General features: G+C 72.6%; 47 protein-coding genes and 1 riboswitch. Of the genes, 23 read left to right on the forward strand and 24 right to left on the reverse strand.

Annotated elements, in window-relative coordinates:
• From ACFWZ2_RS35800 to ACFWZ2_RS35820, 5 genes are all read right to left on the reverse strand, one after another.
• Positions 1-1,036, reverse strand: a 1,036-nt coding sequence (locus tag ACFWZ2_RS35800) for a M4 family metallopeptidase (RefSeq protein WP_384552981.1), incomplete at its 3' end; no start/stop codon positions are given.
• 285 nt (positions 1,037-1,321) lie between these two features.
• On the reverse strand, positions 1,322-3,352 hold the full coding sequence (locus ACFWZ2_RS35805) for a M4 family metallopeptidase (RefSeq protein WP_384552983.1): 2,031 nt from the start codon (positions 3,350-3,352) through the stop codon (positions 1,322-1,324).
• Positions 3,353-3,778: 426 nt separating this feature from the next.
• Positions 3,779-4,531 carry a hotdog fold domain-containing protein gene (locus ACFWZ2_RS35810; protein ID WP_384552984.1) on the reverse strand — a complete coding sequence of 251 codons (753 nt, stop codon included), beginning with the start codon at positions 4,529-4,531 and terminating at the stop codon, positions 3,779-3,781.
• A gap of 4 nt (positions 4,532-4,535) precedes the next feature.
• Entirely contained in the window at positions 4,536-6,416 is a 1,881-nt protein-coding gene (locus ACFWZ2_RS35815; protein ID WP_384552986.1) for an ABC transporter ATP-binding protein, read from the reverse strand.
• The gene (locus ACFWZ2_RS35820) at positions 6,413-8,263 is read right to left on the reverse strand and encodes an ABC transporter ATP-binding protein (protein WP_384552988.1); all 1,851 of its coding nucleotides are present in this window, start codon (positions 8,261-8,263) and stop codon (positions 6,413-6,415) included. The genes ACFWZ2_RS35815 and ACFWZ2_RS35820 overlap by 4 nt, the downstream gene beginning before the upstream one ends.
• 195 nt (positions 8,264-8,458) lie before the next feature.
• Between ACFWZ2_RS35820 and ACFWZ2_RS35825 the strand changes: the two genes are divergently transcribed.
• Genes ACFWZ2_RS35825 through ACFWZ2_RS35840 form a run of 4 tightly spaced genes read left to right on the forward strand, consistent with a single transcriptional unit; the run spans position 8,459 to position 12,095 of the window.
• Positions 8,459-9,361: an ABC transporter ATP-binding protein gene (locus ACFWZ2_RS35825; protein WP_384552990.1), complete on the forward strand. Its 903-nt coding sequence runs from the start codon at positions 8,459-8,461 to the stop codon at positions 9,359-9,361.
• Positions 9,358-10,137: an ABC transporter permease gene (locus ACFWZ2_RS35830; protein WP_384552992.1), complete on the forward strand. Its 780-nt coding sequence runs from the start codon at positions 9,358-9,360 to the stop codon at positions 10,135-10,137. The genes ACFWZ2_RS35825 and ACFWZ2_RS35830 overlap by 4 nt, the downstream gene beginning before the upstream one ends.
• Positions 10,138-10,174: 37 nt before the next feature.
• Positions 10,175-11,473, forward strand: coding sequence for a sensor histidine kinase (locus ACFWZ2_RS35835; RefSeq protein WP_384552993.1), 1,299 nt, complete (start codon positions 10,175-10,177; stop codon positions 11,471-11,473).
• Positions 11,463-12,095 (forward strand): response regulator, encoded by a 633-nt coding sequence (locus tag ACFWZ2_RS35840; RefSeq protein WP_384552995.1) that lies wholly within the window; start codon positions 11,463-11,465, stop codon positions 12,093-12,095. Before ACFWZ2_RS35835 ends, ACFWZ2_RS35840 begins: the two co-directional genes overlap by 11 nt.
• A 73-nt stretch (positions 12,096-12,168) precedes the next feature.
• On the opposite strand, the gene ACFWZ2_RS35845 is transcribed toward ACFWZ2_RS35840, so the two are convergent.
• From ACFWZ2_RS35845 to glgX, 3 genes are all read right to left on the reverse strand, one after another.
• A complete protein-coding gene (locus ACFWZ2_RS35845; protein ID WP_384552997.1) occupies positions 12,169-13,539 on the reverse strand; it encodes a carbohydrate-binding protein in 1,371 nt (456 codons plus the stop codon).
• Positions 13,540-13,674: 135 nt separating this feature from the next.
• Positions 13,675-14,628, reverse strand: a complete 954-nt coding sequence (locus ACFWZ2_RS35850; RefSeq protein WP_384552999.1) for a LysR family transcriptional regulator — start codon at positions 14,626-14,628, stop codon at positions 13,675-13,677.
• 64 nt (positions 14,629-14,692) lie between these two features.
• Positions 14,693-16,990 (reverse strand): glycogen debranching protein GlgX, encoded by a 2,298-nt coding sequence (gene glgX / locus ACFWZ2_RS35855; RefSeq protein WP_384553001.1) that lies wholly within the window; start codon positions 16,988-16,990, stop codon positions 14,693-14,695.
• A gap of 226 nt (positions 16,991-17,216) precedes the next feature.
• Between glgX and ACFWZ2_RS35860 the strand changes: the two genes are divergently transcribed.
• The 7 genes from ACFWZ2_RS35860 (at position 17,217) to ACFWZ2_RS35890 (ending at position 24,509) form a co-directional block, all read left to right on the forward strand.
• A complete protein-coding gene (locus tag ACFWZ2_RS35860; RefSeq protein ID WP_384553003.1) occupies positions 17,217-18,356 on the forward strand; it encodes an Ig-like domain-containing protein in 1,140 nt (379 codons plus the stop codon).
• Between the two features lie 219 nt (positions 18,357-18,575).
• Positions 18,576-19,814, forward strand: a complete 1,239-nt coding sequence (locus ACFWZ2_RS35865; protein ID WP_384553005.1) for an Ig-like domain-containing protein — start codon at positions 18,576-18,578, stop codon at positions 19,812-19,814.
• An 86-nt stretch (positions 19,815-19,900) separates the two neighbouring features.
• On the forward strand, positions 19,901-20,668 hold the full coding sequence (locus ACFWZ2_RS35870) for an enoyl-CoA hydratase/isomerase family protein (RefSeq protein ID WP_384553007.1): 768 nt from the start codon (positions 19,901-19,903) through the stop codon (positions 20,666-20,668).
• A 218-nt stretch (positions 20,669-20,886) separates the two neighbouring features.
• Positions 20,887-21,495, forward strand: a complete 609-nt coding sequence (locus tag ACFWZ2_RS35875; RefSeq protein ID WP_384553064.1) for an ATP-binding protein — start codon at positions 20,887-20,889, stop codon at positions 21,493-21,495.
• A 399-nt stretch (positions 21,496-21,894) separates the two neighbouring features.
• Positions 21,895-22,674 (forward strand): polysaccharide deacetylase family protein, encoded by a 780-nt coding sequence (locus ACFWZ2_RS35880; protein WP_384553009.1) that lies wholly within the window; start codon positions 21,895-21,897, stop codon positions 22,672-22,674.
• Positions 22,674-23,876 carry a YncE family protein gene (locus ACFWZ2_RS35885; protein WP_384553011.1) on the forward strand — a complete coding sequence of 401 codons (1,203 nt, stop codon included), beginning with the start codon at positions 22,674-22,676 and terminating at the stop codon, positions 23,874-23,876. The genes ACFWZ2_RS35880 and ACFWZ2_RS35885 overlap by 1 nt, the downstream gene beginning before the upstream one ends.
• A gap of 78 nt (positions 23,877-23,954) precedes the next feature.
• Positions 23,955-24,509 (forward strand): glycoside hydrolase family 25 protein, encoded by a 555-nt coding sequence (locus tag ACFWZ2_RS35890; RefSeq protein WP_384553012.1) that lies wholly within the window; start codon positions 23,955-23,957, stop codon positions 24,507-24,509.
• 13 nt (positions 24,510-24,522) lie between these two features.
• Here ACFWZ2_RS35890 and ACFWZ2_RS35895 read toward each other — a convergent pair whose 3' ends face one another.
• Positions 24,523-25,182, reverse strand: a complete 660-nt coding sequence (locus tag ACFWZ2_RS35895; protein WP_384553014.1) for an NADPH-dependent F420 reductase — start codon at positions 25,180-25,182, stop codon at positions 24,523-24,525.
• Positions 25,183-25,259: 77 nt separating this feature from the next.
• Entirely contained in the window at positions 25,260-26,264 is a 1,005-nt protein-coding gene (locus ACFWZ2_RS35900) for a zinc-dependent alcohol dehydrogenase family protein (protein WP_384553016.1), read from the reverse strand.
• Between the two features lie 103 nt (positions 26,265-26,367).
• Here ACFWZ2_RS35900 and ACFWZ2_RS35905 point away from each other — a divergent pair, with 103 nt between their 5' ends.
• Positions 26,368-27,333: an AraC family transcriptional regulator gene (locus ACFWZ2_RS35905; protein ID WP_384553017.1), complete on the forward strand. Its 966-nt coding sequence runs from the start codon at positions 26,368-26,370 to the stop codon at positions 27,331-27,333.
• On the opposite strand, the gene ACFWZ2_RS35910 is transcribed toward ACFWZ2_RS35905, so the two are convergent.
• Together ACFWZ2_RS35910 and ACFWZ2_RS35915 are read right to left on the reverse strand one after the other, a co-directional pair.
• Entirely contained in the window at positions 27,275-27,739 is a 465-nt protein-coding gene (locus tag ACFWZ2_RS35910; RefSeq protein ID WP_384553019.1) for an ABA4-like family protein, read from the reverse strand. The genes ACFWZ2_RS35905 and ACFWZ2_RS35910 overlap by 59 nt on opposite strands.
• On the reverse strand, positions 27,736-28,707 hold the full coding sequence (locus ACFWZ2_RS35915) for a hypothetical protein (RefSeq protein ID WP_384553021.1): 972 nt from the start codon (positions 28,705-28,707) through the stop codon (positions 27,736-27,738). The genes ACFWZ2_RS35910 and ACFWZ2_RS35915 overlap by 4 nt, the downstream gene beginning before the upstream one ends.
• Before the next feature lie 149 nt (positions 28,708-28,856).
• On the opposite strand from ACFWZ2_RS35915, the gene ACFWZ2_RS35920 reads away from it, so the two are divergent.
• A complete protein-coding gene (locus tag ACFWZ2_RS35920) occupies positions 28,857-29,516 on the forward strand; it encodes a MerR family transcriptional regulator (RefSeq protein WP_384553023.1) in 660 nt (219 codons plus the stop codon).
• A gap of 42 nt (positions 29,517-29,558) precedes the next feature.
• Here ACFWZ2_RS35920 and ACFWZ2_RS35925 read toward each other — a convergent pair whose 3' ends face one another.
• The gene (locus ACFWZ2_RS35925) at positions 29,559-30,257 is read right to left on the reverse strand and encodes a FadR/GntR family transcriptional regulator (RefSeq protein WP_384553026.1); all 699 of its coding nucleotides are present in this window, start codon (positions 30,255-30,257) and stop codon (positions 29,559-29,561) included.
• 428 nt (positions 30,258-30,685) lie between these two features.
• Between ACFWZ2_RS35925 and leuA the strand changes: the two genes are divergently transcribed.
• Both leuA and ACFWZ2_RS35935 read left to right on the forward strand, forming a co-directional pair.
• On the forward strand, positions 30,686-32,440 hold the full coding sequence (gene leuA / locus ACFWZ2_RS35930) for a 2-isopropylmalate synthase (protein ID WP_384553028.1): 1,755 nt from the start codon (positions 30,686-30,688) through the stop codon (positions 32,438-32,440).
• Positions 32,437-33,249 carry an ABC transporter ATP-binding protein gene (locus ACFWZ2_RS35935; protein WP_384553030.1) on the forward strand — a complete coding sequence of 271 codons (813 nt, stop codon included), beginning with the start codon at positions 32,437-32,439 and terminating at the stop codon, positions 33,247-33,249. Before leuA ends, ACFWZ2_RS35935 begins: the two co-directional genes overlap by 4 nt.
• 99 nt (positions 33,250-33,348) lie before the next feature.
• Here the strand turns inward: ACFWZ2_RS35935 and ACFWZ2_RS35940 are convergent, their stop codons facing one another.
• Entirely contained in the window at positions 33,349-33,561 is a 213-nt protein-coding gene (locus ACFWZ2_RS35940; RefSeq protein ID WP_384553032.1) for an EF-hand domain-containing protein, read from the reverse strand.
• Positions 33,562-33,642: 81 nt separating this feature from the next.
• Here ACFWZ2_RS35940 and ACFWZ2_RS35945 point away from each other — a divergent pair, with 81 nt between their 5' ends.
• Both ACFWZ2_RS35945 and ACFWZ2_RS35950 read left to right on the forward strand, forming a co-directional pair.
• Positions 33,643-34,302 (forward strand): GNAT family N-acetyltransferase, encoded by a 660-nt coding sequence (locus tag ACFWZ2_RS35945; protein ID WP_384553034.1) that lies wholly within the window; start codon positions 33,643-33,645, stop codon positions 34,300-34,302.
• A gap of 150 nt (positions 34,303-34,452) precedes the next feature.
• Positions 34,453-37,461 (forward strand): AAA family ATPase, encoded by a 3,009-nt coding sequence (locus ACFWZ2_RS35950; protein WP_384553036.1) that lies wholly within the window; start codon positions 34,453-34,455, stop codon positions 37,459-37,461.
• Here the strand turns inward: ACFWZ2_RS35950 and ACFWZ2_RS35955 are convergent.
• The 6 genes from ACFWZ2_RS35955 to ACFWZ2_RS35980 form a co-directional block, all read right to left on the reverse strand.
• Positions 37,443-39,122 carry a serine/threonine-protein kinase gene (locus ACFWZ2_RS35955; protein ID WP_384553038.1) on the reverse strand — a complete coding sequence of 560 codons (1,680 nt, stop codon included), beginning with the start codon at positions 39,120-39,122 and terminating at the stop codon, positions 37,443-37,445. The genes ACFWZ2_RS35950 and ACFWZ2_RS35955 overlap by 19 nt on opposite strands.
• On the reverse strand, positions 39,119-42,178 hold the full coding sequence (locus ACFWZ2_RS35960; RefSeq protein ID WP_384553040.1) for a tetratricopeptide repeat protein: 3,060 nt from the start codon (positions 42,176-42,178) through the stop codon (positions 39,119-39,121). Before ACFWZ2_RS35960 ends, ACFWZ2_RS35955 begins: the two co-directional genes overlap by 4 nt.
• Entirely contained in the window at positions 42,175-44,013 is a 1,839-nt protein-coding gene (locus ACFWZ2_RS35965; RefSeq protein ID WP_384553042.1) for an HSP90 family protein, read from the reverse strand. Before ACFWZ2_RS35965 ends, ACFWZ2_RS35960 begins: the two co-directional genes overlap by 4 nt.
• An 11-nt stretch (positions 44,014-44,024) precedes the next feature.
• Entirely contained in the window at positions 44,025-44,183 is a 159-nt protein-coding gene (locus ACFWZ2_RS35970; RefSeq protein WP_384553044.1) for a hypothetical protein, read from the reverse strand.
• A 61-nt stretch (positions 44,184-44,244) separates the two neighbouring features.
• Entirely contained in the window at positions 44,245-44,508 is a 264-nt protein-coding gene (locus ACFWZ2_RS35975; protein WP_384553046.1) for a hypothetical protein, read from the reverse strand.
• Complete coding sequence (locus ACFWZ2_RS35980) at positions 44,505-44,915, reverse strand: hypothetical protein (protein ID WP_384553048.1); 411 nt, start codon at positions 44,913-44,915, stop codon at positions 44,505-44,507. Before ACFWZ2_RS35980 ends, ACFWZ2_RS35975 begins: the two co-directional genes overlap by 4 nt.
• 115 nt (positions 44,916-45,030) lie before the next feature.
• On the opposite strand from ACFWZ2_RS35980, the gene ACFWZ2_RS35985 reads away from it, so the two are divergent.
• The 5 genes from ACFWZ2_RS35985 (at position 45,031) to ACFWZ2_RS36005 (ending at position 51,203) form a co-directional block, all read left to right on the forward strand.
• On the forward strand, positions 45,031-45,693 hold the full coding sequence (locus ACFWZ2_RS35985) for a response regulator transcription factor (RefSeq protein WP_384553066.1): 663 nt from the start codon (positions 45,031-45,033) through the stop codon (positions 45,691-45,693).
• Positions 45,690-47,009: a sensor histidine kinase gene (locus ACFWZ2_RS35990; RefSeq protein ID WP_384553050.1), complete on the forward strand. Its 1,320-nt coding sequence runs from the start codon at positions 45,690-45,692 to the stop codon at positions 47,007-47,009. The genes ACFWZ2_RS35985 and ACFWZ2_RS35990 overlap by 4 nt, the downstream gene beginning before the upstream one ends.
• An 84-nt stretch (positions 47,010-47,093) precedes the next feature.
• Entirely contained in the window at positions 47,094-48,653 is a 1,560-nt protein-coding gene (locus tag ACFWZ2_RS35995) for an alpha/beta hydrolase (protein WP_384553052.1), read from the forward strand.
• 32 nt (positions 48,654-48,685) lie between these two features.
• The gene (locus ACFWZ2_RS36000) at positions 48,686-49,531 is read left to right on the forward strand and encodes a mycofactocin-coupled SDR family oxidoreductase (RefSeq protein WP_384553054.1); all 846 of its coding nucleotides are present in this window, start codon (positions 48,686-48,688) and stop codon (positions 49,529-49,531) included.
• 28 nt (positions 49,532-49,559) lie between these two features.
• Positions 49,560-51,203 carry an amidohydrolase gene (locus tag ACFWZ2_RS36005; RefSeq protein WP_384553056.1) on the forward strand — a complete coding sequence of 548 codons (1,644 nt, stop codon included), beginning with the start codon at positions 49,560-49,562 and terminating at the stop codon, positions 51,201-51,203.
• A 30-nt stretch (positions 51,204-51,233) separates the two neighbouring features.
• Here the strand turns inward: ACFWZ2_RS36005 and ACFWZ2_RS36010 are convergent, their stop codons facing one another.
• The 4 genes from ACFWZ2_RS36010 to gcvT all read right to left on the reverse strand — a co-directional run bounded on the left by ACFWZ2_RS36010 (position 51,234) and on the right by gcvT (position 55,668).
• Positions 51,234-52,604 (reverse strand): L-serine ammonia-lyase, encoded by a 1,371-nt coding sequence (locus ACFWZ2_RS36010; RefSeq protein WP_384553068.1) that lies wholly within the window; start codon positions 52,602-52,604, stop codon positions 51,234-51,236.
• Positions 52,605-52,794: 190 nt separating this feature from the next.
• Entirely contained in the window at positions 52,795-54,057 is a 1,263-nt protein-coding gene (glyA, locus tag ACFWZ2_RS36015; protein WP_384553058.1) for a serine hydroxymethyltransferase, read from the reverse strand.
• A 23-nt stretch (positions 54,058-54,080) separates the two neighbouring features.
• Complete coding sequence (gene gcvH / locus ACFWZ2_RS36020) at positions 54,081-54,458, reverse strand: glycine cleavage system protein GcvH (protein WP_384553060.1); 378 nt, start codon at positions 54,456-54,458, stop codon at positions 54,081-54,083.
• Positions 54,459-54,534: 76 nt separating this feature from the next.
• Complete coding sequence (gcvT, locus tag ACFWZ2_RS36025) at positions 54,535-55,668, reverse strand: glycine cleavage system aminomethyltransferase GcvT (RefSeq protein WP_384553062.1); 1,134 nt, start codon at positions 55,666-55,668, stop codon at positions 54,535-54,537.
• A 149-nt stretch (positions 55,669-55,817) separates the two neighbouring features.
• Positions 55,818-55,934, reverse strand: a riboswitch (glycine riboswitch).
• Between the two features lie 130 nt (positions 55,935-56,064).
• Here gcvT and ACFWZ2_RS36030 point away from each other — a divergent pair.
• Entirely contained in the window at positions 56,065-56,754 is a 690-nt protein-coding gene (locus ACFWZ2_RS36030) for an AAA family ATPase (RefSeq protein WP_384553070.1), read from the forward strand.
• The last annotated feature ends 69 nt before the right edge of the window (positions 56,755-56,823 follow it).

Consider the following 56,823-nt stretch of genomic DNA (forward strand, 5'->3'; position numbering starts at 1 on the left):
TCTTGTTGCCCTCGCCGTCGCCGTACGTCATGCAGAAGCAGCTGTCGTCCCAGAAGGCGTTGACGTAGCTGTCGCCGTAGTGGACGCGCGAGGTGGCACCCTTGCCGTCGCCCTTGATGCCCTCACGGCCGTGCACGTTCTTGTAGTAGTCCCAGGTGACCTGGGCGCCGTAGGCGGCGTCGACACCGGCGGTCTGGGCGTCGTCCGGCTTGCCGTTGCCCCACGTGTCGTCGTCGTCCGTGAAGATCTTGCCCTCGCCCTGGCCGTTCTCCAGGTTGTACGTGGAGTGGCCGCCGCGGCTGTCGTCGGTCAGCTCGAAGCCGCCCGAACCCTTCTTGGTGCCGATCTCGACCTTGCCGCTGTACTGGCTGTTGCCGGTGGCGTTCTCGATCTCCTGCTGCTGGAAGAGCTTCTTGCCGGTGGCGGCGTCCGTGACGACGCGCAGGCGGCTCGGCGTGCCGTCCTTCTGCATGCCGGTGACGACGGTCTCGTACGCGAGGACGGGCTTGCCCTCGGCGGCCCAGATCACCTTGCGGGGCGACTGCGCGTCGGCCTTGGTGGTCTTGGCCTTGGCGGCGGTCGACTCGGCGGACTTGGCGACCGACGACTTGCCGACCTTCGCGTCGGTGGAGGCCACCTTGACGCTCGCCTCGGTCGCCTTGGTGACGCCCTTCAGCTTGCCGTTCTTGGCGGTGTGCACGACGAGGTCGCCGCCGAGGACGGGCAGGCCGTCGTAGGTGCGCTCGTAGCGGGTGTGCACGGTGCCGTCACGGTCCTTGACGACGTCGCGGACGACGAGCTTCTCCTTGGCGCCGAGGCCGATCTTCTCGGCGGTGGCGGCCTTGTCCGCGGCGGCGTCCTGGAGGAGGCCCGCGCGGGCCGAGGACGACAGGCTGACGGGCGCGGCCGAGGGGGTCGCGTCCGCGACGGGCTGCGCGGAGGCGCCGGTGGTCAGTCCGGCGGTGAGCAGCGCTCCGGCGGCCACAGCGGTGGCGATGGCCAGCGTCGAACGCTTACGGGATATGTGGGGGGTCACGCAGGCTCCTTCTGTGGGGGGCCCGGGTGGCAAAGGGGAACTACCCGGGCATGAAAGATGCGGTGCGGGTGTGCTGGTGTGCCGTGCGAGGGAAGAGTGTCATTCGAGCCAGGTACATGTCATGCCCTTGGCCAAATCTTGGCCAGAAATAGTTCGTTGAGCGATGGTCAACATACGTAATGCGAACAGAGCGTGAACGAGCGCGCCGCCCCGGGGAGTTGATTCACCCGGGGCGGCGCCGTCACTGTCTGCTCCGTGCCCTCCTCGGTCAGGAGGGCGAGGGGCCTACGGGAAGGTGACCTTCCAGCTGTTGATGTAGCCGGTGTCCTGCGCGGCCACGTCCTGCACCCGCAGCTTCCAGGTGCCGTTGGCCACCTCGGACGAGGCGTCGACGGTGTACGTCTCCTTGACGTCGTCCGCCGAGTCCGAACCGCTGGCCGCCTTCAGGGCGTAGACCGTCCCGTCGGGGGCGAGCAGGTCGATCTTCAGGTCACCGCGCCAGGTGTGCACGATGTCCACGCCGACCTTCAGCGCGCTCGGCGCGTTGCCGGTACGGCCCGTGACATTGATCGAGGAGGTCACCGCGGCGCCGTTGTCCGGAATGCTGACGTCCGTGGTGTTCTCGAAGGACGTGCCGGTCTCGCCGCCGGGCCTGCTGCCGACGTTCACGGCCGCCCAGGCGTTCGCCACGGCCGCGTACTCGGCGCTGCTGGTGCCGTACAGCTCACCGGCCGCCGCGAGCGTGCCGGTGCGGGCGTCCGCGTACTTGGTGGTCGTGGTGAACTTCGTGGTGAGCGCCTTGAACCAGATCAGCGACGCCTTGTCGCGGCCGATCCCGGTCACGGGCAGGCCGTCGGAGGTCGGCGAGTCGTACTGGACGCCGTTGATCTCCTTCTTGCCGCTGCCCTCGCTCAGCAGGTAGTAGAAGTGGTTGGCGACACCCGACGAGTAGTGCACGTCGATGTTGCCGATGCCCGAGTACCAGGCGTCCTTGGACGAACCGTCCTTGCTCGGCTTGTCCATGTAGCGCAGCGGACTGCCGTCGCCCCGGATGTCGATCTTCTCGCCGACGAGGTAGTCGCCCTTGTCCTGCGCGTTGTTGGCGTTGAACTCGACGGCCGCCGCGAAGATGTCCGAGGTCGCCTCGTTCAGACCGCCGGACTCTCCGCTGTACGTCATGTTGCCGGTCGACGACGTCACGCCGTGCGTCATCTCGTGGGCCGCCACGTCGATGGAGGTGAGCGGCTTGGAGTTGCCTGAACCGTCGCCGTACGTCATGCAGAAGCAGCTGTCCTGCCAGAACGCGTTGACGTAGTTGTTGCCGTAGTGGACCCGCGAGGACGCGCCGACGCCGTCACCGCGGATACCGGTGCGGCCGTGCACGTTCTTGTAGTAGTCCCATGTCAGCGCCGCGCCGTAGTGCGCGTCGGCGCCCGCCGTCTCCAGGTTGGATGCCTGGCCGTTGCCCCAGATGTCGTCCGGGCCCGAGAAGAGGGTGCCGGTGCCCGAGGTGGCGTGGTTCAGGTTGTACGTCTTGTGGTTGCCGCGGCCGGTGTCGGTGAGCGTGTAGTTCGACCCGGACTGCGCGGTGCCCAGCGTGACCTGCCCGCTGTACTGGGTGTTGCCGGTGCCGTTCTCGACACCCTGCCACTGGAAGAGCTTCTTGCCGGTGGCCGCGTCCGTGATGACGTGCAGCTCGTTCGGGGTGCCGTCGTGCTGCAGACCGCCGACCACCGTCTCGTACGCGAGGGTCGGCTCGCCCTTCGCCAGCCATACGACCTTGCGCGGCGCCCGGTCCGCGTCGGTCTTCTTCGAACCCTCGGCCTTCGCGGCGCCGAGCGCCTGCTTCTCCGCCGTCGACGCCTTGATGCCGGCGCTCAGGTCGATGCCCTTGAGCTGTGCCTTCGCGGCCTTGGTGACGCCTTCGGTCTTCCCGGACTTCGCGGTGTCGACCACCAGGTCGCCGCCGAGGACGGGCAGGCCGTCGTAGGTGCGCTCGTAGCGCGTGTGGACCGTGCCGTCACGGTCCTTGACGACGTCGCGGACGACCAGCTTCTCCTTGGCGCCGAGCCCCAGGTCCTCGGCGGTGTCCGCCTTGGTGGCGTTGGCGTCGCGGATGAGCTCCGCGCGCTGGGCGGGGGAGAGCTTGACGGCGAGGGCGCCGGGGTCGACCTTCCCGAGCTTCTGCGCCTTCGGGGCGCTGGTCCAGGGGTCGTCGGCGGAGGCGGGACCCGCCTGAACCGCTACGGCGAGCAGAGCGGCTACGGCGGAGAGGGCGCCGGCTGCGGCGGCCCGTCTGTGGGAGGTGCTTCTCAACACGGACTCCTTCTGCGCGGCCGCGGGGTCGCGCGGCCAGAACGACCGGGCGGCTGGGTGGCCGTCCGGGCAGAACAAGGCGGAACGCAGAACTGGGCAGTGCACACGGGGTATTGCGGGAGAGAAACCACCGCGTTGTTGAAAGCTGTGCGGCAGTCGAGGGGAAGAGTGGCACCAGAGGGCGGCTGCTGTCAGGAGCGCGTCAACAGTTGGCCGGAATCAGTCCGTTGGGCGGGTGGGGGCGTTCGCTATGCGGAGGCTGGCCGGGGGCCTTGGGCGGTGTGGGGCGTCGCGGTGCCGTGTGGCCCCTGGTCGGGTGGCCTGCGGGGTGTGTGTGGCCGTAATTCGTCGCCTGCGGCGGGGCTGATGACTCGGGGCGCTGCCCCGGACCCCGCTCCTCAAACGCCGGAGGGGCTGGACTTGGGACTACTCCCGTGGGTCCACCCACAACGCCTCGCCCACCGCGCACAGTTCGCCCTTGGCGGTGGTCGCCGCGACGCCCATCGTGTGTTTGCGGCCCGATTCGGAGATCAGCCAGGCGTACGTGATGTGGTCCTCGCCGATGGCCATGGGGCGGAGGATCCGGCCGGTCAGGAAGGCCGTCACGGCGCCCCGGCGGAGGGTGCCGAAGTGGATGCCGGGGGCCGCGCTCGGGCAGTCGAGGGCGGCCCAGGCCAGGTCGGGCCTGAGGGCGCCGGTGCCGTCGTCGAACGCGGGGTGCGGGGCCCAGGCCGCGGCGACCACGTCGCGGCCGGGGACGGGGGAGGAGTGCTGGCGCAGGCCGCGGTCCGGGGCGCGATCGCCGCAGCCGAAGCAGTCGACCGAGCCGTCGGCGACGCCGCTGGGCGGCGCCGCGCGGTAGGCCTCGGTGGCGGCGACGGCCTCGTCCCAGGTGGGGGCGTCGGGGAGGTCGAGGGAGAGGGCGGGGGCGGGGCGCGCGGTGGCCAGGGCCGCACCCGACGCGTCGGTCAATGTGGCGCCGCCGCCGTCGAGTTCACCGAAGCGCACGGGCCTGCCCACGGGGACGGCGGCGCGGAAGTCCACGCGCACCGTGTCCGCAGGGGTGCGGTCGGCGAGGACGCCCGCGAGGTATCCGCCGAAGGCGAGCCCGGGGTAGCCCTCGAAGATCGGGGGCACGACGAGCTCGTCCGACTCTTGCGTCTTGTGATCAGCAGCCATGGGGTCAGCTCACCACACTGTCCCGCCAGGCGCGATGGAGATCGGCGAAGGATCCCGTGCCCGCGATGAGGTCGGCGGGGCTGCCGTCCTCCACGATCCGGCCGTGCTCCATCACGAGCACCCGGTCGGCGATCTCCACCGTGGAGAGCCGGTGGGCGATCACGACGGCGGTGCGGCCGCGCAGCACGGTGTGCATGGCGCGCTGCACGGCCCGCTCGCCCGGGATGTCCAGCGAACTGGTCGCCTCGTCGAGGATCAGCACGGCGGGGTCGGCGAGCAGCGCCCGCGCGAACGCCACCAACTGCCGCTGCCCCGCGGAGATGCGGCCGCCGCGCTTGCGCACGTCGGTGTCGTACCCGTCGGGCAGCGACCGGATGAAGTCGTGGGCGCCGATGGCCTTCGCGGCCAGCTCGATGTCCTCGCGGGTGGCGTCGGGGCGTCCGATCGCGATGTTCTCCGCGACGGTCCCGGAGAACAGGAACGCCTCCTGGGTCACCATGACGACCCCGCGCCGCAGTTCGGCGATCTCGAGGTCCCGCAGGTCGACGCCGTCGAGGCGGACGCTGCCCTCCGTCGGGTCGTAGAAGCGGGCGAGCAGCTTGGCGAGCGTGGACTTGCCCGCGCCCGTGGAGCCGACCACGGCGACGGTCTGTCCCGCGGGCAGCGTCAGGTCGAACCGGGGCAGCACCTCGCCGCCCGTGCGGTAGGCGAACCGCACGCCGTCGAAGCGGACTTCGCGGCCCGGGTGCGTGGACTCCAGGGGCGGCAGCGTACGGGTGGCGGCGGGCTCGGGCTCGGGCACGGTGGGTGTCTGGGCGAGCAGCCCGGCGATCTTCTCCAGGGAGGCGGCGGCCGACTGGTAGGAGTTGAGGAACATCCCGAGCCGGTCGATCGGGTCGTACAGGCGCCGCAGATACAGCACGGCGGCGGCCAGCACGCCGAGCGCGAGCCCGCCGTCCGCGACGCGGTGGGCGCCCCACAGGACGATGCCCGCGATGGCGGTGTTGGCGACGAGCCGGGAGCCGACCACGTACCGGGCCATCTCCAGCATGGCGTTGCCGTTGGTCCGCTCGTGCCGCCGGTTGAGCACGGCGAACTCCGCGTCGTTGGTCCGCTCGCGGCGGAACGCCCGCACCGGCCTGATGCCGTTCATGGTCTCGGCGAACTTCACGATGACCGCGGCGATGGCGGTGGAGCGCTCGTGGAACATCGCCCCCGCGCGGCGCTGATACACGCGTACGAGGGCGTAGAGCGGCACGAAGGACGCCACGGCGAGCGCGCCGAGCCCCAGGTCGAGCCAGAGCAGCATCACCGAGATGTAGGCGAACGAGAGCAGGACGGTGAGCAGTTCCTGCAGGCCCTCGCTGAGCAGTTCGCGCAGCGACTCGACGTCCGTGCTCGAACGGGAGATCAGCCGCCCCGAGGTGTACCGCTCGTGGAAGTCGACGCTCAGCGCCTGCGCGTGCCGGAAGATCCGCCCGCGCAGATCCAGCAGTACGTCCTGGTTGACGCGGGCCGACGCGACGATGAAGGCGTACTGGAGGCTCCCGGCGGCGGCCGCGCAGACCAGATAGCCGATGCCGACGGCTATCAGCGGGCCGTAGTCGTCCGCGCGCAGGGCGGGCACCCCGCTGTCGATGGCGTACGCGACGAGCAGCGGGCCCGCCTGCACGACGGCCTGCTGCACCAGGAGCAGCACGGCGGCCACGACGACGCGGCCGCGCAGCGGCGCGAGCAGCGAGAACAGCAGGGTGCGGGTGGCCCGCGGCGGCGCGGGCAGATTGTCCTTGTCGAACGGGTCCTCGGGCGCGTCGGCCGGGTCCCGCGGCAGTTCGGGTTCTTCGGGGTCGACGGGCTTGTCCCGTACGGGAGTCGACGAGGTCATCGGGCAGCCTCCTCGGCGGTGGTGGGTTCGGCTTCGGCTCCCGACATCAGCCAGGCGTACTCCGCGTTGTCCCGCAGCAGTTCCTGGTGCGTGCCGACCGCGGCGACGCGCCCGCCGGACAGCAGCGCGACGCGGTCGGCGAGCTGCACGGTGGACGGGCGGTGCGCCACCACCAGCGCCGTCGTGTCCGCGAGGACCCGCCGCAGCGCCGCCTCCACCAGGGCCTCCGTATGGACGTCGAGGGCGGACAGCGGGTCGTCGAGGACCAGGAAGCGGGGGCGGCCGACCACCGCGCGGGCCAGGGCGAGGCGCTGGCGCTGGCCGCCGGACAGGCTCAGGCCCTGCTCGCCGACCTGGGTGGCGGGGCCCTGCGGGAGGGTGTGGGCGAAGCCCGCCTGCGCCACGTCGAGGGCCCGGTCCAACTCGGCGTCCCCCGCGGTCTTCTCCGCGCCCATCAGGACGTTCTCGCCGACCGACGCGGAGAAGAGGGTCGGCTCCTCGAAGGCCACGGCGACCAGGGTGCGCAGCCGCTCGCGGTCCATCGCGGTGATGTCCTCGCCGTCCAGGGTGATGCGGCCCCCGGTGACCTCGTGGAGCCTCGGCACGAGCGCGGTGAGGGTCGTCTTGCCGCTGCCGGTCGCGCCGACGACGGCCATCGTCTCGCCGGGGCGTATGTGGAGGTCGATGCGGGCGAGGACCGGGGGCGTGTCAGGGCCCGCGTCCGGGTAGCGGAACTCCACCCCGTGGAACTGCAGCCCGCCGTCCGGGGTGTGCGCCTCCGCTCCGGCGGCCGGCACCGCGGCCCGCGGCCGCCCGGCCCGCTCCGTGGCACGGTCGGCCACGGCGGATTCCGCCTCCGGCTCCGCGTCCATCACCTCGAAGTACCGCTCCGTGGCCGTCGCCGACTCCTGGCTGACCGCGAGCAGATAGCCGATCGACTCCACGGGCCAGCGCAGCGCGAGCGCCGTCGAGAGGAAGGCGACCAGGGTGCCGGTGGACAGGTCGCCGTCGGCGACCCGCACCGTGCCGAGCACGAGTGCCGCGCCGATCGCGGCCTCCGGCAGCGCCATGATCACCGCGTTGATCGCCGCGAGGATCCGGGCCTTGGCCAGTTCCGTGCCGCGCAGGGTCCCCGAGAGCTCGCGGAACGCGCGCGCCTGGCTGCGGTGGCGGCCGAACCCCTTGATGATGCGGATGCCGAGCACGCTCTCCTCGACGACCGTCGTCAGATCGCCGACCTGGTCCTGGGCCCGCCGCGCCACGGCGCTGTACCGCCCCTCGTAGTACGCGCACGCCATGACCATCGGTGCCACGGGCGCGAGGATCACCAGGCCGAGCGTGAAGTCCTGGGCCAGCAGGATGATCACGCCGACCAGGATGGTCGCGCCGTTGACCAGCAGGAACGTCAGCGGGAAGGCGAGGAAGAGACGGAGCAGCATCAGGTCGGTCGTGCCGCGCGAGAGCAACTGCCCCGATCCCCAACGGTCGTGGAAGGACACCGGGAGGCGCTGCAGATGGCGGAAGAGGTCGGCGCGCATCGCCGCCTCCACGCTCGCCAGGGGCCGCGAGACCAGCCAGCGCCGCAGCCCGAACAGGAGTGCCTCGGCGAGGCCGAGCAGCAGCAGGGCGAGCGCCCCGAGCCACACCCCCGCCGCGTCGCGGTCGGCCACCGGGCCGTCCACCATCCACTTCAGTACGAGGGGGAAGACGAGCCCCGTGCACGAGGCGACGATCGCGACAAATGCCGCGGTGATCAGGCGAGTTCGGATCGGCCGTACATACGGCCACAGTCGCAGCAGCGTCCGTACGGTCGACCGATCCTTGGTGGGGGCATCTGATTTCGGCATCAGGAGCGAGCCTACGGATCGCCACTGACAGCGCCCACCGAGTTTCGGTCCGACCCGCTTCGTCCGCTGGTCCTAGGACCCGGAATCCGTCCCCCCGGATCCCGGGGTCGTACGCCCCCATCAACCGATCGGCTGATGCGCCCCCGAGCGCGATGGGCGATGTCCGCACCCCCGCCCACCAGCGATTCTCGACATATGCCCCTCATCGAAGTGCACGAACTCAAGAAGGCCTACGGCGGCCGCACCGTCGTCGACGGTGTCTCCTTCGGCGTGGAGGAGGGCGAGATCTTCGGCATCCTCGGGCCGAACGGCGCGGGCAAGACCACCACCGTCGAATGCGTGGAAGGCCTGCGCCGCTCCGACTCCGGGGCCGTCCGCGTCGCCGGGCTCGACCCGGTCGCCGACCACGAGAGCCTCACCCGCATCCTCGGCGCACAGCTCCAGGAGAGCGAACTGCAGCCCAAACTGACCGTGCGCGAAGCCCTGGAGCTGTACGCCGCGTTCTACCCGAACCCCGCCGACTGGCGGCCCCTCGCCGAGCGCCTGCGCCTGACCGACAAACTCGAAAGCCGCTTCGGCAAACTCTCCGGAGGCCAGAAACAGCGCCTGTTCATCGCACTCTCCCTGATCGGCAACCCCCGGGTCGTCGTCCTCGACGAACTGACCACCGGGCTCGACCCGCGCGCCCGCCGCGACACCTGGGAGCTCATCGAGGACGTCCGCGACAGCGGAGTCACCGTCCTCCTGGTCACCCACTTCATGGAGGAGGCCCAGCGCCTGTGCGACCGCATCGCGGTCATCGACAAGGGCAGGGTCGCCGCCCTCGACTCCCCGGCGGGCCTGATCAGCCGGGCCGCGAACTCCACGGTCATGTCGTTCACGCCGTCCGCGCCCCTCGACGAGCGCGTGCTCGCGGCACTGCCCGCGCTCACCTCCGTCGAGCACCGCGACGGCCGCTACACCCTGAACGGCACCGACGAGACCGTCGACGCCGCCATCACCCTGCTCGCACGGCACCGCATCACCGCCCACCAACTCCGGGTCTCCGACGCCACCTTGGACGACGCGTTCCTCGACCTGACAGGAGCATCGGCATGACCACGACCCTCGCCGCACCGCACACCGCCGCCCGGAACAAGGCCTCGTCCGCCGTCCTCAGGGCGGAGCTCCGGCTCTTCCGCCGCGAACCGGGCGCCCTCTTCTGGATCATGGTGTTCCCCACCCTGCTCCTGGTGATCCTCGGCTCCATCCCCTCCTTCCGGGAGACCGACGCCTCGCTCGGCGGCCTGCGCCTGGTCGACGTGTACGTCCCCGTGACGGTGCTGCTCGCCCTGATCATGGCGGGCGTACAGGCCATGCCGCCGCTCATCACCGGCTACCGCGAACGCGGCATCCTGCGCCGGATGTCCGCCACCCCCGTGCGCCCCTCCGCCGTGCTCGGCGCACAGATGGGCATCCACGGTGCCGCCGCGCTCGTCTCGTCCCTGCTCTCGCTGGCCGTGGGCCGACTCGCCTTCGACGTGCCCCTGCCGCGCCAGGCCTTCGGCTACGCCCTCGCGCTGCTCCTCGCCATCCTGTGCGGGCTCGCCCTCGGCGCCCTGGTCTCCGCGCTCGCCCGCACCACGAAGGCCGCCACCGCGATCGGCTCCGCCGTCTTCTTCCCGATGATGTTCAGCGCGGGCGTCTGGCTGCCGGTGCAGGCGATGCCCGACGCGCTCGCCCACGCCGTGGAACTCACCCCGCTCGGCGCCGCGGCCCAGGCCCTCGGCGATGCGGCGGCCGGCGACTGGCCGGGCTGGGCCCACCTGGGCGTACTCGCCCTGTGGGCCGTGCTCCTCTCGACCGCCGCGGCACGCTGGTTCCGGTGGGAGTGACCCGCGAGTGACCTGGACCGTGGCCGACACTGGGACGGTGAGGACGACACCGGCGGCGGATCCCGCACCCACGACGGGCTCCGCGACGACGCTCGAACAGCGGTGGGGCCAGTTCCACCGCTGGGGCCCCTACACCCTCCTGGGCTTCAGCGTCCTGATGGCGACCGCCACCAGCGGCGTCGTCGGCATGGACCGCGCCACCTGGGCGGTGGCCGGGGGCTTCGTCGCGGCGGGGTTCGCGCTCCAGCTGTGGTGGGGCGCGCTCGCCCGCACCCGCCCGGGACCCTCGCGCGCGGGCACCGTCTACTACGTCCTGCGCTGGGCGATCGCCTTCGCCCTCGCCTGGATCAACCCGTTCTTCGCGTTCTACGCCGTCGTCGGCTACTTCGGCGCCGAACGGCTGCTGCCCGCCCGCCTGGCCAAGCTCGGCCTGTTCGCCACCGCCGTCACCATGGCGGGCTCCCAGTCGGGCGGACTGCCCCCGGACGGCGAACTCGGCTGGGTCGTCTTCGGCGGCCTGCTCGCGGTGAACGTCGCGCTGCTCACCGTCTTCGCCCACCTCGCCGCGCAGGAGGACGAACGCGCCCGCGTCCAGGCCGTCACCATCGCCGAACTGGAACGCACCAACACCGCGCTCAAGGAGGCCATGGACGAGAACGCCGCCCTGCACGCCCAGCTCCTCGTCCAGGCCAGGGAGGCGGGCGTCGCCGACGAGCGGCGCAGGCTCGCCGCCGAGATCCACGACACCATCGCGCAGGGCCTGACCGGCATCATCGCCCAGCTCCAGGTCGTCGCGGGCGCCCAGGACACCGAGAACGCGGCACTGGCCCGCGAGCACCTGGGCCGCGCCGCCGACCTGGCACGGCACAGCCTGGGCGAGGCACGCCGCTCCGTGCACAACCTCTCACCGGCGGCCCTGGAACACGACCGGCTGCCCGAGGCGCTGAAGAAGACGGTCGCCGAGTGGGCGGAACGCACCGGGGTACGCGCCGACTTCACGGTCACCGGCACCGCCGAGCACCTGCACGACGAGATCGAGGCGACCCTCCTGCGCATCGTCCAGGAGGCCCTGTCCAACACCGCGCGGCACGCGGGCGCCACCCGCCTCGGCGTCACCCTGTCCTTCATGGGCGACGAGGTCACCCTGGACGTACGCGACGACGGCCGCGGCTTCGACCCGCTCGCCACGGTGCGGCGCACCGGCACCGGCGGCTTCGGCCTTGACGGGATGCGGGCGCGGGCCGAACGCATCGCGGGATCGCTCACCGTCGAGTCGGAACCGGGCGGCGGAACCGCGCTGTCGGCTCGCGTACCGTTGGTGCGCCATGAGCCATGAAGTGATCACTCTTCTCATCGTCGACGACCACCCCGTCGTCCGTGACGGCCTGCGCGGCATGTTCCTCTCGGCCCCCGGCTTCGAGGTGCTCGGCGAGGCGGCCGACGGCGTCGAGGCCGTGGCGCTCGTCGCCGCACTCGACCCGGACGTCGTCCTGATGGACCTGCGCATGCCGGGCGGCGGCGGCGTCGACGCGATCACCGAACTCACCCGCCGCGGCGCCCGCTCCCGTGTCCTCGTCCTCACCACGTACGACACGGACTCCGACACGCTCCCCGCGATCGAGGCCGGCGCGACCGGCTACCTCCTCAAGGACGCCCCGCGCGAGGAACTGTTCACCGCGGTCCGCGCCGCCGCCGACGGCCGCACCGTCCTGTCGCCCGCCGTCGCGTCCCGCCTCGTCTCACGCGTGCGCGCCCCCGGCAACGAGCCGCTGAGCACCCGCGAAAGAGAGGTGCTCGCACTCGTCGCCAAGGGCACGTCGAACCGCGCGATCGCCGCCGAACTCTTCATCAGCGAGGCCACGGTCAAGACCCACCTCACCCACATCTACGCCAAGCTGGACGCCAACGACCGGGCGGCGGCGGTGGCGACGGCGTACAGCAGGGGGATCCTGGGCTGAGGGCGGGCCCCGTCAGGGGCGCGGGGAACTGCGCGACCAGCCCAAGTCAGCCCGCAGCCAACAGCACCAGCGCCTAGACCGCTTCCCAGAGTGCAGGCGTATTCGGCGGCTCCCACCCGGGCTGCGCCTGATGCGGCTGCAGGCACCGATACGTCGACCCGCCGTAGGTGACCGTGTCACCCGCGGAGTACACCGTGCCCGCGGCCCACGTCCCGCCGGGCTCACCGGGATCCGGGTCACCGCCCCCCGTGGTCTTCAGGGTCAGCCCGAACTCCTGAAGCAACGGATTGATCGGCTGGTAGAACGTCGTACCGCCGCTGGAGCAGTTGCCGGAGCCGCCCGACGTGACGCCCTGCGCCTGGCTCCCGGAGATGTAGGAGCCGCCCGAGTCGCCGGGCTCCGCGCAGACCGTGGTCCGCGTGACGCCGTTGATGGTGCCCTCGGGATAGGTGACGCTGGTGTTGTGCTGCGAGATCGTGCCGCAGTGCCACCCCGTAGTGGAGCCGGAACGGCAGATCGACGCACCCACCGGGGACTGCGTGGAGCCCCCGACGCCGACCCGCTGGCCGCCCTGGCCCTTCACGTACGGGGTGGCGGTCCACTGGGAGTTGACGGCGACCCAGGCCATGTCCTTGCCGGGGAAGATGGAGGCTTGGAACGTGCCCTGGGCCACCTGGTTGTAGCCGCTGGTCGCGGTGCCCGCGCGACCGCAGTGTCCCGCGGTGGCGAAGCCCTGCTGGGTGCCCTTGGTGACGGGGAAGCCGATGGAACATCGGCCGCCGCCCATGTAGTACGCCTCGCCGCCCACCAGGTCGTACAGCGGACGCGGCCGCTCCGTGGTGCGTTCGACGCGTACGAGGGAGGAGTCGACGCCCGCCGCGGCGACGAGGGACTTCGCTGCCGAGGCGTGCACGGCGCGCACCACGACCGCGTTGGAGCGCACGTCGACGTACCAGACGGGCGCGTCACGCGTCGCCGTCTTCCTGGCGGCGCGGTCCAACCGGCCCTTGGCGGCGTCCAGTTGGGCGACGGAGTGGTCCACGACCCGGGCCGTGGCGCCCCGCGCCTCGATCAGGGGGACGTCGGAGGCGTCGGTGGTGGCGACGGTGAGCCCCGCGGAGGTGGCGCCGCGCACCCAGGCGCCCGCGAAGTCGCGGCCGAGCGCGCCGCGCAGGGCGCCCGCGTCGGCGCCGGCCTCGGCCTCGTTGACCAGACGGGCCTCGGCCTGCGCCGACGTGAGGCCGAGGTCGCGCTGCATGGCCTTCAGGACGCCGGGCGATGTCCTGTCGACGGCAGCGGTCTCGGCGGGGGAGAGGGACGGGGACGCGGGAGAGGGATCGGCCTGGGCGGACGCGCTGCCGGGCAGCCCGGCAAGCACGAGCGCACCGGCGGCCGCGACGGCGGCACAGGCGGCCGCGGCGCGTCTGTGAGGGGTGGGGCGCATGCGAGGTCTCCTCGGTGAGCGAGGGGCGAGCGGGGATCGCCCACACCGTAGAACCCTCAACTGCCCCCCGACAGCTGCCAACAGACCCCCGCCCCCGACGTTATGGAACCCCACGCCACGCCAGCCCCCACCCCCTCAAGGCAGCCGTGGCGAAGGCGTCGCGAGCCATGCTGTGTAGCTTTCGCTGCGGGCGGTGGCTTCGGTGTGGGCGGCGCGGGCGTGGGCGAAGACGGTGGCTGCGGTGTCGTGCGCGGGGGCGGCGGGGTGCCAGCCGAGGAGGTGGCGCCAGTAGAGGGGGGCGCCCGCGAGGGGGCGGGTCACCAGGCCCGGTGTGGGCGGGAACGTCGCCCTGCACAGTCCGACCGCACGCCCGACCTGCACCAGATGGACGCAGGACGCGACATCCGCCTCGTACACACTGGACGGCGTGAACCCGGCGCGGGCGCACGCGGCGCTGAAGCAGTCCGCGAAGCAGCCGTCGCCCGGCACGTCGGTCCACGCCTCGCCCGCGAGCAGCGCGAGGTCGATCTCCGGCCCGTCGGCCAGCGGATGCCCGGTGGGCAGCATGACGAAGACGGGGTCGCGGGCGACCTCACGCCACACGAGGAGATCGCTCTCCGGCGGCGCGCTCGCCCCGCAGGTGCCGACGAGCGCGAAGTCGAGCCGCCCGTCGGCCGTGCGGGCCGCGATCTCCCGCTCCGACCACGCGGTGTGGGTGGTCACGGGAACGCCCGGGTGCGCGGCCGCGAGCCGGTCCACCAGGCCGCCGAGCAGCGGCCCGTGCGTGCCGCCGAGCCGGAACCCCGTACCGCCCTGCCAGGACTGCGTGAACCGCTGTGCCTCCTCGCGCAGCCCGCTGACGGCGGGCAGCACGACCCGGGCGCGGGCCAGCACGAACTCGCCGAGCGCGGTGGCCCGCACACCGTGCCGCCCCCGTTCGAACAGTTCCCCGCCCAGGGACCGCTCGATCCGCTTCAACTGCGCGCTCAGCGCGGGCTGGGCGAGCCCGAGCGCGGTGGCGGCCTTGGTCAGGCTGCCCGCGTCGGCGATCGCCCGGATCGTCTTCAGGTGCCGCAACTCCAGGTCCATACCGTGAGCTTGGGGCGCCGCGGGTGCGGGGGCAAGACTCTGGTCCGGACCAGCCGCGGCCCCCTCAGCCGCTCCTGACCCGCAGCAGCAGCACCGCACGCGCGGGCACCGTCAGCGTGCCGCCCGCCCGGTGCACCGCGCAGGGTGCCTCGCCCTGGTCCTCCGCGGAGGTGTCCACCACCACCTCGTACGCATCGGCCCACGGCGGCCCGGGCAGCACGAAGCTCGCGGGCCTGTCCGCCGCGTGCAGGACCGCGAGGAAGCTGTCGTCGACGACGGGCGCGCCGCGCGCGTCACGCCCCGGGATGTCGCGGCCCGAGAGGTACATGCCGAGTGTCGCGGCGGGCGCGTACCAGTCGCTCTCCGTCATCTCCGTGCCGCGCGTCGTGAACCACGCCAAGTCCCGCAGCCCGTCGGCCGAATGGGCCCGCCCGGAGAAGAACGCGCGGCGGCGCAGGACCGGATGCCGGTGCCGCAGCCCGATGAGCCGGGACGTCAGCGCGAACAGGTCCCGCCAGCCCGGTTCCTCGCGCAGCTCCCAGTCGACCCAACTGGTCTCGTTGTCCTGGCAGTACGCGTTGTTGGAGCCGCCCTGCGTACGCCCCATCTCGTCGCCCGCGACCAGCATCGGCACCCCGGTCGAGAGCAGCAGCGTCGTGACCAGGTTGCGCAGCTGGCGGCGGCGCAGCGCGGTGACGCGTTCGTCGTCGGTCTCGCCCTCGACGCCGCAGTTCCAGGAGCGGTTGTCGTCGGAGCCGTCCCGATTGCCTTCTCCGTTGGCCTCGTTGTGCTTGCGCTCGTAGGAGACGAGGTCGCGCAGCGTGAAACCGTCGTGCGCGGTCACGAAGTTGACCGAGGCGTACGGCCTGCGCCCGCCCCACGCGTACAGGTCGCTGGACCCGGAGAGCCGGTAGCCGAGATCGCGCACGTCCGGCAGCGCGCCCCGCCAGAAGTCCCGCACCGCGTTGCGGTAGCGGTCGTTCCACTCCGTCCACAGCGGCGGGAACGCACCCACCTGGTAGCCGCCCGAGCCCACGTCCCACGGCTCGGCGATCAGCTTCACGCGCCGGAGCACCGGATCCTGCGCGATCACCGCGAGGAACGGCGACAGCATGTCGACGTCGTGGAAGGACCGCGCGAGCGCCGCCGCCAGATCGAAGCGGAAGCCGTCCACCCCCATCTCGGTCACCCAGTACCGCAGCGAGTCCGTGATCAGCCGGAGCACATGCGGCTGGACGACCTGGAGGGTGTTGCCGCAGCCCGTGTAGTCGGCGTACCGGCGCGCGTCGCCCGGCTGGAGCCGGTAGTAGCCGCGGTTGTCGATGCCCTTGAGGGACAGCATCGGGCCGAGCTCACCGGCCTCCGCCGTGTGGTTGTAGACCACGTCGAGGATGACCTCGATGCCCGCCTCGTGCAGCGCCCGCACCATCCGCTTGAACTCGCCGACCTGCTGCCCCGTCGTCCCCGATGCCGCGTACGCCGCGTGCGGGGCGAAGTAGCCGATCGAGTTGTAGCCCCAGTAGTTGCGCAGGCCCCGGCGCAGCAGATGGTCCTCGTGCGCGAACTGGTGCACCGGCAGCAGCTCGACCGCCGTCACACCGAGGCGTACGAGATGGTCGAGCGCGGCAGGATGCGCCAACCCCGCGTACGTACCGCGCAGTTCGGCCGGGACCCCCGGATGCCGCCGGGTGAACCCGCGTACGTGCAGTTCGTAGATGACGGAGTCGGCCCACGGCGTCTTCGGCCGCCGGTCGTCCGTCCACTCGTCGTCCGGCGCGTCGTCGTGCACCACCACGCCCTTGGGGACGTACGGCGCCGAGTCCCTGTCGTCGCGCACCGTGTCGGCGACCTGCTGCTGGGGCCAGTCGCGCACATGCCCGTACACCTCGGGCGGCAGCGCGCCGTAGTCGTTGCCCTCGGCGGCGTCGACCGCGCGCGCGTAGGGGTCGAGGAGCAGCTTCGCCGGGTTCCAGCGGGCGCCGGTCCACGGGTCCCAGCGGCCGTGCACGCGGTATCCGTACCGCTGGCCAGGGCGCACCCCCGGCACGAAGCCGTGCCAGATCTCGTGCGTCAGCTCGGTCAGCGGGCAGCGGGTCTCGGCCCCCGCCGCGTCGAAGAGGCACAGCTCCACGGCCTCCGCCCCGCCCGCCCACAGCGCGAAGTTGGTGCCCGCGACCCCCTCGGGCCCGACCCGGAAACGGGCGCCGAGCGGGGTCGGCGCCCCCGGCCACACGGGCCGAGGGGGCACCGGACGCACCGCGGCCCGCGTACTTCCGTTCAGGGCTGTGGCGGGCCGCCCGGGCGTGATCCGCCCCGCCGCCCGCGCCTCCTGCACTGCCCCTTGCTCGGGTGCGCTCGACACCTGTCAGCCTCCCGCGGCTCGGTGGGTCGACGCGCGAAGAAGGGCGAGCGGCGTCCCGGCCGCGGCTCCCCATACGTCGTCCTCCCCACTGTTCTGCCCACCGTGTGCGTCGCACTCACGTTTCCCCAAGCGGGGGACGGTCGTTGGGACCCACGTGAGACAGGTTGCGAGGCGCGCACGGCGCGCAGGGGCCGCGCTGGCCGCCGTACTGACATGGGCAGGCCTCATGGCCGGGGCGGCGGGCTGTTCCGCCGGCGGGCTCGACGGACTCCTCGGGAAATCACGCTCGCCCGCCGACGCGATCCGGGTGTCGCCGGACGACGACATGAAGGGAGTCAGGGCCGACGAACGGATCGAGGTGAGGGTCCCGGACGGCCGCCTGGAGTCCGTGAAGGTCGTCCGGACGCAGGACGCGCAGGAGTTCGACGTCCCGGGCCGCATCGACGAGGACGGCATGACCTGGCGCCCGCTCGACGACGCACCCCTCGCGCTCGCCGCCAAGTACAAGGTCGACGCCGTCGCCCTGGACGGCCACGGCCGCCGCTCGGCCCGGCACACCACCTTCACGACGTACGTCCCCGACGAGCGCTTCATCGGCTACGTGACCCCCGAGAACCGCTCCACCGTCGGCACCGGCATGATCGTCTCCCTGGAGTTCAACCGGGAGATCGAGGACCGCGCCGCCGTCCAGCGCGCCATCCGCGTCACCGCGCACCCGGCCGTCGACATCCGGCCGCACTGGTTCGGCAACACACGCGTGGACTTCCGCCCCGAGAAGTACTGGAAGCCCGGCACGAAGGTCACCGTCGGACTGCGCCTGCGCGACGTCCAGGCCGCCCCCGGCGTCTACGGACTGCAGGACAAGAGCTTCACGTTCACGGTCGGCCGCAGCCAGGAGTCCCTCGTCGACGCGGCCGAGCACACCATGGAAGTACGCCGCGACGGCGAGCTCGTCTCGACCGTCCCGATCACCGCTGGCGCCCCCAAGACCACCACGTACAACGGGAAGATGGTGGTCACCGAGATGCTGGAGGTGACGCGGATGAACAGCCGCACGGTCGGCTTCGGCGGGGAGTACGACATCCCGGACGTGCCGCACGCGATGCGCCTGACGACCTCCGGCACCTTCCTGCACGGCAATTACTGGTCCCCGAACGCTCCTGGCAACACCAATGTCAGCCACGGCTGCGTGGGCCTGCGCGATGTGAAGGGCGGCAGCTCACGGACGCCGGCGGGCTGGTTCTTCGACCGGACGCTCATCGGGGACGTCGTCGAAGTCGTCAACAGCGATGACAAGAAAGTCGCTCCTGACAACGGCCTCGGCGGCTGGAACATGGAGTGGAAGGACTGGACGGGCAACGGCTGACCTTCGGCCGATCACCAGGTGATCGCCAGGTGATCGGCGGTCGACCAGCAGGTGATCTTGGTCCGCCCGCACCTCGCACGCAGTTGGGACTGAACGGTGACATTGGCGGGGAGTCATCGCCGCAGGGCGTGTGGTTATCTATCGCTTGCGCGTGTCTGAAACGCGCTGGTGCACTGGGGTGCGGGCCTGTGATCAGGCCGTGCGAGGGGAGACTGGATCGTGAACGGGCGACCGATATCGGGGGCTTCGTCTGACACGCGCCGACGCGTGCGACGGAGGGGCGCCAGGGGGCTGACCGCGGCGGTGTCGGGGGCGGCACTGCTGCTCGTCGCGGCGTGCGGCGGGGGAGGCGGTTCGGACACCGGCGACGGCAAGGGCGGATCGGACAAGAACGCCGCATCGGCCGCCGTCGTGACCATAGCGCCGAAGGACGGCGCGGACGCGGTGGCCACCAGCGGCGCCCTCAAGATAGGCGCCGAGAAGGGCAGGCTCACCGAGGTCAAGGTCGAGGACAGCAAGGGCAACCCGGTCCCCGGCAAGATCGGTTCGGGCGGCGCGAGTTGGACGCCCGCGCACCACCTCGCGGCGGCCACCACATACAAGGTGCACGCCGTGGCGAAGGACTCCGAGGGCCGCGCCTCCGCCAAGGACACCGCCTTCACCACGCTGACCCCGAAGAACACCTTCATCGGTCAGTTCACGCCGGAGGACGGCTCCAAGGTCGGCGTCGGAATGCCGTTCTCGGTCCGCTTCACGCGCGGCATCACCGACCCGGAGGCCGTCGAGCAGGCCATCGAGATCAAGACCGAGCCCGCCGTGCCCGTCGAGGGCCACTGGTTCGGCAACGACCGCCTCGACTTCCGCCCGGAGAAGTACTGGAAGGCCGGCACGAAGGTCACCGTCAAGCTCAACCTCGACGGCGTCGAGGGCCGTCCCGGCGTCTACGGCAAGCAGGCCAAGACCCTGAACTTCACCATCGGCCGCAGCCAGGTCTCCACCGTCGACGCCAAGACGCACCAGATGAAGGTCGTCCGCGACGGCAAGCAGATCAAGAAGATCCCGATCAGTGCGGGCGCCCCCGGCACGACGACGTACAACGGCGAGATGGTCATCAGCGAGAAGCTCCAGGTGACCCGGATGAACGGCGACACCGTCGGCTTCGGCGGCGAGTACGACATCAAGGACGTCCCGCACGCGATGCGCCTGTCGACCTCCGGCACGTTCATCCACGGCAACTACTGGTCGGGCGGCGTCTTCGGCAACAGCAACGCCAGCCACGGCTGCATAGGCCTGAGCGACCTGCGCGGCGGCTACAGCAAGAAGACGCCCGGCGGCTGGTTCTTCAACAACTCGATGATCGGCGACGTCGTCGTCGTCAAGAACTCCGCGGACAAGACGATCCAGCCGGACAACGGCTACAACGGCTGGAACATGTCGTGGGAGAAGTGGAAGGCGTAGCCACCACCGCCTGCACCCCGGGGCCCGGCGCACTGTGACCAAGTGCACCGGGCCCCGGTGCGTTAGTCCCCGTTAACCTGCTTCGCATGACTGCAACCCTCGAAGTCGCCGAAGGCGTCGGCACCGTCCGGCTCGACCGTCCCCCGATGAACGCCCTGGACATCGCGACCCAGGACCGCCTCAAGGAACTCGCCGCGGAGGCCACCCGCCGCGACGACGTGCGCGCCGTGGTGATCCACGGCGGCGAGAAGGTGTTCGCCGCGGGCGCGGACATCAAGGAGATGCAGGACATGGACCACGCGGCGATGATCGCGCGGTCCGGAGCCCTGCAGGAGTCCTTCACCGCCGTCGCCCGCATCCCCAAGCCCGTCGTCGCCGCCGTCAACGGCTATGCCCTGGGCGGCGGTTGTGAGCTCGCGCTCTGCGCGGACTTCCGCATCGCCGCCGACAACGCCAAGCTCGGCCAGCCGGAGATCCTGCTCGGCGTCATCCCCGGCGCGGGCGGCACCCAGCGCCTGGCCCGCCTGGTCGGCCCGTCCAAGGCCAAGGACCTGATCTTCACCGGACGCCATGTGAAGGCCGAGGAGGCGCTCGCCATCGGCCTGGTGGACCGGGTCGTACCGGCCGCCGAGGTGTACGAGCAGGCGCACGCGTGGGCCGCACGGCTCGCCAAGGGCCCGGCCATCGCGCTGCGCGCCGCCAAGGAGTCCATCGACGCGGGTCTGGAGACGGACCTCGACACGGGGCTCGCCATCGAACGCACCTGGTTCGCGGGCCTGTTCGCGACCGAGGACCGCGAGCGGGGCATGCGGAGCTTCGTCGAGGAAGGGCCGGGCAAGGCGAAGTTCCTCTGAGCCCTCCGCCGATGAGTCTGCCGCCGAGTGTTCCTCCGAACGCCCCGGTGAACTTCCCTCCGGGCGGCCCGAGTTGAGGCGCGTCAGCCCGGAGGTCCCTCGAAGGAGCGGATTATGGGCGACTTAAGAGAACCTTAAGCCTGCCCCGTTCCGGGCGTTCGGTGATCACTCGTAAGCAGGAAGTCATCGCAGGTCAGGGCCGCTTCTGAGGGTCTTAACTGCCACTGGCATATGCCTACCCAGCCCCCCGGAATGGATGGTTCCGGGGGGCTTATTCCGTCGGAACGGCCCCGGAGAGCGCTCTGGGCGGCCATGATGGGGGCATGGCGGGGCTGGAGGGTTACGAACGGCCGCGGCGGCACGGGAGTGCGACCGCGGCGCGCTGGTCGCCTGCGGTAGAGGACGAACACGCGCTCAAGGCGCTGGAGTTGTTCGGCAATCCGACGGACGCGGAGGTTCCGCTGCCCTCGCGCCCGGAGTCCGCCGCCATCGCCCGCCGCCTCGCCCAGGTCGTGGTCCTCCGCCACTGGGGACTCTCCCCGAAGCTCACCGAGGACGTCGTCCTCCTCGTCTCCGAACTCGTCGGGAACGCCGTGCGGCACACCGGCGCCCGCGTCTTCGGTCTGCGCATGCAGCGGCGGCGCGGCTGGATACGCGTCGAGGTGCGCGACCCCTCGCGCGGACTGCCCTGTCTGATGCCCGTCCGCGAGACGGACCTGAGCGGCCGCGGCCTCTTCCTCGTCGACAAGCTCTCCGACCGCTGGGGCGTCGACCTGCTGCCGCGCGGCAAGACGACATGGTTCGAGATGCGGGTCTCCGACCGCTGACCGCCGCCGGGCGGCCGCCGGACACGCGAAAGCCCCCGGTCCGCCGGAGTGCGGCGCTGCGGGGGCCTTCGTGAAGCGCCGGGACCGAATGGGGTGTGGTCCACAGCCGCTGATGACGACCTGAGCCCGGGTCAATGGGGGTCGTGGATCCGACTATGGCAGACGGGGGCCAGCGATCCAAAAGTCCCTATCCGGTCATAACGGGTCAAAGGCTGACAGTTTAGAGGTGAATCCTTGGTGAGATGGGACACCTGCCTGGTAAACGCTGGTTAAGCGGAGGCTGTGACAGCTGATACGCAAGGTTCACCGAGAAGTACCGGCGCCCGGCGGCCTCGACCCGTGACCGGCCCGAAGCGGGCAATCAGCACCTTTTGCCGTTTTTCCCCATTAAATGGTCGCGTGAACGAGACCGACCGCCGCGCCGCCCTGCGCGCGGGCGCCGGACTGCTCGTCGCGGGCGCGCTCACCACCGGGTGCGCCACGACCGGCCCCGCCCCCGCCGCGCACGCCCGCCCTCCCGCAACCAAGAACCCCCGCCCCGCCCCGGCCGCCGCCCCCGCGCCCCGCCGCTTCCCCGGCCTGCCCGCCCAGATCACCCACGGCCCCCGCACCGGACACCGGGTCGCACTCACCTTCCACGGCCAGGGCGACCCCGCCATCGCCAAGACCCTGCTCGCCCAGGCCGAACAGGCCGGCGCCAAGGTCACCGTCCTCGCCGTCGGCAGCTGGCTCGACGCACACCCCGAACTGGCCCGCCGCATCCTCGACGGCGGCCACGACCTCGGCAACCACACCCACCACCACCTCGACGTCAACGACATGTCCGAGGCCGACGCAGACGCCGAGATCACCGGCTGCGCCGACCGCCTGCGCCGCCTCACCGGCTCCATCGGCACCTGGTTCCGCCCCTCGCGCACCCGGACCGCGAGCCCCCTCGTCGAACGGCTCGCCCGCCGCGCGGGCTACCCGCACGTCCTCTCGTACGACGTCGACTCCCTCGACTTCACCTCGCCGGGCGCCCCGGCGGTCACCCGCAGGATCGCCGCCGAGATCCGCCCGGGATCCGTGGTGAGCCTGCACTTCGGGTACGCGGACACGGTCGCCGCGCTCCCCGCCGTCCTGCACGAACTGGAACGCCGCGGCCTGCGCGCGGTCACGACCACGGAGCTCCTCACCTGATGCCCAGGAACCTGAACCTGCCCCAGAGACTCAACCTGACCAGGCGCACCGCCGCCGTGCTCGCCGCCGGTGCGGCCCTCGCCGTCCTGGCCGGCTGCGGCAGCGACAAACGCGCCGACGAAGCACTCGGCACCGCGGGCATCCGCAAGCCCGCCAAGCCGAAGACGGCACCGGGACTGCCCGGCATGCCGCCGGTCCTCGACCCCGAGGACGCCTACGCGGCGGACCGGCCGAACGCCCTGCAGCCCGAGGTCAAGAAGTTCCTGCCGCGCGTCTACGTCCCCAACACCAACTCCAACACGGTGTCCGTCATCGACCCCAAGACGTACGAGGTCATCGAGACCATCCCGGTCGGCAACCAGCCCCAGCACGTCGTCCCCTCCTGGGACATGAAGACGCTCTGGGTCAACAACGACCTCGGCGACAGCCTCACCGCCATCGACCCCGCGACCGGCAAGACCGGCCGCACCGTCGAGGTCTCCGACCCCTACAACCTCTACTTCACGCCCAACGGCAAGCATGCCGTCGTGATGGCCTCCATGGACCGCGAACTGGTCTTCCGCGACCCGAAGACCATGAACCGCGTCAAGACCGTCCCCGTCACCTGCGCGGGCGTCAACCACGCCGACTTCTCCATGGACGGGCGCTACTTCATCGTCTCCTGCGAGTTCTCCGGCGAACTCCTCAAGGTCGACACGGAGAAGATGGAGATCGTCGGCCAGCAGAAGATCCCCTTCGAGGGCGCCATGCCGCAGGACGTGAAGATGTCCCCCGACGGCAAGACCTTCTACATCGCCGACATGATGGCGCACGGCATGTGGGTCCTGGACGGCAAGAAGTTCACCACCCCGAAACTGCTGCCCACCGGCAAGGGCTGCCACGGCCTGTACGTCAGCCGCGACTCCAAGGAGATGTACATCTCCAACCGCGGCGAGGGCACCATCTCCGTCTTCGACTTCCCGAAGAACAAGCTGACCAAGAAGTGGAAGCTCCCGCAGGGCGGCAGCCCCGACATGGGCGGCGTCTCCGCGGACGGCAACACCCTCTGGCTGTCCGGGCGTTACGACTCCGAGGTGTACGCCATCGACACCCGCACCGGCGTCCAGCTCGCCCGCATCCCGGTCGGCTCAGGACCGCACGGCCTCGCGGTCTACCCGCAGCCGGGCCGCTACTCCCTCGGCCACACGGGGATCTTCCGTTGAACGGTTGACAGTCACTGACACCGGGCACCAAAAGGGCAGCTCAGGAACCTGCCGCCCCGCCACTCCCGGAGGTCGCCCATGATCCGTGGCATAGATGTCAGCTCACATCAGTCGACGACATTCAGCACGGACGGCCTCTCCTTCGTCTTCATCAAGGCGACGGAAGGCCGTTCGTACATCAACCCCAAGCTGACCGCCCAGACCAAGCGGGCCCGCGACGGCGGCTGCGTCGTCGGCTTCTACCACTTCCTGTGGCCCGGCAACATCACGGCCCAGGCGGCGTACTTCGTGAGCAAGGCGCCGGAGAAGGCGGGGGACCTGCTGGCGGTGGACTGGGAGCAGACGGGGGAGGGCACGCACGCGTCCAACGCGCAGAAGGACAGCTTCATCCGCGAGGTGAAGCGACTGCGTCCGAACCATCGGGTCATGCTGTATTGCAACCGGCATTTCTGGCTGACCTACGACTCGACGTCCTACGCGGGCGACGGCCTGTGGATCGCCGACTACGTCACCGCGGGCAAGCCCCGCATCAGGGCGAAGTGGAAGATCCACCAGTACACGTCGACGCCGCTGGACAAGGACGTCGCCGACTTCAGCAGCGAGGACGCGCTGCGGGAGTGGGCGACGCCCTGACCGTGCGGGGGCGTCAGGCGCGCCAGTCCGCCGTGCGCTCCGGGGACGCCGCCGCCAGGGCCGCGCGGATCTCGTCGACGCCACCGGTGTTGCCGTACACGGGAGTTCCGGGCTGCTGGCGCCACGAGTCGTCCTGGCCGCCGTTGTCGACGGTGTCGAAACCGAGCTCGTCGATGAGGTCGCGTACGACCTTCTTGGCGGCCTCGTCGTCGCCGGACACCGGCAGGGCGACGCGGCCGGGGGTGCCCTTGGGCTGCGGCTTGTCGAGGATGTCCTGGGCGTACGTGCCGTTGAACGCCTTGATGACGGGGTGGCCGATCTGGCGTTCCGTCCAGCGGCTCTCGGTCAGGCCCTCCTCGATCTCGGAGATCTTCCCGTCGCGCTGCTGCGGGTAGTAGTTGCCGGTGTCGAGGACGGCGACGTCGTCGGCCGCGCCGTCCAGGAAGCCCGCGGGCAGGTCGGGCACGGCCTTGAGCGGGACGGTCACGACGACGACCTGTGCGCCGCGCGCGGCCTCCTCGACGGGGACGGGGGTGGCCCCGGTCTCCTCGGCGAGGGCGGTGAGGGTGTGCGGGCCGCGGGAGTTGGCCACGGAGACCTCGTGACCGAGGGCGCTGAGCCGACGGGTGAGGTTGCCGCCGATGTTGCCCGCGCCGATGATGCCGATCTTCATGGCTGTCCTTCCGGTGGTTCACTGTCGTAGCGGAGGTAACCTCCGGAAGGGGTCGGATATTCCGGGCGCGCCCGGACTCACGGGGCGAGCCGCACGACGATCTTCCCCACGTGCTCGTTCGCCTCCAGCGCCCGATGCGCGTCCCCGATGCTGTCGAGGCCGTCGAAGACCTCGGCGACGGCGGGGCGGAACGTGCCGTCGCGGATGCCCGACTCGATGAACGCGTTGACGCGGCGCAGCCCCTCCGGGTCGTCCGCCAGCTGCATGTTGGCGTAACCATGCACGCTGAGCGGCCAGTTGAGCGGCAGCTGCATCGGCCGGCGCCGGTCGAGGAAGCCGTACACCACGACCTTCCCCGCGGGCCGCGCCGCCAGGGAGAGCTCCGCGAGCCCCGCGCCGCCGACCGCGTCGAAGATCAGCTCGGCGCCCTTCCCGCCGGTGAAGCGGTGGACCTCCTTCACGACGTCCTCCGTGTCCGACGCGACGACGAGGGCCGCGCCGTGGTCGAGCAGCGCCTGCCGCTTCCCGCCGGTGCGGGTGACCGCGATGGGGACCGCGCCGATCCGCCGTGCGGTCTGCAGCGCGGCGATGCCGACCCCGCTGGACGCCGCCGTGATCACGACGTGGTCGCCGGGCCGCAGACCGCCGGTCTCCAGCATTCCGCCGTACGCCGTGGAGTACGCGAGCCACGTCGCCGCCCCGGTCACCGCGTCGAGCCCGGCGGGGCGCGGCAGTACGGAGCCCGCGGGCAGGACGACGCGGTCGGCGTAGACGCCCCGGGCGCTCATCTCGATGCCGGGGCCCGTCAGGACGGCGTCGCCGGGGGCGTGGGTGTCCACGCCGTCACCGACGGCCTCGACGATGCCGGACGCCTCGTAGCCGAGCCGGGAGGCGGGCAGGGCGGGCTGGTAGTAGTAGGTCCCCGCGCGGAAGAGCGCCTCGGCGCGGTTGAGGCCGAGCGCCTCGACGCGGACGAGGACCTCGCCGGGGCCGGGTGCGGGCAGCGGGAGTTCTTCGACGCGCAGGACGTCGGGGCCTCCGAGCCGGTCGAAGAGGACGGTGCGTGCAGTGTTCGTCGTCATGTCCAAGACGCTAGGCGGGCTGCACGGCACCTCACCATGCCCGTTGATCCCGCTGCCATGTCCGTTCGTCTCGCCGCCCGAACGGGCGGGTTACGGTGCCTTCATGGACGTACTGAGCGACGCGATCGCGGCCATGCGGACGGGGCGACCGCACTCCTCCCTGACGGAGAAGCACGCCCCGTGGGGCATGCGTTTCACGGGGCAGGGGAATGCCGGATTCCATGCCGTCCTGGAGGGCTCCGCCTGGCTGGTCCCCGTGGACGGCGCCACCGCGCCCGTGCGGCTCGGCCCCGGCGACGTCGCGTTCGTCACGCACCGGGGCGCGTACGAACTCGTCAGTGAACCGGGCGTGCCCGCGCGGGAGTTCACGCTGCGGCCCGACGGCTCCTGGCCGCCGCCCGCGCCCCGCGGTGCGGCCGACGGGCCGCCGTCGGCCGTCATGATCTGCGGCGCGTACCTCCTCGACGAGAACCGACCGCACCCGCTCCTTTCGGAGCTGCCGGACTTCGTGCACCTGCGCGGCGGCTCCGGCCTGCCCGGCGAGTCGGGGGGCGACGGGGGCAACGCCTCGCTGGCCTCCGTACTCGGCCTGCTCGGCGCCGAGTTGAAGGATCCGGGGCCCGGCTCCGACACGATCGTCGCCGCGCTCCTCGACACGCTGCTGCTCCTGTTCCTGCGCACCTGGTGGCTGCGGGCGCGCGGGAGCGCGGGCGATCTGACCGGCTGGGCGGCCGCGCTCGCCGATCCGGCGGTCGCGGCCGCGCTGCGCGCCATCCACAGCGACCCCGCGCACCCCTGGACCGTGGGGGAGCTCGGCGCGCTCTCCAGCCTGTCGCGGGCGCCGTTCGCGCGCCGGTTCACGGCGTCGGTGGGGACGCCGCCGCTCGCGTATCTGACCTGGTGGCGGATGACCACGGCGGCGGGCTGGCTGCGCGGCGCCGACGACGCGCCGCTGCGCGCGGTGGCCGAACGGGCCGGATACGCCTCGGAGTTCGCCTTCGCCAAGGCGTTCAAGCGGGAGTTCGGGATGGCGCCGGGACGCTACCGGAAGCTGCGCGCCGCCGGGTGAGGGCCGCCCGCAGCGCCAGGAAGAGCAGCAGTCCGAACGGCGAGAGCAGGATCGTGAGGACCAGCAGGGGGCCCATCACCAGGGGGTGCGCGCCGAGCCTGCGCGCCTCCCGGTACATCCACTGCCCGAGCAGCAGGTCCCAGGCGATGACCTGGGCCCAGATCGCGCCCGCGCCGTTCGCGAGGACGAGGAGTTCGCGGAATCCGTCGATGTCCGGGCTGCTGACCGCGGACCAGAGTTCGGGCAGGACGGGCAGCGCGAGCGCGATGTAGACGGCGAGGACCGGCACGACGGTCAGGGGCGAGGTGGCGACGCGGTCCGTGAGGGCCCGGCCCGGCGCGAGGATCATGAGCAGCCAGACCGGTGCGGCCAGCCAGAAGGAGAGGTCGAAGAGGAATCCGGTCATGGGACGAGCTCCTTCTCGTTCTCGTCGGGTGTCTCAACACCCGGCGATCCGGCTGGTGTTGAGGTGGGGGTGCGCAGTGCCGCGCAGCTTCCCGTGGCCGTCGCGCAGGCGATCAGGGCCGCGGCCGTCAGCGTCACGCCGTCCGGGTGGATCAACGGCTGTCCGCGCAGCGCCTGCCAGGCGACCAGGAGGAAGAAGGCCGCGTACGCCGCCGATGCCACCAGGACCAGCCGCAGCCGCACACGGGCGTCGGCGAGCCGGGCGAAGCGGGGCGCGAGCGTCATCAGGACCATGAGCAGCAGCGGGAGCAGCTGCAGCGCGTGCATGCCGACGAAGTGCGGGATCCGCAGATCGCCGCCCGTCGTCGACCAGCCGGTCAGCGGCATCGAGGGGCCGCCGTCCGGCACGCCCACGCTGTGCGCGCCGACGATCGGGGACTCGCCCCTGCGCTGGCCGGGCGTGGGCTGTGTCATCAGGAAGCCGACGGCGGCTCCGGCGAGCGCGATGGCGATGCCGCAGCGCATCGTCCAGGCGGACGCGCGGTCGGGAATGCGGGCGCGCAGCAGCAGGACCGCGATGGCGAGGGTGCCGAGCCAGAGGACGACGACGGTGACGGCCATGGTGTTGAACAGGGCTTCGTCGAACGGGGTCTGATGGTTGAAGTGGCTGCGTCTGCCGCGCACCACCTGACCGGTGATGATCACCATCTCGACGACACTGGCCGCCATGACGACGGTGCCCGCCCACCAGCCCGCGCGCCGCCCGCGGTCGAGCAGCGACAGCATCCAGGCGAGCGACAGGCTGTAGGCGACGAACGACACCGAGAACTTCAGCGGTTTGAACCAGATCCGCGCACCGACCAGGACCCGGTCGTCGGCCACGAGTCCCACGGCGGATATCAGGGCGAGGACCGCCATCGAGGCGGAGAACAGCACCAGGGGGCGGTGCCAGGAACGCCATAAGGGCATGGGGATCCCTTTCAGGGGAGCGATGGGCGGGAGGGAGTAGACAGCTGAATAGGTAGCGGCACTATCCGCTATCCGATAGCGCAACTATCTATGATGGGCGGGGCATTGGCAAGGAGCGCTCTGGTGGGAGCGAGGAGAGTGGGCAGGCTGTGCGTATTGGCGAGTTGAGCCGCAGGACCGGTGTGCCGGTGCCGACGATCAAGTACTACGTACGCGAAGGGCTGCTCGCGCCGGGCGAGTTGAGCAGCCCCAACCAGGCGCACTACGACGAGACGCACGAGCGCAGACTGCGGCTGATCCGCGCACTCCTCGACGTCGGAGGGCTCAAGGTCGCGGCGATCGCGGAGGTGCTCGGCGCGGTCGACGATCCGGGGCGCCCGCTGCACAAGGTGCTCGGCGCGGCCGCCGACCGGCTCGGCGGCCAGGGCGCCCCCGACGACGACGCGGAGGCGGAGGCGGCGCAGCGCGCCGTCGACGAGCTGATCGCGCGGCGCGGCTGGCGCACGCACGAGTCGAACCCCGCGGCCGAGGACCTGTCACGGGCCCTGGCCGCGATGGGCCGGGTCGGCCACGGGGCCTTCACGGAACTGCTCGACGAATACGCCGAAGCCGCCGAACTCGTCGCCCGCGCCGACCTCGGCTATGTGAACCGGCGCGCCTCGGTCGAGGACCTGGTGGAGAGCGTCGTGATCGGCACCGTGCTGGGCGAGGCGGTGTTCAACGCGATGCGGCGGCTCGCGCATGTGGACGCGTCGGCGCGGCTGTATGGCGACAGGGGCGTGGATGGGGTGGCGCGGGGGGAGGGGTGAGCGGGGCGGGAGCGCCCGAGGAGGGCGGGGCGGGGCGGGGCGTCAGGCGCGGGGCTGGGACGTCAACAGGCCGAGCGTGGCCCGGAGTTCGGCCTGGGCGACCCGCGCCGCCTCCTCGGAGTCCCTCGCCTCGACGGCCCGCACGAGGTCCGCGTGCGCGGCGTCCCCGTGGTTCGCCTCCTCCGTGCGTACGTCGATGAGTTCGAGCAGGTCGATCAGGCCCTGCCGCAGCGCGGGCATGAACTCCGCGAACAGATCGGTGAGCACGGGGTTGTGCGCCGCCGCGACGACCGCCGCGTGCAACGCGATGTCGGCGTCGACGAACGCGGCGTCCCCCGCCGCCGACGCCGCCCTGCGCCCGTCGAGCGCGGCCCGCATCGCCGCGATGTCCTCGTCGGTACGGCGCCGCGCCGCGAGCCCGGCGGCCTGCACCTCGACGAGCATCCGCACCTCGTACACATCGGTGACCGCCGCCCGCCGCAGCCGGGCGGGCCAGTCCGCGACCGGCTCGGTCGCGACGACGAAGACGCCCGCGCCCTGACGCGCCCGCACGAGCCCGGCACCGGCGAGCGCGCGCAGCGCCTCGCGGAGGGTGGAGCGGCCCACGCCGAGCTCCTTGGCGAGGGTCGTCTCGCCGGGGAGCTTGGTGCCGACGGGCCAGTGGCCGCCGGTGATCTGCTCACGCAGGCGGGCGGTGGCCTGCTCTACGAGGGGGCTGGGGCGTACGGAGCCGAGCGGCATGGGGGACCTTTTCGGGGTGGAGCGGAAGTTGTCTGAAGGGTAGTTGTCTGAGGAGCGGAGGGTCACTTGTCTGAGGGGGCGGAGAGTGGCTCGCCGGGGGCGCGGAGGGGTGCTTGTCTGAGGGGCGGCGTGCGGCTCGCCTGCGGGGCGGAGGGGTGCTTGTCTAACGAGCAGAGGGCCGCAGTCCGCCCCGAGATGCCGCAGCCCACCCGCGGCGCCGAAGCCCACCCCCGGCGCCCAACCCCCCACTTGTCTGAGGAGTACTTGTCTGAGGAGCAGACGTGTGGCTAATCTAGCGCCATGATCTTCCGCGGGCTCCTTCTTCTCGGCTGCCGCGGCGGGGCCTGAAGCGACCGGCACCCCGCCGCGGGATGCCGTGCTGCCGGTCGGCCACCGACCGCGAGCCCAGGATCGAGGATCCGCTTCCGATGAGCACCCTGACGTACGACTGGAATCCCCAGCGCCCCGGCCCCATGCCCCACCACCGCTACCGCCCCTACCAGGACCGGGTGAACGTCCCCGGTCAGGAGCGGAGTTGGCCGAGTGCCCGGATCGAGCGGGCGCCGCTGTGGGTGCCCGTCGATCTGCGGGACGGGAACCAGGCGCTGGCCGAGCCCATGGACACCGGCCGCAAGCGGCGTTTCTTCGATCTGCTGGTCGCGATGGGGTTCAAGGAGATCGAGGTCGGTTATCCGTCGGCGAGCAGGACCGACTTCGAGTTCGTGCGGCATCTCGCCGAGCTGAGCGCGAGTGGCAGCGGCGCGTTGCCCGACGATGTGACCGTTGTCGTGTTCACGCCCGCCAAGCGCGAGTTGATCGACCGTACCTTCGAGTCGATCGAGGGGCTGCCGCGTGCCGTCGTGCATCTGTACATCCCCACCTCGCCCGTCTGGCGCGACGTCGTCCTCGGGCGGTCGCGGGCCGAGGTGTACGGGGTGGTGGAGGAGGCCGCCGCGCACATGGCGCGGCTCGCGGACGCGCGGCCGGGGGCCGACATCCGGTTCCAGTTCGCGCCGGAGACCTTCAACCTCACCGAGCCCGACTACGTCCTAGAGGTCTGCGACGGGCTCACCGAGCTGTGGGACGCGAGCCCCGACCGGCCCGTCACGCACAATCTGCCGGCGACCGTGGAGATCGCGACGCCGAACGTGTACGCCGACCAGATCGAGTACATGCACCGCAATCTCGCCCGCCGCGACTCCGTCATCCTCTCCGTCCACCCCCACAACGACCGCGGCACCGGCGTCGCCTGCGCCGAACTCGCCGTCCTCGCCGGGGCCCAGCGCGTCGAGGGCTGTCTGTTCGGCAACGGCGAGCGCACGGGCAACGTGGACCTGGTGACCCTCGCCCTCAACCTGTACGCCCAAGGCGTCGACCCGATGGTCGACTTCTCGGACATCGACGCCGTGCGCGAGGTCGTCGAGCACTGCAACCGGCTGCCCGTGCACCCCCGCCACCCCTACGCGGGCGATCTCGCGCACACCGCGTTCTCCGGCACCCACCAGGACGCCATCAGCAAGGGCTTCGCCCAGCATGCCCGCCGCGCCGCCGAGTTGGGCGTGCCGGAGAGCGAGGCGCCGTGGGAGGTGCCGTATCTGCCGATCGACCCGGCCGACATCGGCCGCACCTACGAGGCGGTCATCCGCGTCAACTCCCAGTCGGGCAAGGGCGGAATGGCGTATCTGCTCCAGGACCGGCACGGCATCGACCTGCCGCAGGACCTGCGGCCCGACTTCTCGCGCGTGGTGCAGGAGGCCACCGACGACAGCGGGCAGGAGGCCACGGCGAAGGAGCTGTACGAGCTGTTCCACGCGACGTACGTCGCCCCCGGCCGGGACGGCGGTGTGGCGCTGGAGGCCTGGACCACCGACCGTGCCCCGGACGGTGCCCACCGGTTCGTGTGCACGCTCCGCCTGGACGACAGGACGGGGGACTTCGAGGGGTTCGGCAACGGACCGCTGTCCGCCTTCGTCGACGCCCTCGCCGCCGCCGGGATCGCCGTCGACATCCTCGACTACGCCGAGCACGCCGTCGGGGAGGGCGGCACCAGCGAGGCCGTCGCGTACGCGCGCTGCCGGGTCGGCGACACCGTCCGCTGGGGCGCGGGCCTGGACACCTCCGTGCTCACCGCGTCCGTGCAGGCCGTCCTCGCCGCCGTGAACCGTGCGGAGGGCACCCGGTGACGGCCACGGCCCCCGTCCTGCACGCCGCCGACGTCACCGTCGTCCGCGCAGGCCGCCCCATCCTGGAGGACGTCAGCCTCACCGTCCGCCCCGGCGAGCACTGGGCGCTGCTCGGCGCCAACGGCGCGGGCAAGTCGACCCTGCTCAGCCTCTGCGGCGCCGTCAGCCACCCCACGCACGGCACGGTCGAGGTGCTCGGGCGCCGCCTCGGCAGCGTCGACCTGCGTGACCTGCGGGCGTACGTCGGTCATGTGAACCCGCGGCATCCGCTGCGTTCCGCGCTGCCGGTCCGCGACGTCGTGCTCACCGGACTCACCAACAGCGTGGAGCCGCTGCCCCGTTGGCGCCCCACGCCCGAGCAGCGGGAGCGGGCCGACCGGCTCATCGGCCTGCTCGGTCTCGCGCACCGCAGCGACGCGCGCTGGCCCACGCTCTCCCAGGGCGAGCGCGGCCGCACCTTGATCGCCCGCTCCCTGATGCCGCGGCCCCGCCTGGTCCTGCTCGACGAACCGGCCACCGGACTCGACCTCGCGGGACGCGAACGCCTCCTCGACAGCCTGGACGCCCTGCGCGCGGCCCACCCGGCGCTCGCCTCGGTCCTGGTCACGCACCACCTGGAGGAACTCCCCGCGGGGACGACGCACGCGCTGCTGCTGCGCGAGGGGCGGGCGCTCGCCTCCGGCACCGTCGACGAGGTCCTCACGAGCGACCGGATCAGCAAGTGCTTCGACCACCCCGTGCACCTGGAGCGCAGGGACGGGCGGTGGGCGGTGCGGGCCCGGCGCGGCGCACCGGTGGCGTCGCGCTGACCCTCGTACGCCCCACTGACGCGCGTATGCCGTGCGCGTACGACGGAGGGGCCCCGCACCTCGTGTGTGCGGGGCCCCTCCGTGCGGTCGGCGTGCCGACTACTTGTTCAGGCTCGCCCAGAACTCGTCGAACGAGAGACGCTTGTCCGCGTCGGTGTCCTTCGTGCCGATCACAGCCTCGGCCACCGACTCGGTGACGTGGAAGTCGCCCATCTGCGCCATGGCGCTCTTCCACTCGGCCGCCGTGATGAAGCCGTCGCCGTCCGTGTCGAACCGCTCGAACGTCCTGCGCGCTTCCTCGATGTCCGCCACCGGATCCACCCCTTCTTGGTGCACTACTGACGGGGGTTAGGGTAACGGCCGTTCCGGCACCGGATTACAAGGAGTACGTCCATGGCCAGCACTTCCGTCACGCTCGGGAGCATCCTCGACGCGGCGGCCCGTGGCCGCTTCCCCGCGCCGGACGGCGCCACGACGGTCGTCCCGCAGCCCGGCCGCCGTGACGCGGGCGTCATCGCCTTCACCGCCCACTCGGTCGTCTTCACCGACGAGGACCCGCACTGGGTGCGGTCCACGCTCGCCGCGCTCGACTGCGATCCCCTCGCCGCGACCCTGAACCCGCGCTTCCTCGGGGCCTTCATGGACCGCACGGGACGCACGACGGACACCATCGACCTGCTGACCGTCGCCCCTTCGCTGCCGGGCGCCCCCGACCCCGCGCTCGGCCTGCGCGAGATCGACGACCCGGACCACCCCCGGGTCGCCCGGGCCCGCAAGCGCCGCGACGACGTGCGCGTCTGGGCGTCGGACGGCGGCGGCGTGCTGGTCATCGGGCGGGGTGTCGCCGGGCGCTGGGAGACGTCGATCGAGGTCGAGGAGGGCGTACGGCACCGGGGGCTGGGCCGTGCGCTTGCGGGCGCGGCGCGGCAGCTCGTGCCGGACGGATCCCTGGTCTGGGCGCAGCAGGCGCCGGGCAACGCGCGCAGCGTGCGGGTCTTCCAGGCGGCGGGGTACCGGCCGGTGGGGGCGGAGGCGCTGCTCTTCGCGAGGTGAGCCGGGCGGCCGCTCCCCGCGGCTTCGTTCCCCAACCGAGACCTTCCACCACTTCTTGTTCACAAACTGAGATCATGGCCCGCCTCGCGCGCGGGACGGGTGCGGTACAACGTGACCGAGGGGGCCGTGTGCCGCCGTGAGGGGAACGTGGTGGAGATTTTCGAAGGGGCGGGGGCGGCCCAACGGGCGCCGTTCGTGGGCAGGGCAGGAGAGCTCGACCGGCTCGACGCGCTGCTCGGACAGGTGGGGACGGGGAGCGGCGCCGCACCGGGGGAGCGCGCGGAGGCGCCCGTCGTCGTGGACGTCGTCGGGGACGCGGGGATCGGCAAGACCAGACTGCTCACCGAGTTCGCCGCGCGGGCCAGGGCGCGGGGCGCGACCGTGCTGCGCGGCCGGGCCGGGGAGCGCACCCGCCACCGCCCGTTCCGGCCGTACGCCGACGCCTTCGCCGGACTCGACCCGCGGTCCGCGCGGACCTTCCCCTCCCTGGCGGAACTGCCCGCCGCGGTGCGGGGCGGTCAGTTGCGCCAGGGAGGGGAAGACCCGGACGGGGAGGACCTGTTCGGGCTGTGCCGGGACACGGCCGCGGCGCTCGGCGCCCTCGCGGAGCCCGGGCTCGTCGTCGTACTCGACGATCTGCACTGGTCGGACGCCGCGTCCGTCGAACTCCTCGACCATCTCGTACGGCATCCCGTCCCCGCCCCCTTCCTGCTCGCCGTCGCCCGGCGCGCACGCCAGTCACCGCCCGCCCTGACCGCCGCCCTCACCCGGGGCGTGGAGACCGGCGCCGTGCTGCGCCTGCGCCTCGGCCCGCTCGGCCCGGCCGAGTGCGCCGCCGGGCTCGCCCCCGCACTGCCGCGCGAACGCGCCGACGCACTGCACGCGGCGAGCCACGGCAACCCCCTGTACTTCCTGGCCCTCCTGCACGGCGGGCACGCGATACCGCCCGACGAACTCACGGCACTGACCCCGCCCGAACGCGCCGCCATCGAGGCCGCCGCCGTCCTCGGCGAACACGCCGCCACCGACACGATCGGCGCCCTCACCGGCGCCGGGCGCACCGAACTCGTCGAAACGCTCCGCCTGTTGGTGGCCCGCGATCTGCTCCGCCCCGACCCCGACCGGCGCCGCCTCGCCCCCCGTCACCCGCTCCTGTGGGACCGGCTGCGCACCGGCATCGACCCCTGGCGCCGCCAGGAACTGCACCGCGCCGCCGCGGCCGAACTCGCAAGGACCGGCGCCCCGCTCGCCGACCGCGCCCACCACATCGAACAGTCCCTCACCCGCTGGGACCCCGCCGCTGCCGCCGTCCTGACGGAAGCCGCCGCGCAGACCGGGGCCACTGCACCCGCCGACGCCGCCCGCCACCTCGGGGCCGTGCTGCGGTTCCTGCCCGAGACGCCCAAGTACCACTGCATGCGCCGCGAGTTGACGCTGCGAAGGGCGACCGCGCTCGGCATGACCGGAGAGGTCAAGGAGAGCAGGGACCTGCTGCACGGACTGATCGACCGCCACGGCCCGCACGCCGAGAAGGGCGGCGGCGGCGCCGATGAAAGCGATGGCCTGCGCACCGCGGCCGTCATCCAATGCGCCTTCATGGAACGCCACTTGGGCCGCTACGCGGAGGCGGGCGCGCTGCTCCGCCGCGAACTGGACCGGCGCCCGGGACCCACGGGAGCCCCCCGCGCCGCGCTCGTCGTCGAATGGGCCGCCCGCGCCCTGTTCGCCGCCCGCTTCCCCGAGGTCCGCGAGGAACTCGCCCGCACCCTCGCCGACGCCCGCGCGCGCGGCGACGAACCCGGTACGGCCGAGATCCTCACGCTCGCCGCCATGGGGGAGGCGTACGAGGGCGAGACCGCCACCGCACGCGAACACGCGGCCGCGGCGGCCGCACTCACCGACGCACTGACCGACGCCGACCTCGCCGGGCAGTGCGAGTCCCTCGTGCGGCTCGCCTGGAGCGAGGTGTTCCTCGACGACTGCGGCGCCGCAGCGCGCCACGTCGACCGGGGCGTCGACATCGCCCGGCGCACCGGCCGCCCCTTCGCGCTCTCCCAACTCCTGCTCTGCGGCGCGTACGCCAGGTTCATCACCGGCCGCGTCACCGAGGCGCTCGCCCTCGCCGACGAATCCGTTGCGGTCGCGCGGAGCCTGGGCGGCGCCGAACTCCTCGGCTTCAGCAGGGCCGTCCGCGCCATGATCCTCATGCAGGCCCGCCCGCCCGGCGACCCCGAGGTGCTCGCCGCCGCCGAGGAGGCCGCGGCCACCGTCGGCACGGTGGAGGGCTGGTGGGCGACGCTCTCCCGCTGCCTGCTCGCGTACGCCGTCCTCGGCGCGGGCGACCCGTACCGCGTACGGGACGTCCTCCTGCGCGCGGGCGGCGACCGCGACCTGACCCGGCTCCAGCCCTCCGTCCGCCCCAACTTCCTCGAACTCCTCGCCACTTCGGCCCTCGCCACCGGTGACCTCGCGGACGCGGAACACTGGGCGGGACGCGCCCTCGCAGAGGCCGACCGGCTGTGTCTCCCCGTCCAGCGGGGCGCCGCCCTCCGCGCCGTCGGCCTCGTCGCGGCCCGGCGCGGCCACGTCGACACGGCGGCAAGGGCGTTCGCCGACGCGGCACGGGAGAGCGCGCGATCCGGAGCGGCCCTGCGCGAAGCACAGAGCCTCCTCCTGGCCGCCCCCCTCATCCGCGCCACCGGCGACGCCCCCCGGGCCACCGCCATGTGGCGCCGCGGCCGCCACCTCGCCGAGGAGGGCGGCGCACGCCTCCTGACGGGCCCGGAGGGTCACCTGGTCCCTCCTGGCCGGACGAGCCACCCAGGTCTTCTCGGCCTGCCCGGCGGCCTCCCGGACCAGGGCGTCGACCCGGCCGCCGCACCGGGCGCACCGGTGACGCCGGGCACCCCGCCCCCCGTTCAAGGCGGGACGCCGTCCCTCACGCTCGCCGGGCTGACGCCGCGGGAGCGGGAGATTTCCGCGCTGGTGGCCGAGGGGCTCACCAATCAGGCCGTCGCCGAGAGGCTCTGCCTCAGTACCCGCACGGTCGAGAGCCACGTCGCCCGGGTCTACCGGAAGACCGGTGTGACCTCGCGTGCCGCCCTCGCCTCGCTGGTGGCGCGCGCCGCCGGTGGGCGGTCTCAGTCGCTGCGCGGGTAGGCGGCGATCACCTTGCCCTTCGTGTCGGCCTTCAGGTACGCGGAACCGTAGTCGTCGGAGACATAGACGCTCATGCCGGGCCGCTGGCTCTCGAAGACCGTCGACGCGGTGTTCACGACGAGATAGCGGCCGGTGGGGTGCTTGATGCCGAGTTCCTTGTCCGCCCTGCGCACCAGGGCGGGCACCGCGTCCCAGTCGAAGCCCGCGAGGTCCACCGGCACGGTGCCGGACATCACGGTGCCGCCCGCCCCGTCCCGGGTGGCACCGTCGCCGCCCCGGTAGGCGAACCGGTCGTAACGCTTCGTGCTGCCCTTCACGAGTGCCTGCGCGCTCACGTGCTCCGGGTACACCACGAAGCCGGTGACCTTGCCGCCGCCCATGAGCGGCTTCAGCTCCCTGACCGCGGTGCGGATCCCGTCGGGCGTCAACAGGTCGGTCGGGGTTGCCGGTTCGTCGGACTTCCGGTCCGCGGGCGCGGCCGCCGGAGCCGATGCGGGCGCCGTGGTCCGGCCACCGGGCTCCCCGGCCCTGTCCTCGGGAACGGGCAGGAACGTCCACACCAGTACGCCGATGAGCGCGGTCCCGCCGAGCGCCACGAGCCCCGTCGCGGCCCGCGCCCGCCGCACCCGCCGCCGCGCCACCGCGTCCCCGAGCGGCCGCGGCGCGGGCGGCGCGAGCCGGAAGGAGGTGGGGGCGGGGCCGATCCTTGGACTGGGGCGACTGGGGCGACTGGGGCGACTGGGGCCGGGCTTCGTGTCCGTAGGCCCCGTATCCGAACTTCCCGGGCCCGAACTCCTCGTATCCGAACCGGAGTTCCCCACCCCCGCCAACACCCTCGCCAGCATCCCCTCCACCTCCTCGGCCGAGGCCCGCTGCGCCGGATCCCGTACGAGCAGGCGCCGCAGCGCCGTGGTCAGCGGACCGGCGCGGCGCGGGGGCGGTACGCCCTCGTTGAGGACGGCCGCGAGGGTCGCGAGTGTGCTTTCCCTGCGCAGTGGATGGTGGCCCTCGACGGCGACGTACAGGAGCATGCCGAGCGACCACAGGTCCGCGGCGGGGCCGCCGGGGCGGCCGCTGACGCGTTCGGGGGCCATGTAGTCGGGGGAGCCGATGACGGAGCCGGTGGCGGTCAGGGCGGTGGACTCGCGGATCGCGGCGATGCCGAAGTCCGTGAGGACGGGGCGGCCGTCCGGGCGGAGCAGTACGTTGGCGGGCTTCACGTCACGGTGCTCGATGCCGGCGGCGTGCGCGGCGCGCAGGGCGGCGAGGATCTCGCGGCCGAGGACCGCGGCGTCCTCCGGTGCGAGCGTGCCGCGTCCGAGCCGGTCCTGGAGGGAGCCGCCGGTCACCAGCTCCATGACGATCCAGGGGTACGTGCCGTCGCCGCCGTCGACGATGTGGTGGATGGTCACCACGTTGGGGTGGTCGACGCGGGCCAGGGCGCGTGCCTCCCGCAGCACCCTGGCCCGCAGCGTGCGCGCGCCCTCCGGGTCGTACTCGGCGAGCGAGGGGTCCGGCGGGCGCACCTCCTTGACGGCCACTTCGCGGTCGAGCGCCAGGTCGCGGGCGCGCCACACCAGGCCCATGCCGCCCCCGCCGAGCCGGTCGAGCAGCTCGAAGCGGCCGTCGATCACGCGCTTCGCCGCGTCGCCCGCGCTCATGCGCCGTCGCCGCCCTGTGCGGTGAACTCGTCGCACATGGCGATGAGTTGGGCCAGCGAGCCGTCGGGGTCGTCGGGCAGGCCGCGCAGCCGGGTGGCGAGGCGGCGGGCCCGGTCGGCCGCGGCTCCGGTCCTGGCGAGGCCCCACTCCAGGCGTACGGCGAAGAGCTGGGCGGGGAAGAGGTCGCCGTGCCCGGCCTCGCCGCACGCATCGAACGCCGCGGCGGCCCGCTCCGCGCAGACCAGCGACCGTTCGTAGGCCGCGACGTTCACGGCGTACTGCCCGGGCGTGTCCTGCTCGCTGGACGGCGGTCCGTCGGTGCGTTCCAGCTGCAGCTGGGCCAACTGCATGTGGGTGCGCCCGAGTTCGATGCGCAGCTCGGCGCGCTCGGCGCCGTCCCGGGTGGTCCGTGCCGCTTCGTCGCAGGTGTCGAGCGCGTGCGTCATGACGGCCTCGGCCGCGTCGGGGCCCGCCGCGCCGAGCGTCTCCCAGGCGCGGGCCCGCAGCGCGCGCACCACCGCCCCGCTCTCGCCGAGCCCGCGCCACAGGTCGGCGGCCCGCTCGTACGCCCGCACGGACTCGGTGCCCAGGCCCGCGAGGCCGAGCGCCTCCGCGGCCTGCTGGGTGAGGGCCGCGTGGTGGTGCTGGTCGGGCCAGTGCCGCGCGGTGTCCGCGGCGAGCGCGAACTGCTCGGCGGCCAGGGCGGGTTCGTCCGTGCTCACATAGGAGTGCGCGAGCCAGACGCGGGCCTGCACCACGTCGTTCTCGTCGTGCCCCGCCGCGAGATCGGGCAGCACGGCCTCCAGGACGGACGCCGCCTCGTGGTGGCGGCCCCGCTCGCAGTAGTGCCCGCCGAGCCGCAGCCGGGCCAGGGCGCCGAGCCCCGCGCTCTCGCCCGCCAGATCGGCGAAGTGCGCGGCGTCGATCAGCAGCGCCCCTTCCTCGGGGCCTTCCTCGGGTCCTGTCAGGGTGCGGGCGAGCGTCAGGCACAGCCGTGCCCGGTCGCGCGGCGCGAGCAGCCGCACGCGTTCCGGGTCGTCGAGGACGTCGCGTACGACGGTGGCTGCTTGTTGGTGTTCGCCGCGGGTCAGGAGTGTCCTTGCGAGCTGGATCTCGGCGTTGGTGGCGAGCCAGGGGCGGCCCGCCTCGTGGTGGCGGGTGACGGCTCTGCCGAACAGCTCGACGGCGGCACCGGTGTCGTCCGCGACGGCGAGCAGGCCGAGCAGTTCGGTGGCCCCGGCGATCCGGGTGAGGACGGCGGGCTCGTCGATGTGCCGCCGCGCGAAGTCGATGAGACGGTCCAACTCGTCGTTGAGCGAGCCCACTTCGGCCGCTGCGGTTGCGGCGTACGCTCCGTCTCCGTCTCCGTCTCCGGCGCCCCCGCCCCCGGGCAGCAGTGCCGCCCGCACCCGGCAGTGCAGCAGCCCCAGCGTGACCACGTCGACGGTGCGGGCGCCGCCCTCGGCGTGCAGGGCCTCGGCGCGCGCCCGGAGCTGGCCGAGCCGTCCCGGGGTGTCGGGGTCGGCCATGGCGTCCGGTCGGCACAGCAGGGATCGCGCCCGTGAGACAAGCGCCCTGCCGGGCCGCCCGGCCCGCTCGTGCGCCTCGGCTGCCTTGCCGAACAGACCCACGCCGTCGGCCACTTGGTCCCCGTCGAGGTCCAGCGCCGCGGCGTCCAGGGCGTCGGCGCGGTCCGCGTCGCCGAGCGGCGTGCCGCGCGCGTCGAGGGCGGCCGCGGCACGCCGCCAGGCAGTGCCTGCCCAGGGGTGGGCGTTCTGGGTGAACTCCCGGGCGAGGGCGAGGAGTTCGTCCGGGTCCTCGGCGCGGACGGGGTGCTCATCGCCCGCGCGGGGCCCGGGCGAATCCGCCCGCGCTCCCGGTGAATCCGCCCGCGACCCCAGCGGCTCCGCCCGAGACCCCAGCGGCTCCGCCCGAGACCCCAGCGGCTCCGCCCGCAGCCCCAGCGGCAGCGCCCCGCACAGCGGCTCCGCCGCCATGGTGCGGCGGGCGCGGTCGGAGACCGACGTCGTGGCGTTGCGCGCGTCGAAGCGGGCCGCGAGGCCGAGCGCGGTGGTCCGGGCGTGGTCGAGGAGCGCCGCCGCGGTCCACGCGCGGCCGGGCGGACCCGGTACGGGGCGTTCCGCGTGGCCGAGTTCGACCAGGCGGCGCATCAGCAGGGCCGTGCTGACCAGCCAGTCGTGGTGGGCCAGTGGATCGCCCCGCTGGGTCCAGCGGGCGCTCTGCTCGGCGAGGATCTCCAGGCCGCGCGGCTCGTTGCCGGTGCGTGCGCAGAACTCGATGTGCAGGCCCGCGACGGGGCCGAACGTCTCGTCGGAGCGCACCATGCGGTAGCCGCGCAGATGGTGGGCGCGCGCCCGGTCCTGCTCGCCGAGGCGGACCAGCGGGAGCAGGGACCGGGCGAGGGTCTCGTGGGGTTCGCGGTTGCAGCCGTGGGTGCCGTCGAGGACGGGCCGCCAGCCCTTCAGGGCGGCGTGGTCGTCGCCGCGCTCCAGCTGCCAGAGGCCGTCGAGCGCACACTCGCAGGCCAGGCAGTCGGACATCTCGTCGCGTTCCGCCGCCGTCCACGCGGCGTGCGCGCGGGCGGCGCGCGCGGTGTCGCCGAGGTGCCTGGCGAGCATGAACTCGCTGCCGTGCACGGCCCGTTCGGAGTATCCGGCGACGCGGTAGCGGCGGCGCATCTCGGTCAGCCACTCCTCGATGGAGGCGAGCGGCACGTCGTGCTGCTGCCGCGCGTCGCCCGCCACCCACTTGAACATCCAGTGCAGCTGGTGGACGTCGTCCTCGTCGAAGTCCGCGGGATCCTCGTCGTACATGCGTAGCAGGCGCGCGAACGGCACGAACATCTTGTTGCACTCGGCGCTGAACGAGTACGCGTTGACCAGGCAGGTCAGCGCCTCCACCAGGAGCGGCCGGTCGCCGGTGGCCGCCGCCTCGTCGGTGAGCGCCTCGGCGCGGGCGTTGCGCGCGCTGCCGTACGGCTCGTCGTCGAGCCGGAAGACGTCGGCGCGGATCTCATGGCTCGGACGGGCGGTCATCGGGGCTCCCCGGCGGGTCGTTCGGTCGGGTCGTCGGGCCGGTCGAGGCCTTCGGGCCGGTCCAGGGGGCGCACCGCCCAGCCGAGCAGCCCGAGGAAGGTGCGGTTGAGCAGCGCGGAGTCGGCGGGGCGCAGCGGCCGCCGGGACATCAACAGGGCCTGCCCGTACAGGGCTTCGACGGCGGTGGCGGCGAGCCGGTCGTCGGGCGCCTTGGCCATGCGGTGCACCAGCGGGTTCAGATGGTTGAGGACGAGCCGGGCGCGCGGGCGGCCGCCGCGCAGCGAGCCGAGGATGCCCGCCCACAGGCCGTCGGCGGCCTCCGCGGCCTCGGCGCGGTCCCGTTCGTGCCGGGCGTCGCGGTCGTCCAGGTGCAGGGCGGGCACGGTGACGGGCTGGAAGGCGCGCAGGACCACGTCGCAGCCGAGCGGGTCGAGTGCGGCGCGGGCGACGGCGAGGAACGGGGCGAGCGCCAGTTCCCGCTCCGGGTCGACGGAGTCCAGGTGCGCGGTGACGGTGTCGGTGTCCAGTTCGGCGACCGTGCTGCCGGGGCGGGCCGTGGGCAGCAGCTCGACGAGTTCGCTGTCGTACGTGTAGCCGCCGTTGACGACGCCGATGCCCTGCGCCGCGGCGATCGCGGAGACCTGGCGGAACTCCTCGGCGGAGCGGGTGAAGTGCACGACGGGGTGGCGGCGCGCGAACTCCTCCAGCGAGATCGTGCCGTCGGTCGTCTCGAACGGCAGCCACGGCAGCATCACTTGCAGCAGACCGGGGTCGTGCCGCGCGAGGGACTTCACGCCCAGGTGGTGGACGGAGAGGAAGTGGGTGAGCCGCTCCCTGTCACCGGCCGCGAGCTCGGTGAGCCAGCCGCGGATCCGCTCGCCGAGCACCTCGCGCACCGCGGCGAGCGTGTCGTCGTCGTAGAGGTTCTCGCGGGACGCGGTGGGGCGCAGGCTGTCCGAGTCGAGGACGCAGCGCACGAAGAACGCCCAGTCCGGCAGGAGTTCGTCGGCCCGCTCGGTCAGGAGCATGCCCTTGAGGTGGACGCGGTGGGCGCCGCGCCGCGCCGGGCTGACCGCGGTGGGCAGGACGTAGGCGACGCCGCGCAGGCCCGCGAGCGGCACGTCGAGCTCGATGGCGTCCAGCGGCGCGAAGCCGAACGTGTCCCGGCAGTGCGCGGCGAGCGCGGCCCTGCGCGCGTCGGGTCCGGTGTACGCGCGTTCCCACACGGCGGGCCGCTCGGCGACCGGGACGTCGCCGACGCGCACGTCGTGGGGGAGCAGCGACCCGAAGTGGCGGGCGAGCCGGGTGACCCGCTCGGCGCTCAGCCACTCCTCGCAGCCGGTGCGGGCGATGAGCCGGACGGTGGTGCCGGGTTCGGTGCGGGCGGCCGGGGGCAGCGTACGGACGGTGTACGAGCCGTCGTCGCGGGCCCGCCATTCGACGGGCGGCGCCGAGCGGTCCCGTGCCGAGCGGCTGACGACCCGGATCTCCTCGGCGACGACGAAGCAGGCGAGCAGCCCGATGCCGAACTGCCCGAGGAACTCCGAGCGCGCGCTCTCCAGGCCGTCCCTCTTGGAGCTGCGTCCGATGGTCGCGAGGAGGCCGTGCACCTCGGCCTCGGTCAGGCCGATGCCGCTGTCCTCGACGCGGAGTTCGCCGTCGCCGGGGTGCAGCAGGACGGTGCCGGGCGCGTCCGGTTCGACGAGGCGGCGTGCGGTGACGGCGTCCACGCCGTTCTGCAGGAGTTCGCGCAGATAGACCTTGGGGCTGGAGTACAGGTGGTGCGAGAGGAGGTCGACGAGTCCGCGCAGGTCGACCTGGAAGCTGTGCGACATGTGCTCGGCGCCTACCGGGCCTGCCGGTTCCAGGGGCTGTCGTCCAGCACCTTGGGGGAGAAGGAGAACAGGCTCCTGACACCGTCGAGCAGGCCCATGTGCGTTCCTCGGTCGGGGAAGGGTGCGGGACCGGAGCCCGGGAGGGGGCCGGGCTCCGGATGGATGCGCATACATCCGCGTCGAGCCTGTCAAACACCCCGGCCCGGGGCATCCGTAGAACTACGCAATTGCCTACGCAATCAACGGCCGGTCGGTGGGCCGCACCGGCGCGGGCAGCGTCGTCGAACCCAGCAGGTAGGCGTCCACCGAGGCGGCCACCGACCGGCAGGCCGCGGGGTCGAGGCCGCCGATGCCGGGGTCGGTGAGCGCGGCGCGCAGACCCGCGACGTTGTGCCAGGCCGGTTCGACGTCGGCCAGGCGTTCATAGCGCTGGGTGCCGATGAGCAGCGCGCGGGAGCCGGGGCCGAGCGGGCCGGTGCGCGGGTGGTCCGTCACGGCGCGTCGGCTTCGCCCCGGGGACGGCCCGAGGGCTCTGCGGCGTCCGGCGACGCGTCCTCCGGCGCCCCGTCCAGCACGCGGAGCGCCGCGGCGACGGACTCCTCGGAGCCGTCGGTGATGACGACGATCCGCTCCTCCCGCGCCATCCGCACGGGCTGCGCGCGCTGGTGCCCCTGGAGCCACGCCGCCACGGAGACGGCGATCGCGGTCAGCGCCTCCAGATGCGTGGCGACGACGCCGATCGTCTCCAGTGCGCCGTCGAGCGCGCCCTGCCGCCGCGCCTCGTACCCCTCGACCGACTCGGTGTGCCGGGCCACGGACGCGTCGGTCCGCAGCCAGGTGAGCAAGGACGCGAGGGCGCCGTCGTCGGCGCTCCCCTCCGCGAGCCGTAACGTGATCTCCACCCGATCCCCCTGCCGTTCCTGCGCCAAGTATCCCTCGGCGCGGCCCAGTTGGGGGAAGGAGTGGTCCGATGTGCTCGATGAGGTGCAGGTGATCGCTATCGTGGGCGCCGTGCGAGTGCTGCTGGTCGAGGACGACGACAATCTGCGGTTCGCCGTCGCCGCCGCGCTGCGGGCCGCCGGGCTCGCCGTCGACGAGACCGCGGACCTGCCCGCCGCCGACGAGGCGCTGTACGTCACCGCGTACGACTGCGCGGTCTTCGACCGGATGCTCCCCGGCGGGGACGCCGCCGCCTATGTGGCGCGGCTGCGGAGCGCGGGCCGTGCCGTCCCCGTGCTCTTCCTCACCGCACGCGACACCGTCGCCGACCGGGTCGAGGGCTTCACGAGCGGCGGTGACGACTATCTGGTCAAGCCGTTCGCCGTGCCCGAACTCGTCGCCCGGGTCCGCAGCCTGTGCCGCAGGGCGCAGCTGGTGCGCCCGCCCGTGCACCACGTCGGCGACCTGGAGATCGACACCGCCCGGCGGCAGGTCCGCAGGCGCGGGCTGCTCCTCACCCTCACCAGCAGGGAGTTCGCCGTACTCGAAGTCCTCGCGGCGCGCGCCGACCAGGCGGTGCCGCGCGCCGACCTCATCGAGAGCTGCTGGGACGAGATGGCGGAACCGCAGTCCAACGTCCTCGAGGTGCTCGTCTCCCAGCTACGCCGCAAGCTCGGCGACCCGCCGCTGATCCGTACGGTGCGCGGGGTCGGCTACCGCCTCGCCGCGGACGGCTCGTGACACGGAAGCCGGGGCGCGGGCGCGGTCCGCTCACCCCCACCGCCCGCGTCCGCAGGCTGCGGCGCCGCATCACCGCCCTGTTCGCGCTGACCAGCGCCGTGGGCCTGATCGTGATGGCCGTGTTCGCCGTCCGCGGCGACGACCGGCGCTGGCGCCAGCAGCTCGACCTGTCCATGAGCCAGGACACCAGCTGGGCGATCGGCCTCCTGGTGACCGGCGACGACGGCCGGCTCGACGCCCGCGAACTGGCCGACACCATGGGCACCGGATGCCCGCCCCTGACCGTGCTCTCCGTGCCGCCCCGATGGCACGGCGAGGACTCCGCGCTCGCCGTCGACCACGCGCCGCGCCGCCCCTGCATCGACCTCGGGACCGAGGGCGTACGGGCGGCGGCCGGCCGGGCCGTACGCGCCGAGGACACCGTCGCCCTGGACCGGCGCGCGCGGGACGGGCGGCCGGTCCGGGTGCTCGCCGACCCCTTCTACGATGCCGCGGGCGACGGGCCGCAGGGCGCCGTCGTCACGCTCGCCGAGACCGCGGACCAGCAGGCCGATCACCGCCGCTTCACCTGGCTGGTCGCCGGGGGCTGCGCGGTGCTCGTCTGCCTTTCGGCGGCCGTCGGCCACTTCCTTTCGGGGCGCGCGGTGCGGCCCGCCCTCGCGGCGCTCCGCCAGCAGGAGGCGTTCCTCGCCGACGCCGCGCACGACCTGCGGACCCCCGCGGCCTCGCTGCGCACGCTCGCCGAGACCGCGCTGCGCGGCGAGACCGACCGCACCGAGGTGCTGCGGCGCACGCTGCGGCTGGCGGACGGCATGGGCGGTCTCGTCGACGGGCTGCTCACCCGGGCCCGGCTGATGTCCGGCGTGGAGACGCTCGCGCGGGAGCCGCTGCGGCTCGACCAACTGGTGGAGGGCGTCGTCGCGGACGCCCCCACGGAGGGGCACGACGTGACGGTGCGGACCGAGGAGAGCGTCGTCGTCGCCGACCCCGACCTCGTGCGCAGGGCCGTCGCCAACCTCGTCGGCAACGCGCTCCGCCACGGCCACGCACCCGGGGAGCCCGCGCGGGTGCGGGTCACGGTCGGGAGGCACGGCACCGTGACGGTGCGGGACGAGGGCCCCGGCCTGCCCGCCCCCCTCGCGGACTCCCTCTTCGAACGGTTCCGCAGCGGCTCCGGCTCGACCGGCCTCGGCCTCTCGATCGCGGCCTGGGTGGCCCACGCCCACGGCGGCACGCTCACGGCGGGGCCGGGGGAGCGCGGCGGCGCCCGCTTCGACCTGCGCCTCCCCGAGTCCGACTCGCCCCTCGACGCCTGACAGCGCCGCTTCCCCCACCCCCTCATCAAATCCTCAGGCAGCCCCATGCATGCTGCTCCCTGAACCGATCTTGGGAGCCCCTCCGTGAACCGCGCCGTCCGGCACCGCCGTCGCCCCATCGCCCTGACCCTGGCCGCCCTGGCCGCCGCCGCGCTCGTCGGTGGCTGCAGCACCGCGGGCGGCACCGAGGCGCGGGGGGACGACCCCGCGGGGCGGGCGGGGCTCACGTCGTTCTACGGGCAGAAGTTGAAGTGGACCGACTGCGGGGAGCTGCGGTGTGCGCGGCTCACCGTGCCCAGGGACTACGACCATCCGGAGAACGGCAGGACGTTCTCGCTGCCGGTGGCGAAGGCGGCGACGGCCGACCCGGACGCGCGTCTCGGGTCGCTGGTCTACAACCCGGGCGGCCCCGGCGCCTCCGGCGTCGGCGACCTCAAGTCGGACGAGGGGGAGGCGTTCAGCCGCGCCGTGCGGGACCGCTTCGACATCGTGTCCTTCGACCCGCGGGGCGTGGGAGGCAGCCGTCCCGCCGTGCGGTGCGAGGAGCCGGCGCAGGACGCGGAGTCCGGGGAACCGGGACCGATCAGTCCCGCCACCGCGAAGGACCGCGCCCGCGCGTTCGCCGGGGCGCGCGCCGAGGCCGCGGCGTGCGTGCGCGGCAGCGGCGGCATCCTGCGCCAGGTCGGCACGGCGGACGCCGCCCGCGACCTGGACGTCCTGCGCGCAGCCCTCGGCGACGAGAAGCTGACCTACCTCGGCTGGTCGTACGGGACGAGCCTCGGCACCTCGTACGCCGAACAGTTCCCGCACCGCGTCCGCGCGCTGGTCCTGGACGGCGCCGTCGACCCTTCCCTGAACTGGCGGGAACGCGCGATGAGTCAGGGCACCGGCTTCCGCAGGGCCGTCGACGACTACGCCGAGCAGTGCGCCGACATCGTGGGCGACGGCTGCCCCGGCGCGACCCCGCGGGAGATATCCGACCTGATCGAGGGGTTGTACGAGGAGGCGGCGCGCGAGCCGCTGCCGGTCGCCGACGAGGACGCCTACGACGTCGACGCCAGGACACTGCTCGACGTCGTCACGGCCGCGATGTACACCCCCGAGGACGACTGGCAGGACCTCTCCGAGGCGCTGGGCGAGGCCGCCGACGGCGACGCCACGCAGCTCGCCGCGCTCGCGGAGGACGAGGATCCGTCCACCGAGTCCCGCAGGAAGGCCCGCGGCGCCGCCCCCGAGAACGACGACGAGGCCATCATCGCCGTCAGCTGCCTCGACACCCCCCACCCGCGCACCGCGGGACCCTACTGGGACGCGCTCGGCCCCGCAGGGAAGGCCGCGGGCGTGTACGGCACGTCGAGCGTCGTCGACGAACTGACCTGCGCGGACTGGCCCGCGGGCACCGAGCGCCCGCACCGCGTCAGCGCCAAGGGCGTCCCGCCGGTCCTGGTGGTGGGCACCACGGGCGATCCCGCCACGCCGTACGAGGAGGCGGAGAGCCTGGCCGAACAGTTCCCCGGCGGCATGCTTCTGACGTACGAGGGCGTGGGTCACACGGCGTACGGCCGCAGCAACTCCTGTGTCACGAAGGCCGTCGACGACTACCTCATCGCCGGGAAGCCGGTCCGCCCCGACACGACGTGCTAGCCAGTGAGACCGCCGCGCGGTACATCACAGACATGACCGCGCATGAGGAAACTCAGGGAACCAAGGGGCGTCTCGACGGCAAGGTGGCCTTCGTCACCGGTGCGGCGGGCGGGCTCGGGCGCAGCCACATCAGGCGGCTCGCGGAGGAGGGCGCCGACCTGGTCGTCGTGGACCTGTGCCGGCCGGTCGACACCGTGCCCTATCCGCTGTCGACGCCCGAGGACCTGAGCGACGCGGTCGAGGAAGTGGAGGCGCTGGGCCGCCGCGTCGTGGCGCGGCAGACGGACGTGCGGGACCGGGCCGCGCTCCAGGAGGCGTACGACGCGGGCCTTGAGGAGTTCGGCGAGATCCATGTCGTCGTCGCCAACGCGGGGATCGCGCCGCTGCTGGTGGAAGACCGGGTGGAGGCGTGGCACGACGCCATCGACGTGAACCTCACCGGCACCTTCCACACCATCGAGGTGGCCATCCCGTCGATGATCGCCGCCGAGCAGGGCGGCTCCATCGTGATCGTCAGCTCCACCGCCGGGCTCGTCGGCATCGGCGGGTGCAGCAACGGCGGCCTCGGCTACGCCGCCTCCAAGCACGGCGCGGTCGGGCTGATGCGTACGTACGCCAACAACCTCGCCCCGCACCGCATCAGGGTCAACTCCGTGCACCCCACCGGCGTGGCCACCCGCATGGTCACCGACCCCTCGATGGTCGAGTTCGTCGCCCAGGACGCGCGCCTTTCCGAGGAGTCGCCGAACGCCCTGCCGGTGGACACGATCGAACCGGTCGACGTGTCCAACGCCGTCCTGTGGCTGGCCTCGGACGAGGCCCGCTACGTCACCGGCGTCACGCTGCCCGTCGACGCCGGATTCATCAACCGCCGCTGAGTCACCGAGCCGGAGGTGGGACGCCGCCATGACCGATCAGTACGCGGACACGATTCTGGTGGGTGGGCAGGTCAGGACATCGACGGGATGGGCCGATGGGCTCGCCCTGCGCGCCGGAGCCATCGACATGGCCGGCGGCCGCGACGACGTGCTGCGGCGGCGCGGCCCGGACACGCGGGTGATCGAGCTCGCGCCCGGCGACACCGTCCTGCCGGGCCTGCACGACGTGCACGTGCACCCGATCTACGCCGGAGTCCGCGAACGCCGCTGCAAGGTCCCGCAGGGCTCGACCCTGGACGACACCCTCCGCATCGTCGCCGAGCACGTGTCCCGGGCCGCCCCCGGCACCTGGGTGCTCGGCGGGCAGTGGGACGCGTCCGCGCTCGGCGCCCGCCCGGACCGCGCCGCGCTCGACGCCGTCGCGCCCGACCATCCGGTCCTCCTGGAGGACACCAGCGGACACAGCTCATGGGCGAACAGCGCGGCACTCGCGGCCGCCGGAATCGGCCCCGGCACCTCCGACCCGGTGGGCGGCATCTTCGAGCGGGACGCCACGGGCCGCCCGAACGGCATCCAGCGCGAGACGGCCGCCGATCTGCTCGCCGCCTCCGCGCCCAAACCGTCCGACGAGGAGGTCGAGGAGGCCCTGGAGTGGGCCCTCGGCGAGATGCTCTCGTACGGGATCACGTCGTTCACCGAGGCCGCGGTCGGCTTCACCGCGGGTCCGCGCCCCGAGTTGCGCGCCTACACCCGTCTCGCCGCGCGCGGAGCCGTCCGCCAGCGGGTGCGCCTCAGCCTCGTGTGGTCCCCCGGCGACCCGGTGTGCGAAGAGGTGATCGCCGGGCGGAACCTCTGCGCGAGCAGCCACCTCGCGCCCGACTGCGTGAAGATCTTCCTCGACGGCGTGCCGACCGACAGCCACACGGCGGCGATGATCGAGCCCTACAAGGACGCGGTGGAGGGACGGGGCGACGAGGCGGGCCGGCACGGTCTGCTCGCGATCGCGCCCGCGGTCCTCGACCAGGCGGTGACCCGCTTCGACCGGATGGGCATCACGGTCAAGTTCCACGCGGCGGGCGACGCGGCGGTCAGGGCGGCCCTCGACGCCATCGAGGCCGCCCGCAGGGCCAACGGATACGGCCCTGCCATGCACAACGTCGGACACTGCACCTTCGTGGCGAAGACCGACATCGAGCGCGCGGCGCGGCTCGGCGCCACGTTCGAGGTCTCCCCCTACTTGTGGCGGCCCTCGCCGATCTGCGCGGACATCACGGCCGCCGTCGGCGCGGAAGCGGTCGAACGGGCCTGGCCGGTACGGGAGATGCTGGAGGCGCGCGCCCTGGTCGTGCCGGGGTCGGACTGGTGCGTCGTGCCGTCGGTGAACCCGTGGTCCGCCATCGAGACGCTCGTCACCCGGCAGGAGCCGGGCGGCGGCGCGGAGTCCTTCGGCGAGTCCCAGGCCATCACGCTGGAGCAGGCCTTCGACCTGTTCACGGTCAACTCCGCGCGCCAGGAAGGCATGTCACACCGCGTCGGCCGCATCGAACGGGGCATGCTCGCCGACGTCATCGTCGTCGACCGGAACCCGTTCGACGCGCCGATCACCCAAGTCCACGCCACCAAGGTCGAGATGACGTTCATCGAGGGAGAACTGGTCTTCAGCGCTCGGTGAGCCGGTCCTCGGCGCTCGGCGAGCCGATCCTCAGCACTCGATGATGTTCACCGCGAGCCCGCCCCGCGCGGTCTCCTTGTACTTGACGCTCATGTCCGCGCCGGTGTCCTTCATGGTCTTGATGACCTTGTCGAGGGACACCTTGTGGGAGCCGTCGCCGCGCATCGCCATCTTCGCGGCGGTGACGGCCTTGACCGCGGCCATGCCGTTGCGCTCGATGCACGGGATCTGGACGAGGCCGCCGACCGGGTCGCAGGTCAGGCCGAGGTTGTGCTCCATGCCGATCTCGGCGGCGTTCTCGACCTGCTCGGGGGAGCCGCCGAGCACCTCGGCGAGGGCGCCCGCGGCCATCGAGCAGGCGGAGCCGACCTCGCCCTGGCAGCCGACCTCGGCGCCGGAGATCGAGGCGTTCTCCTTGAAGAGCATGCCGATGGCACCGGCCGCGAGGAGGAAGCGGACGACGCCGTCCTCGTCCGCGCCGGGCACGAAGTTCATGTAGTAGTGCAGGACCGCGGGGATGATGCCCGCGGCGCCGTTCGTCGGGGCGGTGACCACGCGGCCGCCCGCGGCGTTCTCCTCGTTCACGGCCATCGCGTAGAGCGTGATCCACTCCATGGCGCGGGCCTGCGGGTCGCCCTCGGCGCGCAGCTGGCGTGCCGAGTTGGCCGCGCGGCGGCGGACCTTGAGGCCGCCGGGCAGGATGCCCTCGCGGGACATGCCGCGCGAGACGCAGGACTGCATGACGCCCCAGATGTCGAGGAGGCCCGCGCGGATCTCCTCCTCGGTGCGCCAGGCCTTCTCGTTCTCCAGCATCAGCGCGGAGATGGAGAGGCCGGTCTCGGAGGCCAGGCGCAGCAGCTCGTCACCGGTGCGGAAGGGGTGCTTGAGGACCGTGTCGTCGGGGACGATCGGGTTCTCCCCGGCCACGGCATCCTCGTCGACCACGAAGCCGCCGCCCACCGAGTAGTACGTCTTCTCCAGGACGAGGCCGCCCTCACGGTCGTACGCGAAGATCGTCATGCCGTTGGCGTGGTACGGCAGGGCCTTGCGGCGGTGCAGGATCAGGTCTTCGTCGAAGTCGAAGTCGATCTCGTGCATGCCGAGGAGGTTGATGCGGCCGCTCGACTTGATCTCCTCGACGCGGTCGTCGGCCGATTCCACGTTCACCGTGCGCGGCGACTCGCCCTCAAGGCCAAGGAGGACCGCCTTGGGCGTGCCGTGGCCGTGGCCCGTCGCGCCGAGCGAGCCGTACAGCTCGGCCCGTATCGCGGTGGTGTGGGCCATCAGGCCCTCGTTCTTGAGGCGGCTCGCGAACATGCGGGCCGCGCGCATCGGACCGACCGTGTGGGAGCTGGACGGGCCGATGCCGATCGAGAACAGGTCGAAGACCGAGATGGCCACGGGAAACTCCAAGGGTGGTTGGTAGACGCCGTTGTCTGCCGGGGTGATGCAGAAGTACAAGGCGGTGCAGGAACGCAGGGACTGCTGTACGCGTGCGGTGCGGGCGGGCACGTGGTGCGGGGCACCCCGCCCACTCTCCAGTGTGCGGGGTGCCCCGACGTTTCGTACGTACGAACAAAAGCGTACGAAACTACTTCAGGCCGGGGTACAGCGGGTGCTTGTCGGCCAGAGCGGTCACGCGGGCCTTCAGGCCCTCGGCGTCGAAGCCCGGCTTGAGGGCCTCGGCGATGATGTCGGCGACCTCACGGAAGTCCTCCGCCTGGAAGCCGCGGGTGGCGAGCGCGGGCGTGCCGATCCGCAGGCCCGAGGTGACCATCGGGGGGCGCGGGTCGTTCGGGACCGCGTTGCGGTTGACCGTGATGCCGACCTCGTGGAGACGGTCCTCGGCCTGCTGGCCGTCGAGCTCGGAGTTGCGCAGGTCCACCAGGACCAGGTGCACGTCCGTGCCGCCGGACAGGACGTCGACGCCGACGGCCTTCGCGTCGTCCTGCACCAGGCGCTCGGCCAGGATGCGGGCGCCGTCCAGGGTGCGCTGCTGGCGCTCCTTGAACTCCTCCGAGGCCGCGACCTTGAAGGAGACGGCCTTGGCCGCGATCACGTGCTCCAGCGGGCCGCCCTGGAAGCCGGGGAAGACCGCGGAGTTCAGCTTCTTCGCGAAGTCCTTGTTGCGGGCCAGGATGACGCCGCCGCGCGGGCCGCCCAGCGTCTTGTGCGTGGTGGAGGTCACCACGTCCGCGAACGGCACCGGGTTCGGGTGCAGTCCCGCGGCGACGAGACCGGCGAAGTGCGCCATGTCGACCCACAGGTACGCGCCGACCTCGTCGGCGATCCGGCGGAACTCGGCGAAGTCCAGCTGGCGCGGGTAGGCGGACCAGCCCGCGATGATCACCTTCGGGCTGTTCTCCTTGGCCAGGCGCTCGACCTCGGCCATGTCGACCAGACCGGCCTCGTCGACGTGGTACGCGACCACGTTGAACTGCTTGCCGGAGAAGTTCAGGCGCATGCCGTGGGTGAGGTGGCCGCCGTGCGCCAGATCCAGGCCGAGGATCGTGTCGCCGGGCTGGGCGATCGCGAAGAGGGCGGCCTGGTTGGCGGAGGCGCCGGAGTGCGGCTGGACGTTGGCGTACTCGGCGCCGAACAGGTCCTTGATCCGGTCGATCGCGATCTGCTCGGCGACGTCCACGTGCTCACAGCCGCCGTAGTAGCGGCGGCCGGGGTAGCCCTCGGCGTACTTGTTGGTGAGGACGGTGCCCTGGGCCTCCATGACGGCGACCGGAGCGAAGTTCTCCGAGGCGATCATTTCCAGGGTGGACTGCTGACGGTGGAGCTCGGCGTCGACGGCGGCGGCGACGTCCGGGTCCAGCTCGTGGAGGGGGGTGTTGAGAAGCGACATCACACGATCCCTATCGGTATGGGTCAGCCGGCGGTGAAGGCGGTGTACTCATCGGCGGAGAGCAGGTCGCCCGGCTCGTCCGTGACGCGCACCTTGAACAGCCAACCGCCCTCGAACGGGGCGGAGTTGACCAGCGACGGGTCGTCCACGACGTCCTGGTTGGCGGCGACGATCTCGCCGGTGACCGGGGCGTAGAGGTCGCTCACCGACTTGGTCGACTCCAGCTCGCCGCAGGACTCGCCCGCGGTCACGGTGTCGCCGACCTCGGGGAGCTGGGCGAACACGACGTCACCGAGCGCGTTGGCCGCGTGCTCCGTGATGCCGACCGTCGCCACGCCGTCCTCGGCGGCCGACAGCCACTCGTGCTCCTTGCTGTAACGCAGCTGCTGGGGGTTGCTCATGACCTGAATTCTCCTGTACGCGGGGGAGTGCTGATGAACGGGTGAGCCGACGGGCGGGGTGCGGCAGGCGCGAGTGTCACTTCTGGCGCTTGTAGAACGGCAGGGCCACGACCTCGTACGGCTCGTGCGTGCCGCGGATGTCCACGCCGACGCCCGCGGTGCCGGGGGCCGCGTGGGCCGCGTCGACGTACGCCATGGCGATGGGCTTGCCGAGCGTCGGGGACGGGGCGCCCGATGTGACCTCGCCGACGACCTTGCCGTCGGCGACCACCGCGAACCCGGCGCGCGGGACGCGGCGGCCCTCGGCGATCAGGCCCACGAGCTTGCGCGGCGGCGCGGACTCGGCGCGCTCGGCGGCGGCCGCGAGGGCGGGCCGGCCCACGAAGTCCTCCGACTGGGAGGTCTTCTCGAACTTGACGACCCGGCCGAGCCCCGCGTCGAACGGCGTCAGCTCGGCGGTCAGCTCGTGCCCGTACAGCGGCATGCCCGCCTCCAGGCGCAGCGTGTCACGGCAGGAGAGGCCCGCGGGCACCATGCCGACCGGGGTACCGGCCTCCATCAGCGCGTTCCACAGCTTCTCCGCGTCGGCGGGCGCGACGAACAGCTCGAAGCCGTCCTCACCGGTGTAGCCGGTGCGGGCGATCAGGGCGGGCACGCCCGCGACGGTGCCGGGCAGGCCCGCGTAGTACTTCAGGCCGTCCAGGTCGGCGTCCGTGAGGGACTTCAGGATGCCGGGGGACTCGGGGCCCTGGACGGCGAGCAGCGCGTAGGCGTCGCGGTCGTCGCGGACCTCGGCGTCGAAGTCCTCGACGCGGTTGCCCAGCTCGTTCAGGACGTTCTGGGCGTTCGAGGCGTTGGCGACGACGAGGTACTCAGGGGCCTCCGCCTCGCCGAGGCGGTAGACGATCAGGTCGTCCAGGATCCCCCCGTCCTCGGCGACGATCATGGTGTAGCGGGCGCGGCCGACGCCGACGGAGCCGATGTTGCCGACCAGTGCGAAGTTCAGGAAGTCCACGGCCTCCGGGCCGGTGACGGTGATCTCGCCCATGTGCGACAGGTCGAAGAGACCGGCCTTGGTGCGCACGGCGTTGTGCTCGTCGCGCTCACTGGCGTACCGCAGCGGCATGTCCCAGCCCGCGAAGTCGGTCATGGTCGCGCCGAGCGATCGATGCACGGCATCGAGGGCGGTCAGACGGGGGGCAGTGCTCATGAAGGGAACTCCCAGGGCATGACGGGCGAGGTCGATCCTCCCCATCTGTCATCGGAACCTGAGAGGTTCGCCGGGAGTGTCCCGATGGACGGGACGCCCGGCTTGCACCTTGGGTGGGACCGCCGGGGCGGCCCGCTTTTCAGATGTGCCTCGCCCGCGCGGTACGGGGCCTGAGAGATTCAAGGGAGGGACTTGCTCCTTCGGCGCCCCAGCGCGTCGTCAGTGCGTCGTACGACGGCTGCTGGGAACTCTCCCGCGCGGATTCAAACGGCCTGTATGGAGTTGGCGGGCACATCATTGCACGCGACTCTGCTGAGGGGGAGCCGTGGCCCGGGAATGCTCTTGTGCCGCATTACCTTCTCTTTACACTTGCCGGGGAAGCAGTACGTGACCGCTATGGGGAGGCCGATCACGGTGCGCAGCAAGGCCAGTGTCTACGCCACGACCACGGGGGTGGCGCTGCCCAAGCAGGCCGCCGCCCCGGCCCGGGAGAGCTGCGGCCCGCTTCCCCTGGCCGTCGTCCGCGACCTGCGGCAGCGGGCGGGGCACAGCCCGCACCGCCTCACCTTCGCGGCGGGCGACCTGGTCGTCGTCTCCGGACTGCCCGGTGGCGGGAAGTCGACGCTGATGCGGCAGGCGGTCGGCGGCCCGCGCATCGACTCGCAGGACACCCGCGACCGCTGGGCCCGCCGGATGCCGGGACGGCTGCCGTACGCGCTCTACCGCCCCCTGGTCCGCCTCGTGCACTACGCGGGGCTGCGCCGCGTCCTGCGCTCCGGCGAGAGCGTCGTCGTGCACGACTGCGGCACCCAGGCCTGGGTGCGCCGCTGGCTCGCCCGCGAAGCGCTGCGGCGCGGCACGACCCTGCACCTGCTGCTGCTCGACGTGCCCGCCGACACCGCCCTGGAGGGCCAGCGGGCGCGCGGCCGCGGCGTCTCCCGCTACGCCTTCGCGCGGCACCGCAGAATGATCGGCCGACTGGTCGGCGCCGCCGAGCGCGGCGACCTGCCGCGCGGCTGCGGCTCCGCGGTGCTGCTCGACCGGGCGGCCGCGAGGGTGCTGCGGGGGATCGGCTTCGACAGCTGAGCCGCCGAGCCGCCGAGCCACCGGGACACAGCCGGGGCCCGCGCCATCGGGCGGCGCGGGCCCCGGCTG

This window comes from Streptomyces sp. NPDC059002, assembly GCF_042740435.1.
GTDB lineage: Bacteria > Actinomycetota > Actinomycetes > Streptomycetales > Streptomycetaceae > Streptomyces.

What these genes read in the sequence shown, in the direction of transcription:
- ACFWZ2_RS35970 (WP_384553044.1), bottom strand. Translation starts at nt 44,183, where the DNA reads ATGCGCATCCATCCGGAGCCCGGCCCCCTCCCGGGCTCCGGTCCCGCA.
- ACFWZ2_RS35815 (WP_384552986.1), bottom strand. Translation starts at nt 6,416, where the DNA reads ATGACCTCGTCGACTCCCGTACGGGACAAGCCCGTCGACCCCGAAGAA.
- ACFWZ2_RS35825 (WP_384552990.1), top strand. Translation starts at nt 8,459, where the DNA reads ATGCCCCTCATCGAAGTGCACGAACTCAAGAAGGCCTACGGCGGCCGC.
- ACFWZ2_RS35945 (WP_384553034.1), top strand. Translation starts at nt 33,643, where the DNA reads ATGGCCAGCACTTCCGTCACGCTCGGGAGCATCCTCGACGCGGCGGCC.
- ACFWZ2_RS35820 (WP_384552988.1), bottom strand. Translation starts at nt 8,263, where the DNA reads ATGCCGAAATCAGATGCCCCCACCAAGGATCGGTCGACCGTACGGACG.
- leuA (WP_384553028.1), top strand. Translation starts at nt 30,686, where the DNA reads ATGAGCACCCTGACGTACGACTGGAATCCCCAGCGCCCCGGCCCCATG.
- ACFWZ2_RS35810 (WP_384552984.1), bottom strand. Translation starts at nt 4,531, where the DNA reads ATGGCTGCTGATCACAAGACGCAAGAGTCGGACGAGCTCGTCGTGCCC.
- ACFWZ2_RS35965 (WP_384553042.1), bottom strand. Translation starts at nt 44,013, where the DNA reads ATGTCGCACAGCTTCCAGGTCGACCTGCGCGGACTCGTCGACCTCCTC.
- ACFWZ2_RS35845 (WP_384552997.1), bottom strand. Translation starts at nt 13,539, where the DNA reads ATGCGCCCCACCCCTCACAGACGCGCCGCGGCCGCCTGTGCCGCCGTC.
- ACFWZ2_RS36000 (WP_384553054.1), top strand. Translation starts at nt 48,686, where the DNA reads ATGACCGCGCATGAGGAAACTCAGGGAACCAAGGGGCGTCTCGACGGC.
- ACFWZ2_RS35890 (WP_384553012.1), top strand. Translation starts at nt 23,955, where the DNA reads ATGATCCGTGGCATAGATGTCAGCTCACATCAGTCGACGACATTCAGC.
- ACFWZ2_RS35960 (WP_384553040.1), bottom strand. Translation starts at nt 42,178, where the DNA reads ATGACCGCCCGTCCGAGCCATGAGATCCGCGCCGACGTCTTCCGGCTC.
- ACFWZ2_RS36030 (WP_384553070.1), top strand. Translation starts at nt 56,065, where the DNA reads ATGGGGAGGCCGATCACGGTGCGCAGCAAGGCCAGTGTCTACGCCACG.
- gcvT (WP_384553062.1), bottom strand. Translation starts at nt 55,668, where the DNA reads ATGAGCACTGCCCCCCGTCTGACCGCCCTCGATGCCGTGCATCGATCG.
- ACFWZ2_RS36005 (WP_384553056.1), top strand. Translation starts at nt 49,560, where the DNA reads ATGACCGATCAGTACGCGGACACGATTCTGGTGGGTGGGCAGGTCAGG.
- ACFWZ2_RS35955 (WP_384553038.1), bottom strand. Translation starts at nt 39,122, where the DNA reads ATGAGCGCGGGCGACGCGGCGAAGCGCGTGATCGACGGCCGCTTCGAG.
- ACFWZ2_RS35840 (WP_384552995.1), top strand. Translation starts at nt 11,463, where the DNA reads ATGAGCCATGAAGTGATCACTCTTCTCATCGTCGACGACCACCCCGTC.
- ACFWZ2_RS35870 (WP_384553007.1), top strand. Translation starts at nt 19,901, where the DNA reads ATGACTGCAACCCTCGAAGTCGCCGAAGGCGTCGGCACCGTCCGGCTC.
- glyA (WP_384553058.1), bottom strand. Translation starts at nt 54,057, where the DNA reads ATGTCGCTTCTCAACACCCCCCTCCACGAGCTGGACCCGGACGTCGCC.
- ACFWZ2_RS35905 (WP_384553017.1), top strand. Translation starts at nt 26,368, where the DNA reads ATGGACGTACTGAGCGACGCGATCGCGGCCATGCGGACGGGGCGACCG.
- ACFWZ2_RS35830 (WP_384552992.1), top strand. Translation starts at nt 9,358, where the DNA reads ATGACCACGACCCTCGCCGCACCGCACACCGCCGCCCGGAACAAGGCC.
- ACFWZ2_RS35910 (WP_384553019.1), bottom strand. Translation starts at nt 27,739, where the DNA reads ATGACCGGATTCCTCTTCGACCTCTCCTTCTGGCTGGCCGCACCGGTC.
- ACFWZ2_RS35915 (WP_384553021.1), bottom strand. Translation starts at nt 28,707, where the DNA reads ATGCCCTTATGGCGTTCCTGGCACCGCCCCCTGGTGCTGTTCTCCGCC.
- gcvH (WP_384553060.1), bottom strand. Translation starts at nt 54,458, where the DNA reads ATGAGCAACCCCCAGCAGCTGCGTTACAGCAAGGAGCACGAGTGGCTG.
- ACFWZ2_RS35850 (WP_384552999.1), bottom strand. Translation starts at nt 14,628, where the DNA reads ATGGACCTGGAGTTGCGGCACCTGAAGACGATCCGGGCGATCGCCGAC.
- ACFWZ2_RS35885 (WP_384553011.1), top strand. Translation starts at nt 22,674, where the DNA reads ATGCCCAGGAACCTGAACCTGCCCCAGAGACTCAACCTGACCAGGCGC.
- ACFWZ2_RS35925 (WP_384553026.1), bottom strand. Translation starts at nt 30,257, where the DNA reads ATGCCGCTCGGCTCCGTACGCCCCAGCCCCCTCGTAGAGCAGGCCACC.
- ACFWZ2_RS35900 (WP_384553016.1), bottom strand. Translation starts at nt 26,264, where the DNA reads ATGACGACGAACACTGCACGCACCGTCCTCTTCGACCGGCTCGGAGGC.
- ACFWZ2_RS35895 (WP_384553014.1), bottom strand. Translation starts at nt 25,182, where the DNA reads ATGAAGATCGGCATCATCGGCGCGGGCAACATCGGCGGCAACCTCACC.
- ACFWZ2_RS35860 (WP_384553003.1), top strand. Translation starts at nt 17,217, where the DNA reads ATGGCCGGGGCGGCGGGCTGTTCCGCCGGCGGGCTCGACGGACTCCTC.